Source organism: Microscilla marina ATCC 23134 (genome assembly GCF_000169175.1).
Lineage (GTDB): Bacteria > Bacteroidota > Bacteroidia > Cytophagales > Microscillaceae > Microscilla > Microscilla marina.
The window spans coordinates 57672-115342 of record NZ_AAWS01000011.1; the positions used below are offsets into that span (position 1 = coordinate 57672).

At 39.8% G+C, this 57671-nt stretch carries 51 protein-coding genes and 2 tRNA genes (1 of these 53 only partly in view); 31 read left to right on the forward strand and 22 right to left on the reverse strand.

Annotation, left to right across the window (positions count from 1 at the left end; translation table 11 throughout):
• Window positions 1-121 precede the first annotated feature (121 nt).
• The 3 genes from M23134_RS11825 to M23134_RS11835 all read right to left on the reverse strand — a co-directional run bounded on the left by M23134_RS11825 (window position 122) and on the right by M23134_RS11835 (window position 1749).
• Window positions 122-811, reverse strand: a complete 690-nt coding sequence (locus M23134_RS11825; RefSeq protein ID WP_002696280.1) for a leucine-rich repeat domain-containing protein — start codon at window positions 809-811, stop codon at window positions 122-124.
• 8 nt (window positions 812-819) lie between these two features.
• On the reverse strand, window positions 820-1317 hold the full coding sequence (locus tag M23134_RS37970) for a leucine-rich repeat domain-containing protein (RefSeq protein WP_053337297.1): 498 nt from the start codon (window positions 1315-1317) through the stop codon (window positions 820-822).
• Window positions 1318-1485: 168 nt separating this feature from the next.
• Window positions 1486-1749 carry a hypothetical protein gene (locus M23134_RS11835; protein ID WP_002696282.1) on the reverse strand — a complete coding sequence of 88 codons (264 nt, stop codon included), beginning with the start codon at window positions 1747-1749 and terminating at the stop codon, window positions 1486-1488.
• 569 nt (window positions 1750-2318) lie between these two features.
• Here M23134_RS11835 and M23134_RS11840 point away from each other — a divergent pair.
• Complete coding sequence (locus M23134_RS11840; protein WP_002696284.1) at window positions 2319-3038, forward strand: hypothetical protein; 720 nt, start codon at window positions 2319-2321, stop codon at window positions 3036-3038.
• Window positions 3039-3145: 107 nt separating this feature from the next.
• Here the strand turns inward: M23134_RS11840 and M23134_RS11845 are convergent, their stop codons facing one another.
• The 4 genes from M23134_RS11845 to M23134_RS11865 all read right to left on the reverse strand — a co-directional run bounded on the left by M23134_RS11845 (window position 3146) and on the right by M23134_RS11865 (window position 7927).
• The gene (locus M23134_RS11845; RefSeq protein ID WP_045113442.1) at window positions 3146-4486 is read right to left on the reverse strand and encodes a tetratricopeptide repeat protein; all 1341 of its coding nucleotides are present in this window, start codon (window positions 4484-4486) and stop codon (window positions 3146-3148) included.
• A gap of 401 nt (window positions 4487-4887) precedes the next feature.
• Window positions 4888-6444, reverse strand: a complete 1557-nt coding sequence (locus M23134_RS11850; RefSeq protein ID WP_045113443.1) for a S8/S53 family peptidase — start codon at window positions 6442-6444, stop codon at window positions 4888-4890.
• Between the two features lie 708 nt (window positions 6445-7152).
• Window positions 7153-7225: transfer RNA gene (locus tag M23134_RS11855), tRNA-Phe, on the reverse strand.
• 629 nt (window positions 7226-7854) lie between these two features.
• A tRNA-Phe gene (locus M23134_RS11865) sits at window positions 7855-7927 on the reverse strand.
• A 112-nt stretch (window positions 7928-8039) separates the two neighbouring features.
• Here M23134_RS11865 and M23134_RS11870 point away from each other — a divergent pair.
• From M23134_RS11870 to M23134_RS11885, 4 genes are all read left to right on the forward strand, one after another.
• Window positions 8040-9368 (forward strand): (Fe-S)-binding protein, encoded by a 1329-nt coding sequence (locus M23134_RS11870; protein WP_002696293.1) that lies wholly within the window; start codon window positions 8040-8042, stop codon window positions 9366-9368.
• A 472-nt stretch (window positions 9369-9840) separates the two neighbouring features.
• The gene (locus tag M23134_RS11875) at window positions 9841-10824 is read left to right on the forward strand and encodes a hypothetical protein (protein ID WP_002696294.1); all 984 of its coding nucleotides are present in this window, start codon (window positions 9841-9843) and stop codon (window positions 10822-10824) included.
• A 34-nt stretch (window positions 10825-10858) separates the two neighbouring features.
• Complete coding sequence (locus M23134_RS11880) at window positions 10859-11449, forward strand: DUF350 domain-containing protein (RefSeq protein WP_002696295.1); 591 nt, start codon at window positions 10859-10861, stop codon at window positions 11447-11449.
• A gap of 126 nt (window positions 11450-11575) precedes the next feature.
• Window positions 11576-12376: a (Fe-S)-binding protein gene (locus tag M23134_RS11885; protein WP_002696296.1), complete on the forward strand. Its 801-nt coding sequence runs from the start codon at window positions 11576-11578 to the stop codon at window positions 12374-12376.
• A gap of 160 nt (window positions 12377-12536) precedes the next feature.
• Here the strand turns inward: M23134_RS11885 and M23134_RS11890 are convergent, their stop codons facing one another.
• The 4 genes from M23134_RS11890 to rfaD form a co-directional block, all read right to left on the reverse strand.
• The gene (locus tag M23134_RS11890; RefSeq protein ID WP_002696297.1) at window positions 12537-13289 is read right to left on the reverse strand and encodes a class I SAM-dependent methyltransferase; all 753 of its coding nucleotides are present in this window, start codon (window positions 13287-13289) and stop codon (window positions 12537-12539) included.
• 84 nt (window positions 13290-13373) lie between these two features.
• Entirely contained in the window at window positions 13374-14531 is a 1158-nt protein-coding gene (locus M23134_RS11895) for a PQQ-dependent sugar dehydrogenase (RefSeq protein ID WP_002696298.1), read from the reverse strand.
• A 374-nt stretch (window positions 14532-14905) separates the two neighbouring features.
• Complete coding sequence (gene aroC / locus M23134_RS11900) at window positions 14906-15991, reverse strand: chorismate synthase (protein ID WP_002696299.1); 1086 nt, start codon at window positions 15989-15991, stop codon at window positions 14906-14908.
• A gap of 85 nt (window positions 15992-16076) precedes the next feature.
• Window positions 16077-17042 (reverse strand): ADP-glyceromanno-heptose 6-epimerase, encoded by a 966-nt coding sequence (gene rfaD / locus M23134_RS11905; RefSeq protein ID WP_002696300.1) that lies wholly within the window; start codon window positions 17040-17042, stop codon window positions 16077-16079.
• Between the two features lie 548 nt (window positions 17043-17590).
• On the opposite strand from rfaD, the gene trpS reads away from it, so the two are divergent.
• Both trpS and M23134_RS11915 read left to right on the forward strand, forming a co-directional pair.
• Entirely contained in the window at window positions 17591-18580 is a 990-nt protein-coding gene (gene trpS / locus M23134_RS11910; RefSeq protein ID WP_002696302.1) for a tryptophan--tRNA ligase, read from the forward strand.
• Between the two features lie 388 nt (window positions 18581-18968).
• Window positions 18969-19361: a DUF4476 domain-containing protein gene (locus M23134_RS11915; protein WP_002696303.1), complete on the forward strand. Its 393-nt coding sequence runs from the start codon at window positions 18969-18971 to the stop codon at window positions 19359-19361.
• A 161-nt stretch (window positions 19362-19522) separates the two neighbouring features.
• On the opposite strand, the gene M23134_RS11920 is transcribed toward M23134_RS11915, so the two are convergent.
• Window positions 19523-19765 carry a hypothetical protein gene (locus tag M23134_RS11920; protein WP_002696312.1) on the reverse strand — a complete coding sequence of 81 codons (243 nt, stop codon included), beginning with the start codon at window positions 19763-19765 and terminating at the stop codon, window positions 19523-19525.
• 568 nt (window positions 19766-20333) lie between these two features.
• On the opposite strand from M23134_RS11920, the gene M23134_RS11925 reads away from it, so the two are divergent.
• From M23134_RS11925 to M23134_RS11940, 4 genes are all read left to right on the forward strand, one after another.
• A complete protein-coding gene (locus tag M23134_RS11925) occupies window positions 20334-23258 on the forward strand; it encodes a DEAD/DEAH box helicase (protein WP_045113444.1) in 2925 nt (974 codons plus the stop codon).
• 73 nt (window positions 23259-23331) lie between these two features.
• Window positions 23332-24489 carry a pentapeptide repeat-containing protein gene (locus tag M23134_RS11930; protein WP_002696316.1) on the forward strand — a complete coding sequence of 386 codons (1158 nt, stop codon included), beginning with the start codon at window positions 23332-23334 and terminating at the stop codon, window positions 24487-24489.
• Window positions 24490-24658: 169 nt separating this feature from the next.
• The gene (locus M23134_RS11935; protein ID WP_002696318.1) at window positions 24659-26083 is read left to right on the forward strand and encodes a WGR domain-containing protein; all 1425 of its coding nucleotides are present in this window, start codon (window positions 24659-24661) and stop codon (window positions 26081-26083) included.
• A gap of 232 nt (window positions 26084-26315) precedes the next feature.
• Window positions 26316-27134, forward strand: a complete 819-nt coding sequence (locus M23134_RS11940) for a VanW family protein (RefSeq protein WP_002696320.1) — start codon at window positions 26316-26318, stop codon at window positions 27132-27134.
• Between the two features lie 38 nt (window positions 27135-27172).
• On the opposite strand, the gene M23134_RS11945 is transcribed toward M23134_RS11940, so the two are convergent.
• Window positions 27173-27586 (reverse strand): hypothetical protein, encoded by a 414-nt coding sequence (locus M23134_RS11945; RefSeq protein WP_002696321.1) that lies wholly within the window; start codon window positions 27584-27586, stop codon window positions 27173-27175.
• 41 nt (window positions 27587-27627) lie between these two features.
• Here M23134_RS11945 and M23134_RS11950 point away from each other — a divergent pair, with 41 nt between their 5' ends.
• Complete coding sequence (locus tag M23134_RS11950) at window positions 27628-27840, forward strand: hypothetical protein (RefSeq protein WP_002696322.1); 213 nt, start codon at window positions 27628-27630, stop codon at window positions 27838-27840.
• Between the two features lie 68 nt (window positions 27841-27908).
• Complete coding sequence (locus M23134_RS11955) at window positions 27909-29753, forward strand: glutamine--tRNA ligase/YqeY domain fusion protein (protein WP_002696323.1); 1845 nt, start codon at window positions 27909-27911, stop codon at window positions 29751-29753.
• Window positions 29754-29868: 115 nt separating this feature from the next.
• On the opposite strand, the gene M23134_RS11960 is transcribed toward M23134_RS11955, so the two are convergent.
• From M23134_RS11960 to M23134_RS11975, 4 genes are all read right to left on the reverse strand, one after another.
• Entirely contained in the window at window positions 29869-31479 is a 1611-nt protein-coding gene (locus M23134_RS11960) for a polyamine aminopropyltransferase (protein WP_002696324.1), read from the reverse strand.
• Window positions 31476-31730, reverse strand: coding sequence for a DUF350 domain-containing protein (locus M23134_RS40495; protein ID WP_045113445.1), 255 nt, complete (start codon window positions 31728-31730; stop codon window positions 31476-31478). The genes M23134_RS11960 and M23134_RS40495 overlap by 4 nt, the downstream gene beginning before the upstream one ends.
• Window positions 31731-31772: 42 nt before the next feature.
• Entirely contained in the window at window positions 31773-32006 is a 234-nt protein-coding gene (locus M23134_RS11970; protein ID WP_045113446.1) for a hypothetical protein, read from the reverse strand.
• A 146-nt stretch (window positions 32007-32152) separates the two neighbouring features.
• The gene (locus M23134_RS11975; RefSeq protein ID WP_002696328.1) at window positions 32153-32770 is read right to left on the reverse strand and encodes a hypothetical protein; all 618 of its coding nucleotides are present in this window, start codon (window positions 32768-32770) and stop codon (window positions 32153-32155) included.
• Window positions 32771-33504: 734 nt separating this feature from the next.
• Here M23134_RS11975 and M23134_RS40750 point away from each other — a divergent pair.
• Complete coding sequence (locus tag M23134_RS40750; RefSeq protein ID WP_053337299.1) at window positions 33505-35466, forward strand: adenylate/guanylate cyclase domain-containing protein; 1962 nt, start codon at window positions 33505-33507, stop codon at window positions 35464-35466.
• Here M23134_RS40750 and M23134_RS11985 read toward each other — a convergent pair.
• Window positions 35463-36035 (reverse strand): 5-formyltetrahydrofolate cyclo-ligase, encoded by a 573-nt coding sequence (locus tag M23134_RS11985; RefSeq protein ID WP_002696331.1) that lies wholly within the window; start codon window positions 36033-36035, stop codon window positions 35463-35465. The genes M23134_RS40750 and M23134_RS11985 overlap by 4 nt on opposite strands.
• Before the next feature lie 125 nt (window positions 36036-36160).
• The gene (locus M23134_RS11990; protein WP_002696338.1) at window positions 36161-37057 is read right to left on the reverse strand and encodes a haloalkane dehalogenase; all 897 of its coding nucleotides are present in this window, start codon (window positions 37055-37057) and stop codon (window positions 36161-36163) included.
• 194 nt (window positions 37058-37251) lie between these two features.
• Here M23134_RS11990 and M23134_RS11995 point away from each other — a divergent pair, with 194 nt between their 5' ends.
• The 6 genes from M23134_RS11995 (at window position 37252) to M23134_RS12020 (ending at window position 43508) form a co-directional block, all read left to right on the forward strand.
• Window positions 37252-38199 carry a hypothetical protein gene (locus M23134_RS11995; protein WP_002696339.1) on the forward strand — a complete coding sequence of 316 codons (948 nt, stop codon included), beginning with the start codon at window positions 37252-37254 and terminating at the stop codon, window positions 38197-38199.
• Between the two features lie 280 nt (window positions 38200-38479).
• Entirely contained in the window at window positions 38480-39022 is a 543-nt protein-coding gene (locus M23134_RS12000; protein WP_002696340.1) for a SiaB family protein kinase, read from the forward strand.
• Between the two features lie 11 nt (window positions 39023-39033).
• Window positions 39034-39429 carry a DUF1987 domain-containing protein gene (locus tag M23134_RS12005; RefSeq protein ID WP_002696341.1) on the forward strand — a complete coding sequence of 132 codons (396 nt, stop codon included), beginning with the start codon at window positions 39034-39036 and terminating at the stop codon, window positions 39427-39429.
• A 121-nt stretch (window positions 39430-39550) separates the two neighbouring features.
• Complete coding sequence (locus M23134_RS37980; RefSeq protein ID WP_002696342.1) at window positions 39551-41098, forward strand: PAS domain-containing sensor histidine kinase; 1548 nt, start codon at window positions 39551-39553, stop codon at window positions 41096-41098.
• A gap of 537 nt (window positions 41099-41635) precedes the next feature.
• Window positions 41636-42472, forward strand: coding sequence for a sensor histidine kinase (locus M23134_RS12015; RefSeq protein WP_045113447.1), 837 nt, complete (start codon window positions 41636-41638; stop codon window positions 42470-42472).
• A 7-nt stretch (window positions 42473-42479) separates the two neighbouring features.
• Window positions 42480-43508, forward strand: a complete 1029-nt coding sequence (locus tag M23134_RS12020) for a hypothetical protein (RefSeq protein WP_002696346.1) — start codon at window positions 42480-42482, stop codon at window positions 43506-43508.
• Here M23134_RS12020 and M23134_RS12025 read toward each other — a convergent pair.
• Entirely contained in the window at window positions 43505-43807 is a 303-nt protein-coding gene (locus M23134_RS12025) for a TIGR03643 family protein (protein ID WP_002696348.1), read from the reverse strand. The genes M23134_RS12020 and M23134_RS12025 overlap by 4 nt on opposite strands.
• Window positions 43808-44205: 398 nt before the next feature.
• Between M23134_RS12025 and M23134_RS12030 the strand changes: the two genes are divergently transcribed.
• The 4 genes from M23134_RS12030 (at window position 44206) to M23134_RS12045 (ending at window position 47672) form a co-directional block, all read left to right on the forward strand.
• Window positions 44206-44769 carry an RNA polymerase sigma factor gene (locus M23134_RS12030; RefSeq protein ID WP_002696352.1) on the forward strand — a complete coding sequence of 188 codons (564 nt, stop codon included), beginning with the start codon at window positions 44206-44208 and terminating at the stop codon, window positions 44767-44769.
• A complete protein-coding gene (locus tag M23134_RS12035) occupies window positions 44762-45556 on the forward strand; it encodes a hypothetical protein (RefSeq protein WP_002696357.1) in 795 nt (264 codons plus the stop codon). The genes M23134_RS12030 and M23134_RS12035 overlap by 8 nt, the downstream gene beginning before the upstream one ends.
• A gap of 156 nt (window positions 45557-45712) precedes the next feature.
• Complete coding sequence (locus M23134_RS37985; RefSeq protein WP_157558455.1) at window positions 45713-46660, forward strand: outer membrane beta-barrel protein; 948 nt, start codon at window positions 45713-45715, stop codon at window positions 46658-46660.
• Between the two features lie 613 nt (window positions 46661-47273).
• On the forward strand, window positions 47274-47672 hold the full coding sequence (locus M23134_RS12045; RefSeq protein WP_002696361.1) for a hypothetical protein: 399 nt from the start codon (window positions 47274-47276) through the stop codon (window positions 47670-47672).
• A gap of 94 nt (window positions 47673-47766) precedes the next feature.
• On the opposite strand, the gene M23134_RS12050 is transcribed toward M23134_RS12045, so the two are convergent.
• Complete coding sequence (locus tag M23134_RS12050; RefSeq protein ID WP_002696362.1) at window positions 47767-51825, reverse strand: SpoIIE family protein phosphatase; 4059 nt, start codon at window positions 51823-51825, stop codon at window positions 47767-47769.
• Between the two features lie 318 nt (window positions 51826-52143).
• Here M23134_RS12050 and M23134_RS12055 point away from each other — a divergent pair, with 318 nt between their 5' ends.
• The 5 genes from M23134_RS12055 (at window position 52144) to M23134_RS12075 (ending at window position 55849) form a co-directional block, all read left to right on the forward strand.
• A complete protein-coding gene (locus M23134_RS12055; RefSeq protein ID WP_045113448.1) occupies window positions 52144-52878 on the forward strand; it encodes a GIN domain-containing protein in 735 nt (244 codons plus the stop codon).
• Between the two features lie 10 nt (window positions 52879-52888).
• Complete coding sequence (locus M23134_RS12060) at window positions 52889-53977, forward strand: acyloxyacyl hydrolase (protein WP_002696364.1); 1089 nt, start codon at window positions 52889-52891, stop codon at window positions 53975-53977.
• A gap of 111 nt (window positions 53978-54088) precedes the next feature.
• A complete protein-coding gene (locus M23134_RS12065; RefSeq protein ID WP_002696365.1) occupies window positions 54089-54646 on the forward strand; it encodes a thioredoxin family protein in 558 nt (185 codons plus the stop codon).
• Between the two features lie 74 nt (window positions 54647-54720).
• Entirely contained in the window at window positions 54721-55563 is an 843-nt protein-coding gene (locus tag M23134_RS12070) for an Rpn family recombination-promoting nuclease/putative transposase (RefSeq protein ID WP_002696366.1), read from the forward strand.
• A gap of 13 nt (window positions 55564-55576) precedes the next feature.
• Entirely contained in the window at window positions 55577-55849 is a 273-nt protein-coding gene (locus M23134_RS12075) for a hypothetical protein (RefSeq protein WP_002696368.1), read from the forward strand.
• A gap of 87 nt (window positions 55850-55936) precedes the next feature.
• Here M23134_RS12075 and M23134_RS12080 read toward each other — a convergent pair whose 3' ends face one another.
• The gene (locus M23134_RS12080; protein WP_002696370.1) at window positions 55937-56449 is read right to left on the reverse strand and encodes a hypothetical protein; all 513 of its coding nucleotides are present in this window, start codon (window positions 56447-56449) and stop codon (window positions 55937-55939) included.
• A 302-nt stretch (window positions 56450-56751) separates the two neighbouring features.
• Between M23134_RS12080 and M23134_RS12085 the strand changes: the two genes are divergently transcribed.
• Window positions 56752-57066, forward strand: coding sequence for a DUF4286 family protein (locus M23134_RS12085; protein ID WP_002696372.1), 315 nt, complete (start codon window positions 56752-56754; stop codon window positions 57064-57066).
• A 160-nt stretch (window positions 57067-57226) separates the two neighbouring features.
• Window positions 57227-57671 carry the 5' end (the start) of a DNA polymerase I gene (gene polA / locus M23134_RS12090; protein ID WP_002696374.1) on the forward strand. 2423 nt of this gene lie beyond the right edge of the window, so the window shows 445 of its 2868 coding nt (coding positions 1-445); it begins with the start codon at window positions 57227-57229; the stop codon falls past the right edge of the window.

The window sequence follows — 57671 nt, forward strand, 5'->3', positions numbered from 1 at the left end:
ATGAGTAGGTATATACCATATTACGAGTAGGTTGCTCTTACTTGTAGCTTATAGCTAATTACTTGCTGCTACTTAATCAGCAATTGTGGCGTATAATTGTAGTTCCTGATCATCTCACCGCTCAAAACTCCACCTCACAATTAGGCAACCATTCCATCAACTTCTTTTGATTATTGGCGTTCATAGGGTTGCCTCCCAGCCTGAGCACTTTTAGCTGGGTGAGTTGTTGTAGTTGTGAGGGTAAGTCCTGCAATTGGTTGCTATTGAGGTAAAGCCGTCGCAGGTTAGACAACTGACCTATTTCGACAGGTACTTGACTCAAACGATTGTGGTGCAGACTCAGGTCTTGTAGTTTGCTTAGTTGCCCAATTTCTTTGGGCAGGGTTTCCAGTTGATTTTCATACAAACTGAGTGATCTTAATTGATGCAGTTTTCCTATTTCGGCAGGCAGTGTTTTTATTTTGGTATTGGTGATCCAGAGCTCTTTCAAGTGGTGTAAATTACCAATTTCTATAGGCAGAGCCTGTATTTGGTTGTACCCCAGCGATAGGTCAGTAAGATTGACTAATTGCCCAATTTCTGCTGGAAGCTGTTGAAGGTTCTTGTCAGAAATTAAAAGGTTGGTCAGGTTTTTATAAAAGCCTGGCTCAAGTTGATGCCTCACACAAAAAAACACGTGTTTATGTAGCTCTTTTGCTACAGCCTTATTGTAGCCCTTTCGAAGCCCCACACAAAGCTGAAAAGCCAGCGCAATGTTTTGCTCGTCACCACTTTGCAACAGTTTTAATATTTTTTCGTTATTTTCAGACATTTTAATTATCAATCTTCAAAACGTTTGAATCTTATATCACAGTTGTTGGGCAACCATTGGCTTATTTTCCTTTTTTCTTCGGCAGATATTTTATTACCATACAAATACACATCTCTTAATTGAGTAAGGCGACTTATTTCGGGCGGCAAACAGGTCAATTGATTATACTGTAGCGACAATACCCTTAAATGAGTCAATGCTCCTATTTCAACTGGCAATTTAGTCAATTTATTCTTCCACGCCCACAGGCTATGCAATTGTTTGAGTTGTCCTATTGCTGGAGGCAATACTTCCAGCTGTTGGTTGTTTAGGTTGAGTTCTTGTAGGTTGGCACAAAAATCGGTCTCAAGTGCATACATTGCACAAAACAATGGGTATTGTTGCAATACCAATGCTACTTGTGGAGTATAGTTCCCTTGTAACCCTTTGCAAAGCTCAAAAGCCAGCTTAAGGTGAGAGAGATCGTTGCTTTGCAATAATTGCAGTAAACTTGATTCGTGTTCCATGGCTATACATCCAGCCAGTTTAAAGCCTGTGTCAGGGTATTAAAAAACCTAAGTTGAAACTGTGGTTCCTTTGCCTCCTCGAGCAACTGTTCAATTGAAATTTGGGTAAAATATCCTTACTTTTGATCAACACAAGGTATTCGCTACCTGCAGCGTGCATAGCTTCTCCTATATGCAGTCCCGTCCATTGTTGATCTCACTGCCAAAAGTAATATTGAGTCCAGTAGCATCTATAATTACTGTCTTGGGCTGTAGCATTACCTGATACTTTGCTACCACTTGAGCGTTTTCTATAAATATTTCAAAGTTTACCCCCATTGTTTGGTTGTGGTTGCTCCATTGATGTATAAATAATGAAAGCGATTCGTCAAACCAAATACTTACGTATCTGGTGGCTTCTATCAGCTGCCAATTGATCCTTGGATTGTACATAGTTATAATATGGTTTAGTAATCATAAAAAGAGCTTGATCAGAATTGTTTATAGTTTGATCGCATCACTTACAATCTTGTGAAAGACTAATGGGTTTTTCATTAAAACGAGGCGTGATTTATGTGCGTATTTTACAAAATAACAACAAAAATTGGCTTATTCAATGATGAAATGTAGACTTTTACAGAGGTTTTTATTCTAAAAGGGCGTATTGAGCAGTCAGACAGGTAAATCAAAACACCCGTATTTGGTCATTATAAACATTGAAACAAGGGCTGTTTTCACCAAGGTGACTTATGAGTGCAAATGCTCACTACATTGTAAATTAAGGAACATGTTCAAAATAAGTGTCGAGATTGAGGTCATAAACTCAAGGCTGGCTGAGGCACTTTTTGCGGGCAAGGCAACATCCGGGGGATGTTGAGCCAGACCGTGGGACGGTACCACGGACAATAAAAGTAACGAAAGTCAGGAAAGAGGATATGTTCTAAACCGGACAGTTATTGCGATTACGTTCCTAAGTAGCCTATTTTTAAATATTGAAGGGGAGCAAAAACTACCACATTTGTATGAAAAAATATATGTATATTGGCACTATATGCTTGTTGATGCTGGCAGGGGGATGCGGCACACGCCAGGTAAAAGAACAGTTGGGCAAAATCCACTGTAACAATGGAACCATTCAACTCCGTACTGCTTCTTATCACAACCAAAAAGACCACAAGTTGTATATTCAAATAGACTTGATGTATAATGGTAAAGTAGTCTCACAAAACATAGGGCGCAAAGGCATACCAATGGCCAAAGCAGACAAGGAGGTGAAATTTATGAAAGTAAACCATAAAAGCGAAAGCGGTTTAAATATCTACATTGATCCTCACCAACTACCTAGAGACAAATTTAACCAGCTAGTACGCTGTATTCAACTCAATGAACAAAAACTTGTATCACTCATCAACGAAGTTCCCAATCAACACATCTCTAAGCAAGACTTCAAAGAAAGACAAAGCATCAATACTTTGGTCTATGGCAATTATGACGATATGGGACAACTATTTTATGTAGGCAAACATTTAGATCAACCTTTGCATGTGTATGTAGCAATTGATGGAACTTGTCAGTTGAGAAACAACGATGAATGGCACCTGCTAGGTAGAGTATTTGAAGGGTATTTAGACATTAGCGAAGTGCACTATAACCGTATAAAAAATTACCAAAGCCGCAAGGGAGTAAGGTTGGCAGACTACTTACGCCTGCGCAACATCAAGGTAGTATACGAAGACAGGTAACCTCCTAACCTGTGTTACAAAAAGTGGAAGTACCCAGAGCATAAATCAATAGGAGCGACAAACTTTTGAGGTAGCTTGTCGCTTACTTGATGGCAGGAGAGGGGGGCTTAGCTACAATACTTTCGGGCAATTTTATACGCCTTAGGGTGTCCATACTCTCCTGCTTTGCGCAAATTTTTACAAGCCTCCTCTTTTTTACCCATATACATTTGCGTCATTCCTTTGTTATAGTAAGCTTTATTGTTAAGCGGATCGAGCGAAATTGCCTTATCAAAGTCTTCGAGTGCCCCAGTAAAGTTTCTTGATTTGTACTTAATTACCCCACGGTGGTTATAAATTTCCGGGTTTTTGGGAGCCATTTTCATTGCCGTACTGAAGTCTTCCAGGGCTCCTTTGTAGTCCAGTTTTATTTCTTTGATTGTACCCCGTTGTATATAAGCCTCTACGTTTTTGGGTTGTTCATCTATAATAAATTGAATGTCCTGCATTGCCCCATCAAAATCTTTGAGCAAACCTTTGAGCCGAGCACGGCTAAAATAAAACTTTAGATTACGTCCGTCTAGCTCTATAGCCCGATCAAGATCTTTGAGAGCAGCTTTTAGGTCTTTGTTTTGTTCGTGCGCCTTTGCCCTTTCGGCAAAATAAGCTTCTTCTTTGTTATATATTTTAATTGCTTTGCTAAAATCGTCCAATGCTTTGTCTTGCTTGCCCTCTGCTACAAAATAACTGCCCCGACTAAAATATGCTTCGTGATAAACAGGGTTTAGTCTGATGGCTTTGTTATAGTCGGTAAGTGCCCCATCATAATTAAGCTGCTTTTTGGCAAGCCCCCGATGGTAGTAAGCTTCTGCATACTTTGGTTTTAATCGAATAGCCTCATCATAATCACTGAGTGAGTTTTTGGAGTCTTTCAGTGCCACCCTGATCAACCCTCGGTAATAATTGAACTCTGGGCGAAATTTGTTTAGTTTCAAGGCTTTATTTATGTCCATGAAGGCTGAGCGGTAGTCTGAAATATGGTATTTGGAAACTGCCCTTCTATAAAAAGAAAACGTATCTTTTTCGTGTAGCCTGATGGCTTCATTATAATCGTGAATCGCATCTTTGTAATCTTCTCTCAAAAACCTGCTATAAGCCCTTCCCCGGTAGGCTCCTGCCAGTTTGTTGTTAAGTTTAATTGCTTTGCTGTAATCTTTAATCGCCAATGAAAGCTTCTTATTTGCCTGATAAGCCTTTGCACGCTTTGCATAAGCCATGGCATACGTTTTATCTTTTTTAATGGCTTGACTATACAGTCTAATGGCAGCTTTAACACGTTGTTCCTCTACTTTTTCATCTCCTTTACTCACCAATGCTTTAGCTGCTTCAGTGTCTTGAGCCTGCACAGGTTGCATAAGGCAAAATATGAATAGAAAAAATATTCCTGCTGTACGAATGAATTTTGGCATTATTTCAAATAATTGTAATGATTGTTGAAAAGTCGTATGAAATTGTACGCTGAATTACCTTGGAGTATTTGTCCCTGTGAGAAAATTCAGTGCTTTTATAATCCAGAAGAAACCCAGGATAACTTCTCTCACTAAAATAAACTATTTGATTGTGAAAACAGAAAATATGTAAGAAGGATTGTATAATTCAAGAAAAGGTTTGAATAAAAGCCCTGCTAAAAAAATAAACAAGGAGTGCCCAAAGTTAATAAGTGCTTGATAAGCAGTAATTTGATTACTATTGTGAATTATTTGCAAAGCAAAAAGCCACCCACGATCAAAAGATGACCATGGGTGGCTTTAGTTACATTTATAACGTATTCATTCACAGGTTTTTTGAGGTGGCACACCTGTGGATTAATTTATTGTACACTTGCCACAGCCTTATAAGCATCTACCTTGCCCCAACCAAAGCTAGAGTTACGATTAGGATAAAACTCAGCACTACTTTTCAAGCGTTGCAATACAGTAGCACGAGACTGTGAAGGGTTGGTAGACCAAACCAAAGCCGCAATACCTGCCATAGTAGCAGTGGCTACCGAAGAGCCACCCACCTGATCGGGCGAGTTACCGCTCATAGGCAAGGTCAAGGCAGTGCGGCTGCTGCTGCCATCTCTTTGCATGACCAATACAAAATCTACCTTTCTACCATAGTGACAATTATGACACTCTTTGTAACCATTGCGGTCTGTTACCCCAGTTACTGCTAAAATTTCTGACATAGTAGCTGGAAAAATCACCCCTACAATATTGTTAGCCCACGAGAATGAAGTACCTGCGGCACTAAAAATCATTTTACCTTTGCCATAAGCATACCTTACTGCATCGGCAATTTGCCCTACCGACCATAAGTTACCCAACGACATACTAATGATGTGTGTATTTTTGTTGGCAAGTAGTACCAAAGCATCACTCACCCCATCTTGCTCATCACCACTGTTTAGCATTACGTCGTCGGTTCCACGTACTGCATATAAGTTAGACTCATAAGCTACTCCAGTAGGAGTGCCATCGGTAGTTCTTGGGGCAGCCATTACTCCCGACATAGACGTACCGTGTCCACAGTCGTCATTAGGACCATCTATTTTACGTTTTTGCCAAAACCATACGCTTGGAGCAAACGTGCCATAACGTTGAATTCTTCTGCCAACATTAGAGTAACCCCCATTAAAAGAACTACCTAATTTAGGCTGTGCCGGAGATGTTCCCGTATCAATCACCCCCAGGTTAATGTTGCGTCCTTTGCCGCTGATTCCCCAAGCTTGAGTTACCCGGTTTTTTTCTAAGTGCCATGACACTAAAGCATTGTCCGAAGCCCTGAAATAATCAGCCGATGGAATGGTACCACTGGTTTCTGAACCACATCCTGGCGAACCAGTAATTCGGTGATTGTTTTGTCCTGGCATAGTAAAATTATAGGTAGATGGTTCAGCATAACGTACCTTGGGTGAGTTACGTACCAGATCTACTACTTGGACGATAGAAACCGATACTTTAAAGAAAGGCAACACGTCATGTTCTCTAAGCACCAATTCTTTTCTGGTTTTGTTGATTCCATACTTTTTGTAAACGGCTTGAATATCGCTGATAAGCTGTTCTTTAGCTTTTACCCATTCGCTAGACTTTACGTCAATCTCATGCATGCGGGTATTGATATTTTTGAAGCCTTCGGGCATGTAGCCCACCGTCATTGAGCCATCGTTGCCATCTGTAATGGCCGAAAACAAAGTAGCATTGTCTACCCAAGCCCATTCAAACTCACCTTTAGTTTTAAGGTTGTCAGCAATGATCTTGTCTCTGGTGGCTTTGTTTACCAATTCCACACTTTGCTGAGGGTCAGGAGTAACATTATCCTCTGTTCGGGTTGAGCAACTACCCATTAAGAAGGCAGTCACTGCAATTAACATGTACTTTTTCATCTGTGTAAAGAGTGTAATATAAATTGTAAATTTAGTTGTGTATTGGTCATGTAACATTTTCGATACAGAACCAAGTAATGTAATTGGGGTATTAGTGATTTTTCTGTGTATAAATTGTGAGTTATACTACTGTTTTATTTAAATATCCCAGTTGAAAATATAACTCAATGGCAAAAATATAATATTTTATTGTTTTTAAGTACTATTGCGTGGAAATTTTTTGACGCTTAGTCAAAAAAATGACTAAAAGGAAGTTCTTGTGTTTAAGAAAATATTGTGTGTAAGTTTTAAAAGCTTTTTTGATTTTTATAGAAATAACTGCTTCGAACATTTATATAACATCTCTGAAATGTTAAAAATTAACAACACTCAAAACTTTGTATATTTTAAAGATTACTTAAAAGGAGAGGTTGTACGACTCTAGTGGTAGTAAGAATGGCAAGACAATAAAAATTGGAATCAATTGTGGGAAAATAATGCATCGATTATTCTCAAATTAGAGATATTAAGAATAAGACCGTCCACCAAACAATGTCCACCATTTAAAACATCAAAGTAAAAGAAACGGTAGGTAGAGCTTAGTAGTCAATGGCAAATGATGGTAATTAAATAAGTTAGAAACAATGACCTGTGGGTAAACAATAAGAGGGGTGCTTCTGAAGACAAGAAAACCCATTCAGAATACCTGAATGGGCTTTTTAAAATAAGTGGTGACACCTGGATTCGAACCAGGGACACACGGATTTTCAGTCCGATGCTCTACCAACTGAGCTATGTCACCATTGTTTTTCTTAGTTGGGAGTGCAAAGGTAATAAGCCACTGATTAATTGCAAACATTTTCTATCTTTTTTTTATTTTTTTTAAATCACTTATGATAAAAATTTTTGTCAAATATGATTTCTTTTATTTTTACTTTCATTATTCTATAAAAAAAGTGTAGTAGCCAAAAGTTAAACAAAACAAGGCCAATGTTTTATCACTGCTTGGGTATTCATCACAGAAATAATGTGGCTGTACTCAAGCCTAAAAAAGGGAAAGTAGCTGGCAAAGTCGATAAAAATAGGGGCTCAAAACTTACAGAAAAAAAATGTAGCACCTTCAGATATTTGATACTTAAAAAGAAGGTATTTAGAATGATTCAAAATTAATCTATCAGACTATGAAAGTTGTTTAAATAACCACTGAATTACGTAGATTTGTTTTGAGAATAGTATGCTAACCGAGTATTTTTAGAATAATTATATACAAGGATATAAAAATACAAAATTTACTGAAGAGGTGAGTACAATTATGTATATTGACACAATAAAAACTAAAATAAGGAAGGGATTATGGCGTGAAGTTACAGCTTTAATCCAGAAAACAAAAAAGCCTTTCTTAATTAAAAGAAAGGCTCAACGAATAAAAAGTGGTGACACCAGGATTCGAACCAGGGACACACGGATTTTCAGTCCGATGCTCTACCAACTGAGCTATGTCACCATTGTTTTTCAATCGGGAGTGCAAAGGTAACCACGCGATTGGTTATTCCAAACTTTTAACGAAAAAAATATTTATTTTTAAAAAATTAGACACGTAAATACAATTCAATATTATGAAATTTTTACCGCAGGTTGCTTTTTTGATTGCATTGGGGGTGACGGCTTACCTGATTTACCGCAGGGTTTCCCGCATTAGTGCCAACATTAAGTTGGGAAGGTCACTGGATCGTACAGATAACCCATCGACTCGCTGGAAAACAATGTTACGTATAGCCTTTGGGCAACAAAAAATGTTTGACAAACCTTTAGTAGGGATACTTCACTTTTTGGTATACGCCGGGTTTGTACTCATCAATATAGAAGTATTAGAGATTATTATAGACGGAGTAACAGGTACACACCGGATTTTTGCCGGGGTGTTGGGCGGTTTTTATACCGTACTCATCAGTTTCTTTGAATTTTTGGCAGTAGGCGTATTACTTGCCTGTGTTATCTTTCTTATTCGTCGTAACCTACTTAAGGTACCTCGTTTTGGTAGCCCCGAAATGAAAGGCTGGCCAACCCTTGATGCCACTGTAATCTTGGTGGTGGAGATTACCCTGATGGCTGCCATCTTGCTGATGAATGCTGCCGATACTGTATTACAGGCTAAAGGCGCAGCGCACTATACCCAAACTGGCGCATTTTTATTTAGCCAAATGCTTACCCCTGTGCTAGAGGGTTTGTCTATTAACGCTTTGGTAGTGATAGAGCGTGTGGGCTGGTGGTTTCATATTTTAGGTATCTTTGCTTTTGCTGTATATGTTACCTACTCTAAACACCTTCATATTGCACTGGCTTTTCCAAACACCTACTTCTCGAACCTACAGCCCAAAGGCTATATGGACAATATGGAGTCGGTAACCAATGAAGTACAGCTTGCTTTGGGGCTCAAAGAAGACGATGGCAACATGCCAGAAATTGATCGTTTTGGTGCCAAAGACATCAACGACCTGACCTGGAAAAACCTCATGGACGCCTACTCTTGTACCGAGTGCGGCAGGTGTACTTCTAACTGTCCGGCAAACATTACTGGCAAAAAACTATCGCCACGTAAAGTAATGATGGATACCCGCGACCGAATGGAAGAAATAGGGGAGTATATAGCCAAAGGAGGAGAGCTTGAAAAGGCCCTTGCAGAAGGCCACGGACTATACAGCGATGAGCGCATTTCTAAACAAGAATTGATGGCTTGTACTACTTGCAATGCTTGTACAGATGCCTGCCCGATCAATATAGACCCATTGTCTATTATTTTACAAATGCGTCGTTACATTGCCCTGGAAGAAGCCGATACCCCACAATCGTGGAACTCAATGTTTACCAATATTGAGAACAATATGGCTCCCTGGCAGTTTTCGCCCACTGACCGTTTCAACTGGGCTGAGAACCTGAATGACTAACAAACAGGTAAGCATAAGTTTGTTTTTGAGCTGTATGTAGTATTGTTCAAAAACAAACTTTTTAGGTTTGGACTATCTATGATCAAAGTTTTAGTAGGTTGGAAAGTTTAAAGTATAAAAATGAGGTAGGCAAACTAATGATACGCTAAAACCACCGTGTTGTTAGTCACTCAGCCAGTTGAGTGCCCTTAGTAAGGGGAACAGTGAGTGGAAGTAAGTACCAAGGCAGCATTAAACATGTCTAATGAGTAGGTATAACTACCTTATGATGAGCAAGTTGCTCTTACTTGTGGCGTTTTATTTGAACAATTGTACAGTTTATGTATGTATAATTTAGTTGTAAGTACCAAGGCAGCATAAACACACCTAATGAGTAGGTGTAACTACCTTATGATGAGCAAGTTGCTCTTACTTGTAGCTAATTGCTTGCGGCTACTTACCATTGATTTGTTTACTCAAAAATTAAAAACTTATGGGACTTTTTCGGTTCATTGGTCGCTTGTTCAAGCTCATCCTTACTTTGGGAGTAGTGCTTGTAGCATTGTTGGCATTGGCAGGAGGGTTAAGCGAAAACTTCAAAGAATTTGTAGATACAGGGTCAGAAAATGACCACCACGGTGACTATAGCTATCTTTTCAAAGACGGTAACAGCGGCTCAAGCGACGGTTCGTCTGGTGACAATACCCGTGTTGACCCAGCTCCAAGTTTTGCCGCCATTATTCAACTTACTAAAGAGCGTAACCACCAAAGGGTAGATGTAGAATCGGACAACTATGTGTTTGACTATGTGTACCGTGACGTGGCAAACCGGGGAACTAAAATGAAATGGGGCAATCGCAAGTTGTCTATTGACAATATTAACGATAGATTTGGTTTGCCCCCTGACTTTTTTAAACGTTCTTTTTCTTCAGAAGAAGAAATACGTGAAATTGCCGAACGAGGGTATTTTAAAGTGCAAAACAATACCGCAAGTCCCGACTACAACCGAATGATCCATATCAGCCGAAACATTACCCGCCCTATTTATGAGATGATCATGAAAAAAGTAGGGAGTGATGCGTCTTACCAAAAACCAATAGACGAGTTGTTGAAATTTTGTCAGGATATACCTTATAAAATTCCGGCAGATTTGTATAACAATAAACAGACAGGGGGAATATTTCCACCTTCATTGGCTTTAACTAAGGGCTATGCCGACTGCGATACCAAAGCAGTATTGTTTGCCAGCGTGCTTTTGCACAACCCTCGTTACAAAATTGTTTTTGTGACTATTCCAGGGCATTTGTTTCTGGCAATTAAGGGGGTACCCAAGCCTTATCAAAAATATGTGACCTATAGGGGCGAGAAATATATTTTGTGTGAACCTACCGGACCCGCCAGACTTGCTTTTGGCAAAGATGGTTTCAGTAATTACACAATTAATAAAATAGAGCCAGCCAAAGGTTATTATAACTAAAGCCAAAACTCATCAATTAAACAAAACCTGAAGTATGGATACCAACAGAATCATTTTTTCTATTTATGACGTTTCTCTGTCGCTGGTTTTTGGGTTGCTTACCATCTACATTGCCTTAAAGGTGATAGACAAGCTGGTGCTGAAGGTAAACACACTGAAAATGGTCAAAGAAGGCAATATTTCTATTGCGCTGTTCAAAGCAATTTTAATCATTTGTACCTTGTTGTTGATCCAAACCAGCATAAAATCATCCAACAGTGCTTTGCAAACAATGGCAGAGGCGCATAACAAAATCACGATCAAGATATTTATGATTTCGTTGGGGTATTTCTTTTTGTTCTATGTTATTTCTTTGACGTTTAGCGTCTTGCTAATTCTTATCAGCTTTTTTGTATACATCAAAGCCACTATAGACCTGGACGAAATAGCCGAAATAAAGAAGAACAATATTGCAGTATCTATATCCTTATCTCTGATTATATTTGGAATGACCCTATTTATCCGCCCTGCTTTTCATAACCTCATTGGCAGCTTTGTAAACTACAACGCCCTGCAGGTAGAGCAGGTAGATACTAAAAATAAAGGGGGAGGAGTTGTGCCCAAAAGGATAGCACCGCCACGTTAGGCGATGCAGATTGCACCGAATATTAGCATTAATTTTTTATATATAGTTAATGCAAGTACTGTTTTGATGTGCTTGCACTGAGTAAAAACCGGCAGTGTATATAAGCCGGTATTAAACGTAAAAAAAATGAGCGAAATGACATATAAAGTGCCTTTGATGGCGGATTTGGCAGCAGAAGGCAAGACCCCAGAGGTACTTTTCTGGGTAGGTTGTGCAGGATCATTTGATGATCGTTACAAAAAAGTAACCATTGCTATGGTGAAAATATTGAACAAAGTGGGCATTGACTTTGCCGTGCTGGGCACCGAAGAGTCTTGTACTGGTGATCCTGCCAAACGTGCTGGACGCGAAGACCTTTTTCAAATGCAGGCGATTGGCAACATTGAGTTGTTGAATGCTTACAACATCAAAAAAATAGTAACCGCTTGTCCCCATTGCTTTAATATTCTCAAAAATGAATACAAAGAATTGGGCGGCGACTATGAAGTAATTCACCACTCTACGTTTTTGCAGCAATTGATTGACGCTGGAAAAGTAAAAATGTCAGAAGGAGGAGAGTTTAAAGGCAAAAAAATTACCTACCATGACTCTTGTTACCTAGGCCGAGCCAACGACATTTACGAAGCTCCTCGCAAGGTACTTGAGCAACTCGATGCCGACCTGGTAGAAATGAAGCGTTGCCGTACCAAAGGTTTATGCTGTGGAGCAGGAGGGGCGCAAATGTTTAAAGACGCCGAAAAAGGCAGCAAAGAGATCAATGTAGAGCGTATAGAAGACGCCCTTGAAACGGGTGCCAATGTGGTAGCAGCGGCTTGTCCTTTCTGTATGACTATGATGACCGATGGAGTGAAAAGCAAAGAGCGCGAGCACGATGTAAAGGTGTTTGACCTTGCCGAGATTGTGGCAGACGCAGAAGGGCTTTCGTAGCCATTTACGATAACGTTTCATTTTGTGTGTTTTTTTCGTCTAAACTTCTGGTAATCAGTACTCAAAAATCGAGTTTACACAAACTCTGAAACGTTATCCTGTTTACTCATTAAAATCTAAAAAAGCCGTTGCTACACGAGAGAAGCAACGGCTTTTGTTTTTACATAATATCTAAACCCTGGTCACTGCTTTCGGTAAACAAAGTAATGGTGTCGATGTACCGATGGTTGAACGCAACAGAGGGGGTATGGGTCAAGGCTTGCTTGGCCAGGTATACCATCTGGGCTTTTAGTTTTTGGGTAAAAGAAGGTTTGTTAAAAGTGTATACATCCTTAGAGTAAATGGCTGTATTGTTTTTGAGAATACGAAAACCTTCACTTTTGACCAAAAACCTGAGCGAGCTGGGAGTATACATATTGATGTGACCATAAGCCAGAAAATGCTTGAGTTTTTTGTCTACCCCAAAACGATAATCTTTAGGAACCTCAATTACCTGATGCTTTGCCAACCTTTTCAACTCCCGCAAAAGCAAACGTTCAAACTCTACGTGCTCCAGCACATGAGTCAGTATTACCAAATCAAAACTATGGTCTTCAAAGGGTACCTTATATCCATCAAAAAGTTGTACACTTTTAAGCTGTGGTATATTGCGTGCTTGAATGGCCTCAAGGCCACTCTGGGAGATTTCTACTGAGTAAAGCTCCTGAGCGAAATTTTGGCGAGAAAGTTCCTGCAAAATACTTCCATCGCCTGACCCTACTTCCAACACCCTGTCAAAAGAGTGGCCTTGGGTAATATTGATGATATTCTGAACTTTATTTTTAGCACCCAGTTCCCGCCATTTTTTTATATGAGGATCTTTATATTGGGCATCGTATGAATCTTTCAGTTCTTGAGCAATGTTTGACTTCATCTGTCTGTGGCTAAAGTTAACGTATAATATACCCAGCCCAATAGTATTGAACCCATAGAGCCAGGGGAGAAATTGATTAAAAGTTTACTTATAAGTAATCCGATAAATTACATTGGCCATGTCATCAGACACCAACAAAGAACCATCAGGCATTTGCAGTACATCTACTGGACGCCCCCAGGCAAGTTGTTTTTCATGATCAAGCCAACCTTCAGCAAATGTCTCAAAATCAGTTACTTTACCTTCTTTGGTTTGCACCAAAGCCAACTTATACCCTACTTTTTTGCTGCGGTTCCAAGAGCCATGCATCGCAATGAAAGCTTTTTTGTTATAATCATTGGGAAACATTTTGCCTGTATAAAATCGCATCCCCAGAGCTGCCACATGTGCCCCTAGTTTTTGGGCAGGAGGAGTAAAGTCACTGCAAGGGCGTTTATCGCCAAACTTAGGATCTTTGGTGTCGCCCTGGTGGCAATAGGGGTAGCCAAAGTGCATCCCTTTCTTAGGCGCATGGTTCAACTCATCAGACGGCAAGTCATCGCCTAACATATCACGTCCATTATCTGTAAACCACAACTCTTTGGTATCAGGGTGCCAGTCGAACCCCACACTATTGCGTACACCACTGGCAAATACCTTCATACCAGAACCGTCTGGGTTCATACGGGTAATAGAAGCATATGTAGGGTTTTCTAAACGTTCACAGATATTGCAGGGAGCCCCTACAGGTACATAAAGTTTATCATCAGGACCAAACGCGATGAATTTCCAGCCGTGGTGCCTATCAGTAGGGTACTTATCATAGACTACTACAGGTTTGGGTGGTTTGTCCAAGTTGGCTTCTATATTGTCATACCTCAAAATACGACTTACCTCTGCCACATATAAGCTTCCCTTGCGAAAAGCCACCCCACAAGGCATGTTGAGCCCAGAAGCAATGGTGTAAACTTTGTCGGCTTTATAGTCATTATCATTGTCTACTACAGCATATACATTACCACCACCACGGTTGCCCACAAAAATAGTCCCTTTATCGCCTCTTACCATCGAGCGGGCTTCGTTTACTCCATTGGCAAAAATAGAAATCTGAAAACCTTTAGGTAATTTTATTTTCTCTAAGGGCAGGTTTTGAGGGTTGTTTGAGGTAGCATTGCTTTTACTGGTTTTAGAGCTGGAGTTGCAGCCCTGCATAAAAACGGTAGTAAGTAGCAGAAATAATATAGGAGTAATTTTTTTGCGCATGCGATATGTTTTTTTTGAATTTAGACAAAATGTACCATAAGTGATCTGGAAAAAATAAGCTGTGCCAATTCAAGAAAATATATTGTTCTCAAACGATTCAAAAAAAACGGTGCATAGCCAAAGCTATGAAACTTTTTTTTTTGAGAAGAATGAGGGCAGTAGATACACTTTAATGGCTCGAATTATTTATGAAAGATCACTAAAGAAAAACACCTGTCCTTCAACAAGTGTTTTACAGCGGTTGTTTGATTAGAATATGTTCAAACTCTTTAAGTTCTGCACAAAACAGCCACTTTAAACCTATTGTTACATTATTTTGGTCTTTTTTTGTGAAAAATGTCTCTAATTTTAGCGAACGATTCTGTATTGGATGTTTAGGGTTTTATTTCAACAGTTTGTTGGTTTCTCAGGTAAAAATCAAGCAATACCAAAGCTGCCATCGCCTCTACAATCACCACTGCACGAGGCACCACACAAGGGTCGTGTCTACCTTTACCAGTGACAGTGACACTATCACCCTGAGTATTTAGGCTTTCCTGGTCTTGCATAAGTGTAGCTACAGGTTTAAAAGCCACCCTAAAATAAATATCTTCACCGTTGGAAATGCCTCCCTGAATACCCCCAGAGTAGTTAGATCGGGTGCGGGCTTCGCCAGATTCATCTTTATATATCAGGTCATTATGAGCCGATCCGAGCATTTCTACCCCATCAAACCCACTACCATACTCAAAACCCTTCACTGCATTTATGCTGAGCATTGCTTTGCCCAATTCAGCGTGTAGTTTGTCAAATACAGGCTCGCCTAACCCTGAAGGTGTGTTTTCTATTACTGCATTTACTACTCCACCTATAGTGTCTCCTTGTTTGCGCACCTCTTTTATGCATTCTATCATTTGGGTAGCAAGCGTTGGGTCAGGGCAGCGCACATCGTTTTGCTCTATTTGAGAAAAATCAAGGTGTTGATAAGGAGTGGTAAGTTTGATACTGCCCACTTGCGAGGTATAAGCGGTGATTTTGATTCCTTGTTGCCACAAAATTTGCTTGGCAATGGCACCTGCTGCCACACGCGCGGCTGTTTCACGGGCAGAGCTTCTGCCGCCTCCGCGATAATCACGAATACCATATTTTTGCTGATAAGTATAGTCAGCGTGAGAAGGGCGAAACTGATTGGCTATGTGCGAGTAATCCTTGCTTTTGGCGTCTTGGTTCCAAATAACCAAAGTAAGAGGGGTTCCAGTGGTTTTTCCTTCAAATATTCCTGAAATGACCTGCACTTGATCAGGTTCTTTGCGTTGCGTCACTATTTTAGACTGCCCTGGACGACGGCGGTTTAGTTCACGTTGAATAAACTCCATATCCAGTGCAAGGTTTGAAGGGCAACCATCAATGATTACACCAATAGCATCGCCGTGCGATTCGCCAAAGGTGGTAATTCTAAAAGCTTTTCCGTAAGTATTCATGTTTGACAATCAACAGATAAAGGTTGATAATTTTGGCAAAGTAATAGAAAATTGCTGAAAACTATCAACCTTCAATTGATTGATCTTAAAAGTATTTTTGCTCCATCAGGTAATTTTTTACGTAATCTTGCACACCTTCTTCAAGAGAATGGAAAGGTTTGTCATACCCAATATTGATCAACTTTTGCATATTAGCCTCAGTAAAGTACTGATATTTGTCTCTAATATCTTCGGGTGTATCAATAAACGAAATGTCTTCTTCTTTGCCCATTCCTTTAAAAGTATTGCGAACCAAGTCAAGAAAAGTACGTGCCTGACCAGTACCCAGGTTGTAAATACCAGAGTCTTTGCGGTGTTTCATCAAAAACATCATTACCTCCACCACGTCTTTTACATACACAAAGTCACGGCTTTGCTCTCCGTCTTTAAAATCGGCACGGTGCGAGCGAAAAAGCTTCATTTTATCAGTAGCTTTTATTTGATTAAAAGCATGCAAAATTACCGATGCCATACGCTTTTTGTGGTACTCGTTGGGACCGTACACATTAAAAAACTTAAGACCTGCCCAGAACCAAGGTTTTTTGTCTTGTTGCAGTGCCCAAAGGTCAAAGTCATTTTTTGAATCTCCGTAAGGATTCAAAGGTTTTAGCTTAGGTATAACCTCTTCGCTATCGTCGTAGCCGTGTTCGCCACCACCATAAGTAGCAGCAGAAGATGCATAAACTAGCGGGATGTGATATTTACAGCAGTATTGCCAAAGTTTTTTGGTATAGTTAAGATTTAGTTCGTTGAAGATATCAACATTAAACTCGGTCGTATCTGTGCGCGCACCAATGTGAAAAATGAATTCTACTTCTTCGTGGTGTTTGTCAAACCAGTCAAAGAACTTGTTGCGTTCAACGCGCTCTTTGATGGTCTTTCCTTCCAGGTTTTTATTCTTAGCTTCGTTGTCAAACTTGTCTACTGCGATTACCGCCTGATAGTTTTCGGAGTTTAGTTTACTAATTAAACAACTTCCTATAAAACCAGCGGCACCTGTAACTACAATCATATTACAATCGAATTAACTATTTATTTTATATTAATGAGGGACATTCAATCATCTCTTCTCACTTATTTTTATAGGCCTTTTTAGTGTTTTAAAAGTACCTATTTTAATACGATATAGTGAAAAATAAGAAGCAAATTTAAAGGTTATTTGTGAATAACCTGCGATAAACACTTTTTTAGCTACGAATTAATCCCATTTTTTGATATTAGCAGGCATAGTTTCTATTAATATTATAGAAATAGTGCTAAAAAAACTTAGCTTTATATAGCGGTAGGGTAGCGGATGGTGTACTATATACAAACAATCATCACTTGATTTACTGGCCACCCAATCAATTTAAGGTGTATCCATCAACATAAAAGACCATTTGTCTGTAGGTTTGTAAACTTATTCTAAGACGAAAAATTATGCATAAGTGCTACTTTTAATCCCAAATTGAAATACAACATCTTGATTAACAGTTAATTAAAGCCTTGAAACAAGACAAAGCCCCCTTTCTGGTAAAATTTCTTATATTTGTGACCTTCATTTAAAAATTAGTATAAAAAATGGCAAGGATACTCACTGGCATTCAAAGTTCAGGAAGACCACATTTGGGAAACATTCTAGGTGCAATTCAGCCTGGTATTGAACTATCAGAAGACCCAAAAAATGAATCTTTCTTTTTTATTGCAGACCTGCACTCGCTTACTACCATAAGAGACCCAAAAGTGCGTGAAGGAAATGTAAATGCAGTAGCTGCTGCTTGGTTGGCGCTTGGTTTCGATACTGACAAGAACACCTTTTACCGTCAATCGAGGGTACCTGAAGTAACCGAACTTGCCTGGTACTTGAGTTGTTTTATGCCGTTTTCACGGATGGAACTTGCCCACTCGTTCAAAGACAAGTCAGAAGCATTGGGAGGTGAAGGCGACGAAAATGTAAATTCAGGTTTATTTACTTACCCTATGCTAATGGCCGCCGATATATTGTTGTATGATGCCGATGTGGTACCAGTAGGCAAAGATCAAAAGCAACACCTGGAGTTTACCCGTTTTGTGGCAAAAAGAATAAATAATCACTATGGTGAAGAGATTTTTGTATTGCCAGAAGCGCGTATTGATGCTGATCTGATGACCATTCCAGGAACCGATGGACGAAAAATGAGCAAGTCTTATAACAACTATATAGACATGTTTTTGCCCAAGGGAAAGCTCAAAAAGCAGGTGATGGGTATAGAAACAGACAGCACCCCGCTAGAAGACCCCAAAGATCCTGACAAGTGCAACGTATTTGCACTGTATGGTTTGTTGGCCAATGATACCCAAGCGACCAAAATGCGTGAAAACTATACAGGCGGGAATTATGGTTATGGACATGCCAAAAAAGAATTGCTAGAGTTGATAATGACCAAATACGAAAAACAGCGCGAACTATTTGATCATTATATGAATAACCTGACCGACTTGCACAGTAAACTGGCAGAAGGTGAAACCAAAGCCCGTGACATAGCCACACCAGTGCTTAATCGGGCAAGAAAAGCGATGGGCTTTAGGTAGGTTTATCAAACTATTGGCTGTAAATACAAAGGCAAGATTTTTTATCATAAAAAATCTTGCCTTTTTTTGTAAATATAAATATTTGACTGTCAATGCTTTATGTTTTTGTTAATTCATAAAGTAATATTTTATGTATGAGATTGTCATTTTCTCTGATAGAAAGCATTGTACTATATGAAACTCCCAAGTTCCTACTAGCAACCAAACATCTTTCAACAACATTATTTCTGAAACTAAGTTTTGTATATCTTTCAATTTGCTATTGTAGATATTGATTTAACCCAAGAGTTATTTGTGTAAGTACAAATTGGCTTGGGTTTTTTTTGTTTTTTAGCGCAATTGCTCCAAAAACTTCGTATTATAGAATAATTAACTAAGCAATTGTCTTATGAAACATTTAATAAAAACTGGTTTTCTTGCCTTGGCACTGTTGGCCTGTATAGAAGCAGTAGGTTTAGGGCAACTTGTTCATGCCCAAAAATGCGCAAAACCACTAAGTGAGGCAACCTTTAATACCCATAAGCAACAATTACAGCAAGAGTCGTTTGAAGAAGAGCGAATGACTATGGCCACCTCATTTATAAAGCAAAAGCAATGCATAAAGGTGAGCCAGATTAAAACTGTGATCCAATTGTTTAATTTTGAAGACAACAAACTAGAGTTTGCCAAACTGGCGTACAACTATGTACACGACCCCGAAAATTATCGCGAGATTGTGTCGTTGTTTACCTACTCATCTACCCGCAAAACATTGGCGAGGTACATCAATAAGAGAAAATAACTAATTTATTTGACATAATAAAAGGGGCTGATTTATCATTCAGATTAAATCAGTCCCTTTGTGCTTGTTGTAAAGTGGAGTATATTTTTTTATAGCAATGGTTGTACCCTCTTGCTTTTCATCATTATAACTGGTGACTAATGATGATTGATGCTTATTTCTCAAATACTCGACAATACCACTTTGTTGTCTTGTACTGTAGTAATTACCCATCGGTGAAAGCACCCCTTGGCAAACGAATACTCAATCAATTCATCGCCATCTACCTCGTACTCTACATTTTTCTTGTGACTTCTATGTGCAATGGCCCAAGCTATCTCATACTCATTAAGCGAAGTAGCATCGGGTACATAATGTATTTGATTTTTGGCAGCCTTACCTTTTTTTAGTTGAACATTTCTCATAGCATATAGTGTTATTTGTGTTGGTTTACCGTAGTATATTTGGTGCAAGCATATCAAAACTTACATCCAGCAATCAGGTATTGGGTTGAACATTGCCTGAAAACTTCCACAAATCTTGGCTTTAAACAATGGTATTGAAGTGATTGTCAAGCTTTAAAAGTGGAATACTTTAAATTAAAGTAGTATATTTTGTATTATTATGAGAGGTGGTCAGCTTTATACTATATATCTACGGATCAAAAAAGAATATGTTTATATCTTATGCATGTAATTTCTTTGCTTGACTTGCGCCATATTTTTCTTTGATTTAAACCATTATTTTTTGCCAAATAAGGCGATTTATCGAATTGCAACCTTGTTTATTCGACAAATTCATTCGAATCATTTAACTTGATCAAATTTTATAAGAGGTAGATTTGATCTTCATGCCTTTGTTGCCTCAATTGCACAATAAATTAAAGTGAAAACCTCCTCTGCTGTATGCTGTCTAATTCTTTAAAATTTTGGTTTCTCCGACGTTTGCTTCAATAAATCGGGAGGTTTTCCATTGTATTATCATGAGTTTGTTATGAAAGTATCCACTACACAACCCTTTCAGTTAGTATATTCGTTGTTCGAGCACCAATACCTGGGATATTTGTTTGACTCTTATGTAGTGCAGCGAAACTCCAAAGGTGAGCTTACTTATCAGCATCAAAACATTTCATCGCAAAACGCCCGCGAGTTTGGGCGGGGGCTCAATGAGGTAGACTATGAACTGATAGAGCTGATTGATGCCATTCAACAAGAAACCATTGTTAAGAAGTTTTATAACAAGAAAATAAAAACCAATGATTTTTTTCTAAAGATATACGATCCCGAAAAAGGCGATAAAGCACTACAAGAGAGTATTGCCAACTATGTAAAAGTGCGTCGGGCAAAAATTTTATCATTGCTTGAAGACAAAATGGTGTTTGAAATGGGACGTGATGGAGAACCCACCTGGAAACAACTCGAAATAGCCTCCGAAGCCGCTACTGTGTTATTTCATTTTCGTAGAAACGAAGAAAATACCCATTATTTTCCTACGATCAAGTACCAAGGAGAAAAGCTTGATTTTCAATATAAAAATGCCATTGTGGTGTGTAATGAGCCTGCGTGGTTGTTGTTAGACAAAACGCTGCACTACTTTGCCAATGGCATAGATGGGAAAAAGATTCAGCCTTTTTTGAACAAAAAATTTATATTGATACCTCGCAAGGTAGAAGACACCTACTATCGCAAATTTGTAGCACCCCTGGTAGCATCATTTGACGTTTATGCCAAGGGATTTAAAATCGTTTCGCGCAGCTTCGAGGCACAACCTGTGCTTACTTTTTCTGAGTATTATACCGATGATGCTGCGGGTGATTTGTTTGGTAATAATGACAAGGATGCACCGCGTAACTATAAGGTATTGTTTGAGTTAAGTTTTCAGTACGATCGGTTTAGGTTCAAAGCTGATAAACAACCAGAAGTAAATGTAGAGGTAGAGCAAGAAGGTACTGATTATACTTTTTTTAGAATACGCCGCAAGACAAATTATGAAACTAACATTATAAAATTGCTCAAAGACCAAGAGTTGCCGCTCAAAAACGGCTATGTACTCTTGGGCAAAGAGGCGGCCTTTAGTTGGATCAATGAGCATACCCAATTGCTAGAAGAACACGGTTTTAGGGTAGAACAAAACACCCGTAACACCAAAAAATATTTTTTGGGCAAAGCAGAAATCAAGGTGGAGATCAAAGAGAACAAAGACTGGTTTGATATTTATGCTACGGTAAGGTTTGGTGAGTTCGCAATTCCATTTTTTGAACTGCGTCAGCTTATTTTGCAAAAGAAAACCGAGTTTGCTTTGCCCAATGGCGAAATTGCCATTATACCCGAAGCCTGGCTGGCACAATATGCCGAATTGCTTGCTTTTTCGGAAGCGCGTGATGCAGAGAATATCCAATTAAAAAAGCACCATTTGTCTTTGATTCAAGACCTCAAAAATGGAAAACATGCCAAGGTAACTCTGAACCGCAAACTGGCGCAGTTCCGCGACTTTGAGAAAATAGCCAAAGCCGAACCCCCGCAAAGTTTTAATGGTAGTTTGCGTCCCTATCAGCAAGCGGGCTATGACTGGCTCAATTTCTTGAACGAGTATCGTTTTGGTGGTTGCCTTGCCGATGATATGGGCTTAGGTAAAACCATTCAGGCGCTTGCCTTGCTCCAGGCTCAAAAAGAGCAAGGAATTACTCAGGCATCGTTGCTTATTATTCCTACTTCGTTGATTTACAATTGGCAGTTAGAAGCCCATAAGTTTGTGCCCAACCTCAAAATATTTGTATACACAGGTACCACCCGGAAAAAAAATGTAGCGCAGTTTCAGCATTACGACCTAGTGGTTACTTCGTATGGCATTACACGCATCGATATTGACATTTTGATGGACTACCAGTTCAACTATGTCATTCTGGACGAGTCACAGGCAATCAAAAACCCCTCCGCCGCAGTTACCAAAGCCGTGAAGCAATTGCGCTCAAAACATCGTTTAATTTTAACCGGAACCCCACTTGAAAATACCACACTGGATTTATGGTCACAAATTTCATTTATTAATCCTGGTTTATTAGGCTCACAGGCATTTTTTAAGAAAGAGTATTTGTTGCCCATTGAGAAGAAAAACGACATGGAGAAACTAGCCAAGCTCAAGAGCGTTATCAAACCTTTTATTTTACGTCGTTTGAAAAGCCAGGTGGCGACTGAGTTGCCCGAAAAAATAGAGAATGTACAGTATTGTGCCATGACCCACGAACAAGAAAAAGCCTACGAAAAAGTAAAGTCACAGTACCGTAACGAGATTCTTAAGCAAATAGAAAGCAGTGGAATGGCAAAAACCCAGTTTTTATTATTGCAGGGACTTACTAAGTTGCGTCAACTTGCCAACCACCCACGTATGATTGATCAAGGCTATGAGGAGAGTTCGGGTAAGATGGATGATATTTTATATAAGCTGGAGAGCATCATTGGCAATGGGCACAAAGTGTTGGTGTTTAGCCAGTTTGTAAAACATTTACAGTTGCTAAAAAATGCGTTTGAAGAAAGACAATGGCGATTTGCTTACTTAGATGGTTCTACCAAAAATCGCCAGCAACAAGTAGAGCAGTTTCAGACCAATGACGAAATCCAATTGTTTTTGATCTCGCTCAAAGCGGGTGGGGTAGGGCTCAACCTTACGGCTGCCGAGTATGTGTTTTTGTTGGATCCCTGGTGGAATCCTGCCATTGAAGCACAAGCGGTTGATCGTGCTCACCGCATAGGGCAAGAAAACACGGTGTTTACCTATAAATTTATTACCAAGGGTACCGTAGAAGAAAAGATTCTTGCTTTGCAAACCAACAAAAGGCGCTTAGCGCAAGACCTGATTACTACCGAAGAGAGCTTTATCAAGAGTTTGACTAAAGAAGATGTATTGAGTTTGCTGGATTAAGCAAGGGAGAGGATAAGTAGCCGAAAGTATTCGTAGTTGATTATTATTATGTTGATCATTCATATTTTATTTCATGAAAAAAGTACTTCAATATTTTCTTTTTTTTGCGGGGTGTTTGGGTTGGGTATTGCCTCTACCTGCGCAACAAATGTTTGATTATAGTAAGCGTGAATACACACGTGATTTTAAGTTAGATTTCTTGATCAGTCAAAATATACCAGACCAAGAAATTTTGTATAAAGACCGGTTGAGGGTATTGGATCAAACATTAAAAGCACAATCCACTATTTTTCTAGGAGACTTTGTAGCTGAAAGAGTTAAATTTGAAAAGACTGTCAATTTATCAAATGCTACTTTCAGCAAAAACGCTAATTTTTATGGGGCAAGATTTGATAGCCTGGTCAATTTTTCTAAAGCCAGTTTTCAAGACCTTGCCATATTTGAAGCGGTGTCGTTTCGAGATACGGTAGACTTTAGTAAAGCAGTATTTCAGAAGAAGCTATTGCTTTCTGATGCTTCTTTTGCAAAAGTGGTTAGCTTTAGTGGGGCTCAGTTGCCTCAGCATATATTGTTGGTAAACGTAAAGGTAAAAAACGGGGCTGTTCTTGACTTTCGGAAAGTAAAGCAAGCAAAGGTGTTATACAAAATCGATATAAGGAAGGCTGACGTTCAATCCATGATTTTTGATTATACTAAGTTTCAAATATATTTCGATTCAGAGTATGCATCGAGTGAGCTAGACGATTACACTTATATGAGGCAAGCTTACCAACAACTTATAAAACAACAAGAAAAATATGGTTTTGAGGCAGGCTACCATAAGGCATTGGCAGAATACAATGCGTGGAAAAGTGGCATACAGGGATACCTTGACGAAACAGGAGAGACCGAAGAAAAAAAATATAAAAGTTTTCTCGAATTTTTTGAGAGTAACAATTTTTGGGTAAACTTTTGGCCATTTATAATCTTACTCATTATTTATGTATGGGGCATAAAGTATCGTAAGGCGATCATGAGAGCTGGGCGAACCTCTGCTGCTTTGTCTACCCCGACTATATCAACTTCTCCTCCCTCACCTTCAAAAACAGTAGTGTTGGAAAATGAGATCGTGCAAAATGTAAAGCAGGGAACCCAACTCTGGCAAAGCTACCAACCTGATTTGACCGATCAGCAGACTAATTTTTGGACACAATATGAAAGTTTGGTCAGAAAAGCCAAAAACCAAAGGTGATGCGTGTTTTTAGTGTGCCCAAAAACTGTCATATTGCTCGAAACTTATTACCTTAACTACCGTATACAACCACTTTATATTTGCCAGCCAACTAAATTTATTAAAACATCTCAACTGTGGTTGGTAAGAATAAAATTTTACTCAAACCACCCAAATTAAAACCAACACCATGACCAAAACATACCTGGAGCTTTCAGAAGATACTGGAGCTGCCCACAAGTTTTATGAAGTAGTAATAGATGACACCGAACTTACTATTCGCTATGGGCGCATAGGCACTGACGGCACCAAGTCTACCAAAAGCTTTGCTACCAACGACGCAGCGGTAAAAGAAGCCAACAAAAAAATAAAAGCCAAAAAGAGCAAAGGATATGCTGAGGCGGTAATAGGGCAAAGAAAAAAACGGGCAATTTCGCGCCGTAGCATAGCTTCTACCAAATCTACCGCCAAAAAGTCACCTGTATTATGGAAGTTTGACTCAGGCTCGGCAGCCTTTGGTATTTACATAGATGACCGCTTTTGCTGGATGGGCAACGAAGATGGTGCGGTGTATAAACTCAACCATCAGGGCGAAGTGCTCAACCAATATAAATTGCCCGATGGGGTGAAATGTATCATTGCCGACAGCGACTGGATTTATGTGGGTTGTGACGATGGCAACGTATATGACCTCACTGGCAAGCTTCCACGCAAAGCGTATGAGATCAAAGAAGATGTAGATATCTATTGGCTAGACATCAACAGTGGGCTGCTGGGGGTGTCGGACAGTGCTGGACAGGTAACTGTGATTGATTACGATGACGAAGAGCAATGGAGCAAGAAAAGCACTGGTTCCAGTGGTTGGATGGTGCGTTGCGACGATGCTGGGCGTGTATACCACGGGCATAGCAGCGGTGTGAGTTGTTACGATGGACAAACGGGTAACAACCTGTGGAACCAAGGCACCAAGGGCAGCGTAATGTTTGGTTGGCGTACTCAAGATACTGTATTAACGGGCTCTAGTAGTGCTTGGCTGGAGTTGTTTGACAAGGAAGGAGCAAAACTTGCCGAAATGAAGGGCGAAGGGGCTTTTTATTCTTGTGCTGCGTCTGACAATAACGAATTTATCTTTGGTGGTGATAGTTCCTCGTCGGTGTATTGCTTTGACAAAGCTGGCAAACGTCTCTGGAAACTTGCCACCACTTGTGGTTCGGCTTACTCTATGCAATACCACAACGAAAAGCTCTATATTGTGACTACCCATGGGGTACTTACTTGTATAGACGCCAGCGCCGAGGCAATCAAAAAGGCAGAAGAGGGAGAGTTACCACAGGTAAAAGATATTAAGGCGCCCAAAAAACAAGTAGCCGTAGTAAATACTGATGTGCTCGAAGAGGCTGCCGATGATGCCCAGGGGGTATTGCTGAAGTGCATCAAAGAAGGGGGCAAACTAAGAGTAAGAGCTTTGTCGCCAGGGCATGAAGCCAACTGGAACGTGCAATTTCCGAAAAACCTGCGCAAAGAAGGCGCTACCTATTTGGTAGACGAAATCAGAGAATCGGGGCAGGGTGGTTTTTACCGTGTGTTTGGCAATATTTTTACTAAAAGCGAATAGGTGAAAGCTTTTGTCTATACCTGGCAGGTTTTTTTAAACATGTCAGGTATAAATAACTGTAAAACACCTGTTTTCTTAAAGCAAACTTGGTAGGGTTTGATTTATAATAAGTACCAAGACAGAATTAAATATACCTAATGAGTAGGTGTAATAGCCATATTATGAATGAGTTACCCTTACTTGTAGCTAATTACTTGCTGCTACTTATAACCTCTTAATCAGGTAAAAAAAAGTGACAAAATCGCGTAAACTGTTATCGCAAAGGCACCCTTGGTTGTACTTTATATCGGTGTGGGAAAAACGCCTGCGCAGGCAATTGAGTTGGCGCATAGACGGCAAAAGATATACCCAACAACTACAAGCCGAAAAGCTACCCTTTCGGGTAAAAAAGCATCAATCTAAATTATTGAAAAAGCTAGGTGAAACCGATATGCAACTGCAGTACAACAAGGTAGACAACCTTAAGATTGTAGTAAGTAAAATCAATGGGATGATTATTCATCCTGGCGAAACCTTTTCCTTTTGTAAAACAGTAGGTTTGCCCACTCGCAAAAAGGGATACAAAGAAGGAATGGAGCTGTCGTTTGGTAAACCTAGAGCTGGCGTAGGAGGGGGCATTTGCCAAAGTACCAACTTATTGCACTGGTTGGCGCTCCATTCTCCGCTCACCATTACCGAAAGGCACCACCATAGCATAGATCCTTTTCCCGACAATGGCAGGGTATTGCCTTGGGCAAGTGGGGCAGCAGTATTTTATAATTACATCGATTTTCAGCTCACCAACGACACCTCCTGGGCTTTTCAGATTAACCTTTGGCTGACTGATAAACTATTGGAAGGGGAGATAAGGGTAAACGAAGAACTGGACTTTGCTTACCATGTAAAAGAACGCAACCATCGGTTTATAAAAAAAGAAGGTGCCTATTTTAGAACCAATGAGATATGGCGTCATAAAATTGCCAAGTTTAGAAGCGGAGCGTTGCTAGAGGAAGAGCTCATGTACAAAAACTATGGTAAGGTGATGTATGTGCCCAAAACATACCAAGAGTAGGCTTGACCAATGGTAAGGGAACTATTTTTAAACACTCATTATTTTATAATCCCTTCAAGTTTTTTAGCTTTTTCATCTTCGTTCATTGACTTTAGTTTTTCTACAATATCTGCCAAACCTGAGTCTTTAGACATCCCCAACCGCTGCGCAACGGTTTTGCGAATCCAATTGCTTTGTGGGTTACTTTCTCTGTTGGCTTTGAGCTTTGCAAATCTGTGGCGAGTTCTTACCAACTCATCATATAAAATATTTTCCAATGTTTTCATAAATTCATCTTCTATTACTTTAACGGATTGTTGCCATTGAGTGACATTCATTTCGGCTTCAATCCGGTTTCTTCCTGCCAACTCACTTCGTTCCAGAAGATCACGAAAAAAATCAATTTTACTCTCGAACTCCATTTTTTCGTCTTCTCTCCTGTCAATGATACCCTGTAACTCCTCTTTTTCCATAAACTATTTGTTTTAAAGGTTGGACAAGATTACATAGTCTAATGAAAAGACAAAACACGATTTGGCACAAGCCTACACAACTTTCTTTGTTGGTTAAAGCAGGCATTGACACAATTCCTAAAAACTTTTCTATATTTGTAAATCACCTAAAGGTAAAGGCTTATAAGCATAAAGTCTTTACCTTTATTTATTATCAATACTTTGCTGTTTTTCAGTTGAATAGTGCTTGGCACCTAAGGACTTGCGACTTGTAGCTAATTGCTAGCAGCTGAATACTGTGGGTTATTATGTTTTATCAGAAAAAATTTAATCAAAGCGAAAAATGAGTACCGCAACCGAAGAAAAAGAACCGAAGGAATCGCTCAACTTTATCGAGATAAAGATTGAGGAAGACATTGCCAATAATAAGCACGGTGGCAAAGTCCAGACAAGATTTCCGCCCGAACCAAATGGTTTTTTGCACATTGGACACGCCAAGTCTATTGTGGTAAACTTTGGGATTGCACAAAAGTACCAGGGGGCTTGTAACCTGCGCTTTGACGACACCAACCCTCTTACCGAAGACACCAAGTATGTAGAGGCGATCAAAAAAGACATTGAGTGGTTGGGCTACAAGTGGAACGGCAGTGTGTGCTATACTTCCGACTATTTTGATCAATTATACGAATTTGCTATCAAGCTCATCAAAGCTGGTTTGGCGTATGTTGACGACTCAGATGCTGAAACCATTGCCAAAGAAAAAGGAACGCCTACCCAGCCTGGGGTAGAGAACGAATACCGCTCGCGCTCGATTGCCGAAAACCTGCAATTGTTTGAAGAAATGAGACAGGGCAACCACCCCAACGGCTCTAAGGTGTTGCGGGCAAAAATAGACATGGCTTCGCCCAATATGCATTTGCGTGACCCTTATTTGTACCGCATCATTACCGATAAACCCCACCACCGCACGGGCGACAAGTGGAAGATTTACCCTACCTATGACTTTGCCCATGGGCAGTCAGATGCTATAGAAGAGGTTACTCACTCGTTGTGTACGCTAGAGTTTGAGGTGCACCGTCCTTTGTATGAGTGGTTGATAGAAAAGTTGGGCATTTTCCCCTCTAAGCAAACTGAATTTGCCCGTTTGAACTTGTCGTATACAATGATGAGTAAGCGCAACTTGCGACAGCTAGTAAACGAGCAAGTGGTAGACGGTTGGGACGACCCTCGTATGCCTACCATCTCGGCTTTGCGTCGCCGTGGGTATACTTCATCCTCTATTCGCAACTTTGCCGAAAAAGTAGGGGTGGCACGCCGCGAAAACCTGATAGATGTGTCGTTGCTAGAGCACAGCATTCGCGAAGACCTCAACAAAACAGTGCCTAGAGTAATGGCAGTGCTTAAGCCGCTCAAGGTGGTGATAACGAACTACCCCGAAGACAAAACCGAAACTTTGGTGCTAGAAAACAGCCCCGAAGACGAGAGTTTGGGCAAACGTGAGGTGCCTTTTGGCAGAGAGCTATACATAGAGCAAGACGACTTTATGGAAGATGCACCTAAGAAGTTTTTCCGCTTGGCACCCGAGCGCGAAGTACGCCTTAAGGGGGCTTACATCATTAAGTGTGAAGAGGTGATCAAAGACGACACGGGCAAAGTGATAGAGCTGCGTTGTACTTATGATGAAAACTCGAAAAGTGGAGAAGACACCAGCGGTAAGAAAGTAAAAGGCGTGTTGCATTGGGTGTCGGCAAGCCACGCCATAGATGCCGAAGTACGCTTATACGACCGTTTGTTTAATGTAGAGCAGCCGGGCAGCCAAGCCAAAAAAGAAGGCAAAGAATTTACTGCATTTTTGAATCCCGATTCGTTAGAAATATTGCAAAACTGCAAGCTGGAGCCCAGCCTCAAAAGCTCGAAACCAGGCGACCAAATGCAATTTCAGCGTTTGGGTTATTTTTGTGTAGACACTCAGTTTACTACCAACGACAAGTTGGTGTTTAACCGTACCGTGTCGTTGAAAGATGGATGGGCAAAAAAGAACAAGCCCGCCCAAAATCAACCAAAACAAGGACAGCCCAACCCTAATAAGAAAAAGAAGAAGAAAAAAGAAAAGAACCGAGGTACGCAGTTTCCCGGAGCACAAAACCAAGCCCCTGGTAAGCCAAATGAACCAAAAACAGACAGTTAAGTTATTACTTACCGTATTGTAATAGAAAACTAAACCACCCTGTGCTTTGCTTTCAGTACAGGGTGGTTTAGTTTGGTACCATTCCTAAGCCATTACTTAACTTAGCCTTATTTCATTATCGGTTATAATTGCGCCAACCCTCTTCATAATACTGCACCAGTTTTTGGGTGTTCAGCGTGTTTACCTCGGTAGGTAGCCGGGTCATGTCTTTGTCAAAGTACATAAAGCTGTTGAGTACTGCGGGGGTCAGGTAACGCAGTTTACCCTTGAGGTGTGGGTGTTCATCAAACAATTGGCGGTTGAGGTAATTAGCCATTCCTTCTTTGCTAAACTGTTTGCCTTGGGGGGCAAGTGGATAAGACAAGGCAATGTTGAACCCCCACTGTCCAAACGAAGGAACATTGACTGTATAAGGCACCACGGCCGGAAATACTGATTGCAGGGTTTGGTTGACGCACCAAAAAGCTTTGCGGGCAAAAAACGGAGAGGTAGATTGGGTTACCATGGCGCCATCTTTGGCCAGGCGACGCTTGACCAGTGAATAAAACTCACGGGTATACAGTTTCCCTACGTTTATGTCGTTGGGGTCGGGCAAGTCTATGATAATGAGCGAATACAGTTGCTTGGCGTCTTTTTCTACAAACTTAAATGCATCTTGGTTAAAAACTTTCACCTTGGGGTTGTAAAAAGCACTTTGGTTCAGGCGCTTAAATACAGGGTGACTTTTACCTAGTTTAGTCATTTCGGGGTCAAGGTCTACCACGTGTATTTGTTGAATGTGGGGGTGTTTCAATATTTCACGGATAGCCAACCCGTCGCCTGCCCCCAAAAACAGCACCGATTCGGGTTTTTTGGCAAGAGCCAAAGGTATATGTACCAGCGGTTCGTGGTAGCGGTATTCATCTACGGACGAAAACTGCAGGTTGCCATCAATGTACAAGCGAGTGTCGTTTTTCCATTGGGTTACTACCAACCTTTGGTAACGCGACTGTTTGGTAAATACGATGTCGTCTTGGTAAAGAAACTGTTCAAAGTAGCCACTGATGGTAAACGCCGAAAAGAAACCGATGATATATAATGCCGTGATGAGCAAAGTAAAGGTGAGTTTTCGTTTAAAACGAACCAACTGCTTTTTGAACACCAACATATTGAATATACCCACGCTTAGGTTGAGCAAACCTATAAAAAACGAGGTACGGGTAAGCCCCAGATAAGGCAACAAGAATAAAGGAAATAAAATAGAGGCAATCAAAGCACCCAAATAGTCAAACGATAACACCTGGGCCAGGGTATCTTTGAGGTTAAAATAGCCTCGGATAATGCGGGTTAAAATAGGGATTTCGATGCCTACCAGCGTACCTATGCTGCCCAGCAACAAAAAAGCAATGAGGTAGTAGTTTTCGGTAATGGCATAGCTTACATAGAGCAAAGCCCCCGAAGCTCCACCAATGATACCCAGCCATACTTCTATCATAATGAAACGGTCTAGCAAGTGCTTGTCAGGAATAAACTTAGACAAGTAAGCTCCCAGACCCATAAATGATAAAAATAACCCGATGGTAAGTGAAAAATGAAGTACACTGCTCCCCAAAAAATAAGACGAGATGCTACTAATGAGCAACTCGTACAAAATACCACAGATGGCAATAATAAAAACCGATACTAAGAGTATCGGCACTGATGCTTTTTGAGTAAGACTTGTTTGAATATTTGAAGGTTTGTTCATGAACTTAATACCGCCGCAATAATAATACACACACCTAAAATTAACGCTCCGGCTAAAATAGCTTGTGCTACATTGCCATCCGCGATTTGTTTTGAAAGGTTGCCTGGGGTAATCAGGTCGATAAGCTTGAAGGCAAGAAAAGCTATAGCCATGCCTACGGCCACAAAAATAAGTGTTTCCAGAATGCCATCCTGAATGGATATGCGACTAGTTGCGTTAGACGCTTGCAAGAAAATGCTGAGTAAGTTCATATTTTGTAAGTTTAAAATAGTTTAGTTTTCTTATATAATCATTTATTTGCCTCCCCGGCGACTCCCCCCTCTGAAACTCCTTGAGCCATTTCTTAATCTGCCGCTTTTGCCATATACACCTCTGCTACCATAAACACGTTGTTCTTTTTGGTATGCTTGTATTACAGTAGCGTTTCTGAAAGATGCCACCCACCAACCTTGCGATGCTGCAGCGTATAGTGTGGCAAGTATGAGTAAAGTAATTGCTACAACAAGCATGCGGGTATATGGCTTCATAATTTATATTGATCGTAATGTTAAAATACTAAATTTACTGTTTTTTCAACAATTAACAAATACTACCTACCACAAAAAACCTGCTCATTTTATTCATAGCAACTAAATGTATAAACCACCCTATCTTGTTTTAATGTTCAGGAGTTTTATTCATTGTCCCCATACGCTATAATAATTGTGAGGAAAAACAGACCACTAAATATCCAAAATATATACTGGAAGTACTTTGCCACCAATGCTCTTCCTGCTTTTTTTACGGTAAAATAGATTGAAGTTGATTTACGTTCATATATTAAATGATCTTTGCGCCAAAAATCATTTTCGTTGTCGGTGATCCAATATACTTCTACTGAAATATCTTCAGTCTTGGGAGCTTTGAAATGAAATACTTCTATGTCATCACGTTCACTCCAGTAGCCATCAGAGTCGCGACCGCTTTCGTGCCAAAACTCAGCCTCTTTTTCATTGATCACCCCTTCTTCTTCATCCAAAATGCCAATGCCTATCACGGTCCAACTATTATTGGGCACCTTATTTTTAAACTCTAAGCGATATACCTGCCCTGTGTTTACCCTAAACTGAGGTGAAGTAAAAGAGGAGTCTTTGGTATAATTATCCAGCAGATGCTCATAAGTAGTGCCTATTTGTTTGCCAGGCGTGCCAAAGATCCACACTAAGAGACTGATTAAAGCGAGCCCACCGGTAAACCAAAGAAAAAATGCCAAGCCACTCATATTGGCAAAAGGGTCTTTGAATGTATTCATGTTTGCAGGTTTTTAGTAAGTAAAGTGATCCAGCCCTGGCTTTTATAGGTAAAGTACTGGTTAGTTGTATGATGATTTTATCTAAGGGAAACATATTTGAATATATCCTCGTCAAATAAGATAGTGCTCATCATTGTAATGAGCCCTGCTCCAGACACTACCAATCTTTTCCACAAAAAAAATATTATTTTACTTAAGTGATCTGGAAAAAATAAGATGTGCCAATTTAAGAAAATATATTGTTCTCAGACGATTCAAAAAAAATGGTGCATAGCCAAAGCTATGAGGCTTTTTTTTTGAGAAGAATGAGGGCAATAGATACACTTTAATGGCTCAAATTATTTATGAAAGATCACTAAATCTAAAAAATAGTAAGATTATCAGCGAATAATCTGCAAAATATTTGTTGAGTAGTTATTCACGGTGTTTTTGGCGAAAACCACTCGCCCAAAAAGGAGTAAGAAAATAAAGCGAAAAGTAAATTGTTAGCCTATTACGCGTTATGCGCACTAAAAAATTGCATTGCCGGACGTTTAAAGAAGCTTTTTTAACATAAAATTATATTCTTTATGGCACCTGAGGCAAAATAATTGCATAAGTTTTAACCCAAATCACAAAGCAAATTATCAGTAAAAAATTTCAGATCAGCCAAATGAATGACATCATTATGCTGGAATAAGGTGTGTTGATGCACAATTTTGAGAGACTAAAACCTTGTAATCAGTAACATTATTATGGATAATTTACGAATTTATTTGCTTTGCCTAATGATTTGTGGGCTATTGCCTCAAGTAAGCCTTGGGCAATCAAACGATGTAGTGGTGCTTAAAGCCACTGTTGCCCAAAATAAAAAAGACAAAGCCCAGGTAGATGCTTTGAACAAACTTGCCGTAATTGAAAGCGGTAGAAAACCAAGGCAAGCGTTTGATTATGCCCAAAAAGCAGAAAAAATCGCCAATGCTATCAACTACAAATGGGGCTATGCTGTGGCCAACCAAACAATGGGTGACTTACAGGTGAGAAATAACCGTTTCTTGCGGGCTGCCCGTTATCACGAAGAAGCCTTTAACACCATGGAGGCGTTGTTTAAAGCCCAAAAAATTTCCCAACAAAAACTCGTTCACTTTATTTCTAAAAGCTTATTGCCAACTTACCGGTTGTTGAAAAGTAAAAAATCTCCGGTTCGTCGCGAACGTCGGGCAATTAGGCGTTATCAAAAACTTTATGGACAGGCAGGCCCTTACCACTCTGAGCACGCAAAAATTGTGAAAGAAGAGCTACAGAGGAAAAAAGAAGAGCTTAGAAAAAAGGAAGAAGCCATCAGAGCCAAAGACAAAACCATTTCGGACAAAGACCGGGCTATTTCAACCAAAAACAGTGAACTGGAAGGCAAGGCATCCGCATTGAAAAGAACAAAGTATCAAAAGTATTTATTGTCGCAACAAAAACTTATTCTTTCGCTTGAAAAAGACTCTTTGTCGAGTCAGACTGATACATTGACACGTAATCTTAGGATCAAAGAAATGAAAGAGAAAGCCTTGATGGATAGTTTAATTTTGCAAGACTTAGAGAAGAAAGGGCTTGCTTTGAAGGCAGCCCAGCACAAAGTAGAGCAAGAAAAGTTGACCGCTGAAAACAAGCAAAAAAAGCTGATTATCAATTTTGCTATTGGTGGAGCTGTAGTAATAATTTTGTCTATGCTTTTTATTATCAGGAGTTATCTGGCACAAAAGAAAGCCAACAAACTGCTTGCTTTGCAAAAAGAAGCCCTGGCCGAACGCACCGATAAGATTATGAAGCAAAAAGAAGTTTTATCTAAAAAGAACGAAGAGATAACCAAGCAAAAAGACGAGCTTGCTACCATGAATGAAGAGGTACAACAACGCAACGAAGAAATAAACACCCAGATGGAATTGATTGAAACTCAGAACGAAACCATCAAACAGGAACAACAAATATCGGATGCTTTGTTGCTCAATATTTTGCCTGAACAGGTGGCAAACGAACTCAAAGAACATGGTAAAGCTAAAATACGTCACCACGAAATGGTATCGGTGTTGTTTACAGACTTTAAAGGGTTTACCAAGCTGGCTGAGACTATGCCGCCGCAAGAGTTGGTACAAGAACTCGAAAAATGCTTTACCTTGTTTGACGAAATCATGGAAAAGCATAACCTCGAAAAAATTAAAACTATAGGTGATGCCTACATGGCTGTAGGTGGTTTGCCTGTACCTAATACTACTAATTTTGTAGACATTGTGCTTGCCGGGCTTGAGATACAACGCTCGATGGACCAACTAAAGGCCGAAAAGGAAGCCAAAGGAGAGCCATTTTGGGAAACCCGTCTGGGTATCAATACCGGAAAACTGATTGCCGGAGTCATTGGTAAAAACAAGTTTGCTTACGATGTGTGGGGTGACACAGTAAATACTGCAAGCCGGATGGAATCAAGTGGAGAGATAGGGCGAGTAAACATTTCAGGGGTAACTTACGAGTTGGTCAAAGACTTTTTTGAGTGTGAGTACCGAGGAAAAATTATGGCAAAAAACAAAGGCGCAATAGATATGTATTTTGTCAATTCTATCAAGGCCGAATTGTCGATAAGTGGAGAAGGGATAGCGCCCAACGAAAGATTTAAAGCAATGCTGGAAGAAAAAAGTAAAGAAGTAGCTAGTAACCCCACTATGGCAGCCTAAAATATATAGGTCTCTGTAGGGGTGATACAGTGGCTCAAAGGAATATCATATTGATCAGTATCACTGATAAGTGCCACAGGGGAAAACAATGACACCCCTGTTTTTTTTGTTTTTGGAGTACAGCGTGCCAAAAAACGATCGTAAAACCCTCCTCCATACCCTACTCTATAGCCGTGTTGATCGAAACAAAGCAAAGGCACAATTACCCAATCTATAAGCGCATCTGCTACGGGGGTGCCTCCTTGTGGTTCTGTAATTCCCCAACTATTCTCTATCAAAACGGTGTCTGGTTTTAGCAAATAATTGAGCATTACCTTGCGCTTAAAATCAGTGACCGAAGTCACAACTTGAGTCTGAGGCATATTGTACCATATATGTTGAATCACTTGCCAGGTGTCTATTTCGTTGTTTTTGAGGATGGGTAAAAACACATGTAAATAAGCAGGCGGCTTGTCTTTAAGTAGCTCTATCAGCTTAAGTTGAATAGCAGTACTTTGTGTATTTACTTCTTGTGGAGCCAGTTTTTTCCGTTGGTTTAGGTAGTACTTTCTTAATTCGGTTTTTGTCATCGTCTCTCGTTTTCAGGAGCTGTTAGCCAATTCGTCATTCAAAAACATTTGCTACCAATCTGACACCTACCTTCCCCTTCTATTCGTTATTGAACTATTCGTCATTGGCTAATTGCCCACCTCTTTTACTTATTTGCTTTTATAAACTCTACTACAATTTTTCCAAGCTCTTCGCCACGATCTTCTTGAATAAAATGCCCACCTCCGGCTACAGTAGTATGGGCTTGTCCTTTGGTACCTGGAATCATCTGCTGGAAAAACTTATCAGCCCCTTTTGTGATAGGATCAGCGTCGCCAAAGCAAGTTAAAAACGGCTTAGTCCACTGGCTGAGTACCTTCCACGCGTTGCGGTTGGCTTCTGACTCAGGGCTGGTGGGGGAGTCGGGCACTAGTGCAGGAAATACTCTTGCTCCAGCCTTGTACGATTCATCAGGAAAAGGTGCGTTATAAGCTGCCACAATGTCGGAACTAAGTTCGGTAGTAGTGGCTTTTTGGATAATGTTGCCTACCGGAAACTCAGGTACCGTTTGCGAAAATTGTTTCCATTGTACAAACGATTCTGGCATTTTTATATCGCCAGTAGGCAAAAAAGTATTAGAAGCTACTACTCTTTTAAACTTGTCAGAGTTTTCGGCCACCATACGCAAACCTAGCAAGCCTCCCCAGTCTTGACAAAACAAAGTAATATTGTTTAAGCCCAGGTGATCAATAAAAGCCTGCATCCAGTCGAGGTGACGCTTATAGCTATAGTCTTGAATATTAGCAGGCTTGTCTGATTTGCCAAACCCAATCAGGTCAGGTGCAATGGCTCTGTAGCCTGCTTTGGTGATCACTGGAATCATTTTGCGGTATAAAAACGACCATGAAGGTTCACCATGTAGCAGCAATACCACCTCGGCGTTGGGGCTACCTTCGTCTACATAATGCATTTGCAAATTGGATGCTACTGGCGCATAATGTGGCGCAAAAGGATACTCAGGTAAGTGTTCAAATTGATGATCAGGTGTTTGTAATACTTGCATAATATTTTATGGTTTTTTATGTTTAACTCCTTTTAAACCAATAGTTTAATGGCGGATGGTTTGGTGAGTGTACCTGTACAATACCTACCTGCCAAGGGAGAAATAATAATTAGGATAACTTGGGGAAATTCATATCACTTTCCCAATAAATTGATTATATTTGATTACTCAAACAGCCGTAAACTTAACTAAAAATGACCCAATTAATCAATTACTTGAAGCAACCTATTGCAAATTTTTTGTGGCTAGGCTTGTTGTGTTTATGGGCATGTGGTAGTGCCGACAACACAGGTACCCAACAAACCGACAGCATTGTTGAGGTAGATTCAGGTAACAACCCTGACCTAGTAAGTAGCCCGTCAGCCTCTAGCCAAAAGCGCTCTCCCGGATCTATTCCTCTTGATTTTCCATTGGTTAATACCACTGCCAAGGCCAACGAGTATGTATTGGCACCTATGCTTCAATGGGTAGAAGATGGTTTTATCAAAGGAAAAGATCAAATGGTTTTGATTTTTTATGGTCGCAAAATGGTAGCACCTGGCAAGGTAGAGTCAAAACTTAAGGCTATAGGCAAAGAGGTGATGATGCCTAATTCAATGATAATACCTGTACCTGTGGGTGAAAAAGTGCTCAAAGGAGAAGTAGTGCTTACCTGGGAACAAAACCGAGGCTCAAGTATGCGTACAGCAATTGTAACCGATGCAAGCAATCCGGCAAGCCCCAAAATACAGTACCTCGATACCCCTTACACCCCGGGAGTGTCTGATGTACAAGCCCAACCCAATACATTTGTAGCTTTGCGCAAACCCTGGCAACCAGGAGTTTATCTTGCGGTAAAAGAGGACTTTGGGTACAATTATGCCCAAATTATTAGAGAGGCAGACAACAAAGTACTGACCATTGGCTTTACCGGAAAGGTAAAGGTGTATAATAAAAATAACTGTGTGCCAGTGCCCTTTAAACCTCAGCTAAAGCCAGGCGACAAAGTGCATGTGGTAAAAATTGCTGCTTTTATAGAAGGAGTAGTAAAAAAAGTGTTGCCCGAAATCGGAAGAGTGATGGTAGAAATAGATTTTGGAGGAAAGCCTGAGACGGTCGTCGCAGGATACGGGAAAATTATCAAAGACTTAAAAATTAGGTAGGAGTATTGTTATTTTCTGTTCAATTTTTTATACCTTATCTCAAAATACAAAGTTTAATGTTTAATTTATACAAACAAATAAACACTGCTGTCAAAATTGCGTAATTTTTGTTCGGTAACTTAACAGCTTAAGTATATCTGGCAATTTGCGCGTTTGTAGAATAGTCAGTGTGTAAAGATTATACCCGGCAACATCTGAACAAATGCCCCTTGACGTAATCAAATCCAAGGGTTTGATTCAGCAAACTAATATTATCAAATTAATGCATGTAGTATAAACAATGTCTGAAAAAATCAACTTTTTTGCATATCAATCTGATTACTACAGTGAACACGAGATACTCCTATCCTATAAAGGACCGGTTACAGACATTATTCTTGCCGAAATAAGCCTTGAGATACAAAAAAAAATAAAAGAAAATCCAAGGATTTTTAGAAAACTTCATGCAATCTTTATAGAATTAGCCCAAAATATTTTATATTATTCAAACGAATACAATCACTTTCGTAAACAAGAGAAGGTGGGTTGTATTATCATAGCTCGTTCCGAAGATTATTATCACCTTGAAACCGGCAATTTAGCAAACACTGTGTCTATAAAGCTTTTACGGGAGCGTTGTAAGGTAATCAACGATATGGACGCAAAGTCGTTGAGAATGTACAAACGACACATGCGTAAGTTGTCATTGATGGCGGGTGCTAGAGGAGCAGGCATTGGGCTTATCCAGTCTGCTTTGCTTTCTGAAAACCCTTTGGAAATGAGGAGTAGAAAAATTGATGATGATTATACATTTTTTACTTTATCCGTTAAAATTGCAAGATAAATAAAGTTGTTATGGAAAACTTATATATCAAGGGGCAAAGAGGCATTTATTTTACGCCAACCGTCAAGTTGGATGCTGAAGCTTCCATTTGCGAAATTTCGGGAGAGTCATACCTTGAAGATACGGTAGATTTTTATGATCCTATTATCAAATGGCTGAATGCCTATAATGAGGAATCATACAAAACTCTTACGTTTAATTTTAAGCTTACTTATTTTAATACCAGTTCTTCAAAGGCAATTCTGAATATTCTGAAATCGCTGAAAAAATTTAAAGAAAAGGGCGGAGAAATCGTCATCAATTGGTATTATCCAGACGATGACTATGATATTCTTGCTGAAGCTGAAGATTTTATGGAAGATAGTAAACTCAGCTTTAACCTGATTCCTTACAAATTAGAGTATTAGCTGCGGTGTAACATAGTCTTTGGCTCAAAGATGTTTTCTAAATATATTGTAGTTTTTTAAATATTAGTTTATATTTAAAATCATTCGAAATTCTGTAATCGCTACCTTACCATATAGTTTTATGGATACTAAAGTATCACTCGATTTATCTTCTGAAATGCATTGTGTACTTGATCCCTCAGGTAAAATTGTGGAGATAAATGCTATATTTTTAAAAAACCTTCAATACCTCAAAGACGAGTTAATTGGAAGGGATTTTATAGATTTAGTAGCCGAGAATGACCTTGGAACTATTCAGGAAACTTTTGACCAGTTAGCACCACAACCCCTGGAGCAAGCCCAAGATACAGACATTAAGTTCTCTACTTTTAATTGTCAATTAAAAAGCAAGAATAATAATATACAGCAGTTTAGAGGCAAATTTGCCAAGTCAGAAGATGGCTACATCTATGTACTGGCAAGCATTGCTATTATGCAAGACGCCCCCCTTGCTCGTTTCCGCCGCTTTTTTGATATGTCGTTGCTTGCCATTGTGATTATCACCGACAAAGAAGGCAATCTTGTATTTGCCAACAAAGGATTTTCTGATACGCTGGGTTATAACTGGCAAGAAATGACAGAGTATCCTTTGTTTCACTTTGTATATGAAGATGACAAGCAGGCCACTTTAGACTATTTCAAAGAGTTGCAGGACAATATTGGAGTAACCCAAGAGATGATTAATCGTTGTGTTTGTAAAGATGGTGGTTACAAGTGGATAGACTGGAGAGCCATTTATGTAAGAGATCATGTGTATGCTGTAGCCAATGACATTACCGCGCGTAAACAACAAGAGATCAAGATTCAGGAATTGCTGGAGCAAACCATTCATACGAATAAAGAGTTGTCGGCATCACGAGATAACCTTGAAAAAACCTTGGAAGAGCTCGAAATACGCAATTTTGAACTTGATCAGTTTGTGTACAAAGTATCACACGATTTGCGCGCTCCACTTACGTCTATTTTGGGTTTGGTAAACTTGTCGAAACTTGACAGTGGTAATGCCGAACGGTTGATAGGTTATATTGAGTTGATTGAAAAAAGTACCCTTAAGCTTGATAAATTTATTAAGTCGTTGCTTGAATACTCGCGCAGTGGGCGGGCTGATGTAGTAACCGAAAAAATTGACTTTGAGGCGATGATTAGTGATTGCATTGAAGACCTTAAGTTTATGAAAAACTATGAGCGGATACAACGCGATATATCTCTCGAAGGCAACCAGCCGTTTTACAGCGAACCATTACGGTTGCGTATTATTCTTAATAATATAGTCTCTAATGCGATTAAGTATCAAAATACTTCAACTGAAAACAGTTTTCTGAAAGTAAAGATTGACTTATCAACCCCCGATACCGCAAGACTTATTTTTCAGGACAATGGCATAGGCATAGCTCAAGAGTACCAAGGAGATGTATTTAATATGTTTTTTAGAGGCACCGAAAATGCCGAAGGCTCAGGACTAGGGCTGTACATTGTAAAACAGACTGTGGAGAAAATGCATGGTAGTATTTCGCTGAGTAGCGACTATGGCAAAGGGACTCATATTATTTTGGAGGTGCCCAACCAATACGAGCAGTTTAAAGACAAAGAGAGTAATAATAGCCACGCCGATCAAGCCAAAACCTCCTGATAACAGGCGTAAGGTATCCCCTTTAAGGCAACTGAGGCAACTCATTTTCTTTTATTTCCCAACCATTTCAGCTCATTTTATTTCTTTTTAGCAAAAAAATCATTATTATTTGGCTTAGTAAAACTACAAAAATAACCTAATCCATAGAACTTCGTCTTTGAGCACTGTGCTTCTTCAAAAAATAGTTCTGTAGCTCTTGCTACGCAAAGATTTTTTTCATTGCTCAGCACACAAATACTGTTTTCTTTTGGATCACTTTATTTTTTCCGTTTTACTTAGTAAAACTACCAAAATAATCTACTCCATCGAACAACATTTTTGACAAGTATACTTCTTCAAAAAGTATTTTGTTCACTTGAACTACTTTATTTTTTATGTTTTACTTAGTTTTTTAACCTTGTGTGTGGTAGTGCAGTCAGTGGATTTTTAAAACACCTGATACAAATATTAAAACCCAGCTGTTTATACTTAGAGGCTACCCACAAGCGTCCCATAAACTATTATTACCTTAATCATCAATCATATTTACTTGATGCGATGGAAAGCAAGCACCCAGAAAAAGACCAAGAGGTTGGTAAAAATGCCGAAAACCTCAAAGCAATGAACCTTGAGCTTGAAAAAATTGTACAGGAACGTACCGAAAGTTTGCTAAAAATGAATAATCACCTTGAGTTGGCAAACCGAGAACTAGATGCTTTTATCTATCGGGCTTCACACGATTTCAGAGCACCCATTGCATCTATCAATGGTTTGATTAATCTTGCCAGGTTGGAGGTAAAAGATACATCGGCCCTGGATTTTTTGGAAGAAATAGGCAAGGTGGTGAATAAAACTGATAACATGCTGCGCAAGTTGTTGATGGTAAATATAATCAATCGTTATTCAACTGAGCGGGTGCTGGAGCCCATCGACTTTAAAGCCATATTGAGCAACTTGCAAGAAGCTTTTGGCAGCCAGATGTATTCGGTAGGCATGCACATGGAGTTTGATGTAGCACCTGAACTCCACTACCTGGCAGAGCCTGACCTGATTCAGATTATTTTTTATAATATGATTGAAAACTCCATTGCTTTTCGCTCTCATCGTTCTGATAGTTCCCCTTTTATTAAGGTTTTGGTGGAAGATGTAGCCGCAGATAATTGTATTAAAATTGTGTTTAGTGACAATGGGATGGGGATTCCTAATAAATATTTTCGAAAAGTTTTTAGAATGTTTTTCCGGGGAAACGAAGCTGCCACCCAAGGCAATGGTTTGGGCTTGTATGTGATAAAAAAAGTAATCCAAAAGCTTAAGGGACGCATTAAGGTAGAAAGCGAAGAAGGGCAGTATACTAATTTTTATATATTTTTACCCTATCTAAGGGGCACCAGTTGATACAGGTATGTATACATTCGTTATAAGAAATGTACTTTTAATTGTTTTTTTATCTGTTTGGACTTGTTCCTCAGTTGTTGCACTTTCTGTAGTAGGTACCTGGACTTCTGAAACCTATCGTTATACTGCTCACCAAAATATTGTCAGGCAAAAAATACAGTACATTATTTCTGACTCCATTGTTCAGCTAAAGCTACACACTTTTGTTTTCAGCGAGTTTTACACCACTAGGCCACTTGTGATTCCCCCCTTAACTTATCACTTTCGTATTCATCGGTTCATCATTACTTCACGTGCCAAAGGGCGTATCATTGTGCAGTCGCCAGCAGGGGCCTATCAGGTGATTCATTGTTATTCTAAGGCAAAAAACAGTTTAAGGATTCATTTTATCCCTGGAAAAACCTATACTTTGGCGCAGGCAACAAGTATAACACCTGTCTCAATGGGGCAACTATTTTTTCGAGAGGCGTATTATTGGCAACAACAACAGCTGCCAGTAGTGCCTGCCATTACAGCACGTAGTTTTGCCCAGCTTCAGAAAGCGGTAAAAAAGCAATTGAAGAAGCGTAAGGTAAAAAAGATGAAAGCAGCAGGGGTAGATGAATCAAACTTAAAGAATGAAGCATTAAAAACCGTGTTTTTGCTACAGGGGTTTAACCCTTATTTGAGTTGGTGTGAAATGATTAAATGGCAACAACAGCAAATGGAGCAGCGAGCAATGGCATTGCTCAAAAGACAATTGAAAAAGCAAAAGGAGCGTTTAGTAGTGTTAAAAGCTACCCCTACCCAGTCTGTTGCCAATAAAAATCGCTACAAGGCAGCGCGTCAGTCCACCCAATTGGCTTGGACGCTCACCAATAAAAAATTAGAATATTTGATTTTGCGGCAGCAGATAAGACTAAAGCAAGCCCCAACCCCTCAGGAACTTGCCCACATTAAACAAATCAAGCAAGTCATCGAAGGGTTGACCCAGCAACAGTTTGTCTTGCCTCAGGAGCACACCAGGTTTGCACCAGTGAAAGTAGGTAAGGATTAGTGGTTTCTTTTGGCGATTTTATTTTGACTAATGCTTTTTTGGCGGCTGCAATGAAAGCGATTTACGTCAGGGGCACGTAGTTGTTTATGTTTGGTCTTACGCCCTTGTACCCGTTTGCGCCACATTTTCCACGACCTGGATTTCATTTCTTTACGCATTAACCGAATGACTTCTTGCTCGGTGAGTTCAAACTGTTGCCAAATGGCTTCAAAGGGTGTGCGATCTTCCCAAGCCATTTCTATGATCCGATCAATACTTTCATTGTCCAGGTTTTTGAGTTTTTGTTTTAGTGTATTCATAGCCTTTTAACAGTTTGTAGGGGGAAAGGTTTTGTGTGCAGGAAATGTATATCTTAATGCTTAAAAAGCATACTTGCCTGAACTCTTGGTTTTTTTATTTGAGGGCATTTTTATAAAGCCTAATCATTGATTACTTTAACTTACAATAGTTTTATTTGGTGGGGTATTACCCAATATTAAGACTTGTAAAAAAGTTTTTTCAAAAAGTATTAAAAAATTAAGTATTTGATAATAAGCTTGTTATGTGTTTGCCTTGACAAATGTTATTTTTTTTCTCATCCCCACGCAACCTTTGCCATTGCATTTGTATCTACCCTATAGAAACAAGCATATAACCAAGTTTTAGAGGTTAGATACCTCTCACTCTTTATTTAAAAACTAATAGCATATAACGCACAATGTCGAAACTTTCGTCAGAAAAAGCATTGGTAAAAGGATGCCGTAAAGGTAAGCGACAAGCGCAGCAAAAGGTGTATGAGTTATATTCACCTAAAATGTTTGCGGTATGTCTCCGTTATGTGCGCCATCAATTTGATGCTGAGGAAGTAATGACCAATGGTTTTCTGAAGGTTTTCAGTAAAATAGATCAATTCAAAGAGGAGGGTAGTTTTGAGGGATGGATTCGGCGAATTGTGGTAAATGAAGCACTGAATCACTTGCGTAAAAACAAGCGACACCAGGCAGAGGTAGACATAGAAAATATAAGCGAAGCTGCCGAGCTTGCCAGTGCCGAAGATAACCTAAATGCGCAAGACTTGATGAAATGTATTGATCAATTGCCCGAGGGTTACCGAACAGTATTCAACTTGTACGCCATAGAGGGCTATTCGCATAAAGAAATAGGCGAGCAATTAGGTATCAGTACCAATACTTCTAAGTCTCAGTTATCACGAGCACGTGTTCTGTTACAGAAATATGTGCGTAACCAGGAAAAAAAAACTTATAGTATAGATCATGAGTAAACACCCAATAGACAAAATTTTTGAGGAGAAGTTGAAAGACTTTGAGCAGATGCCACGTGCTGTCGTCTGGGACAAACTCAATGCAGCACTTGATAAAAAAGTGCCTGTGTCGTGGTGGAAACGCAAAGTAGTGTGGTGGTCGTCAGGCATTTCAATTACATTATTAAGCATAGGTTTGGCGTTGTGGCAGCCGCAAGTGTCACCACCTCCAGCACAAGTAGCTGCCAAAATGGTAGACCTTCAATTGAAACTGGCAGGAAACCCTCTTGCTCGTTTTGACAATAAAAAAACAACAAAAGCACAGGCATCAACCACCCAAAACAATACTTTAACGAAAAAGAATTTTACAGAAACAAAGGCAAACCAAGCCAGGCAGAATACCCAAAAACCAGACGTAACACCTAAAGGCCATTTTGCGCGCCCCAAGCAAGGCAATACAAACAAAATGACCGTAAAAACAGGTGCCAAACCTAGGGCTAACATTACAACGGCTCAACGCAAAAGCTTTGGTGATTACTTTACACCACTACGCATCAAAAGTGTGTGGCTGAGTGTGGCAGCGCCAGAGCCAAAGTCGCATTTGCCTAAACCAAACAAGCAATTTCAAGTGACCGTCACCTTGAAGCTATCAGAAAACATGGCCGCAGAGCGTGCGCAGGACGAAGGGGGCAAAGGCTTGAAAAAAATCTGGAAAAAACTAAAAGGCTTGGATCACAATAAAACCAAAACTAAAAAGGCGGAGAAGAAACGAAGCATTTTGAGATTTTTAGGCGATCGTGACGATTAATTACTGTCTGTAATTTGGGCAGATTTAACTATGAGTTTTTAATAATTGCAAGCACCGGTGTAAATCATAAAAACTGAAAAATTGTTTGTGGTAGTGTATAAAACACAAACGTGTAGGATGAATCATTGACCATACAACCAAAAAAATGAAAAAAACATGAAATTATTCACTATGAAAAAAACAAGATGTATTGCACTGGTGTTGCTGTTGTTGGGTAGTGTGGGTGCAAAAGCCCAGGACACTGTAAAAGTAGATGTAGGAGGCACTAAAGTCATTATTGTTACCAAAGACAAAGATGGTTTGAAAGATTTGTCGAAGGTAGACTTGAATAAGATTATAGCTGAGGCGGTAAAAAAAGCAGACTCTAGCCGAAGTGGAAGCGAAAAAACCGTGATTGTATATCAACCCAACGAAAATTTCAACGATTACTATACCAGCGAGTACGAAAATCAGCGAAACAGGCATCGAAAATACAAGCGTCGCAGACGTTCACGGGTGCGCAACTACCTTTCGCTTGATTTAGGGTTTAATAATTACCTCGAAAATGGGAGGTTTCCAGATGAAGCCGGAAAGGCATACGGACTAGATGTTTTTGGGTCGAGGTATATTTCGGTAGGTTGGTACCGACGCACTAGTTTGTTTGGATCTCCTTTACGTTTAACGATGGGGATAGAAGTAAGCTGGAATAATTTTATGTTTACCAATGACACCTACATTACGCAAGACTCGGCAGGTGTAAACTTTAGAGATTATCTCGAAGATAATAATGTAACTATAGATAAAAGCAAGCTAACCACCATTTATGCCAATGTGCCCATATTATTGGGGCTTAGGTTTCAAAATCCTTTTGGGCGTACTACTTTTCGGTTCGACATAGGAGGTTACTTTGGTTATCGTTTAGATAGCTACGCCAAGATTAAACCCAGTGGGCAAAACGTACAACGCCCTCATAGAAGTTATTTCTTGAATAACTGGCGTTATGGTTTGGTTACTTACCTTGGGTTTGATGGCTTTCAGTTGTTTGCCAAGTATGACCTCAACCCCTTATTTGTAGAGGGTAAAGGACCTTCTCTTAATGCATTTAGTTTTGGTATAAGATTGTAAGTAATACCATCGTATTTAGAATATAAGTACCAAGGCAGAAATATATCTAATGATTAGATTACTATCATACTATGAATGAGTTATTCTTATAGCTAATTATTTGCTGCTACTTAGATCCAATAAATTACCTGTTTTGAGTTGCAAAATCTTTGATTTTTGCAGCTTTTTTAGTTTTTGACCTTCTTTGAAAAGTCCATAAAGTGGGTTTTTATGAAAATGGTTTTTTGTAAATAAAAAGTTTAGGTTCCATTGTGCTTAAAGCTACAAAAAACCTTAGTTTAGTCAAGCTTTTGTTACCATTGTACTTAGTTATTACACTTTTGTGATAGGAGTTACTATAGAGAGTGCCGCACATTTGTTTTTAAGTAACCAATTTATAGCCAGTTGTTTACTTATTGATCTGCCTGATAGATAAAACAGTTAAACCCTATAAAACCTACATGTTTAACTTATGACAAAGTTTAGCCAAGATTGTGTTTTTTCTGGTTCACTTTCAGTAGTTTAACTTACGTTTGCTTTATTGCCCTTATTTGTAATCACAGGTTTTATTCCCTACCATTGCATTGCAATTAAGCAACAACTTTATATTCCAAACCCATCCAACTTTTTAACAATGACTGTATTGAAAAGAACAAGCGGTATCAACTTCGTCAAAATTGAACACTGTAAAAATACAAACACCGTAATTACCAAATGGCAAGGATACTGCCCCCACGACAATATTATGGAAGGCATGCAAGCTGGCCTTACTGTTCTTAAGTCATCTAAGGCAAAACGTTGGATTATGGATACTGAAATGATGGAGGGTTCTCTGTCTGATTCGTTGAGTTGGCTTATTAAAATATGGCTACCAGCAGCACGTTATGCTGGTTTAGAAACAATGGCTTTTGTAACCTCACGCAATATATTTACAGAGCTGTCAACTAAAGAATATGCGATAAAAAGCAATAAAACAGGTAATGAGCATTTTTTGAGCCTGGAAGACGCTAAACGTTGGATTGTGAAGCAATAAATACTATAGAAAGTGATTCCCTGAGCTTTTTTATAAAAAGCCAGGGGATTTTTGTCTTTTAAAGCCCCCTACAGAAATACGAGTTTTCAATGGCTCAATACTTAATCCCCATCACCAATATATCATCAGTTTGAGAAGCATCACCTTGCCATTCAGTAATTTCTTTCTCAAGGTACTTTCCCTGCGCCTCCATTGGCAAGTGGCTGATAGACAGTAATAAACTTCGAAAACGTTTGGTAAGGTATTTTTTACCATTTTTTCCTCCAAATTGGTCTTGAAAACCATCTGAAATCATATAAAATATATCACCAGGTTGTATATCTATTGTATGAGTTTCGAACACCTTCTGAAGTTTATATTGAGTATTGCTACCAATCGGAAACTTGGAGCCTCTTACTTGATGAATTTCGCCACCTCTTACATAAAGTAGGGGATTTTTTGCTGCGGCAAAGCGTAATTGTTTTTGGTCTTCGTCTATTACCATAATGCTTATGTCCATCCCATCATTTACCTTGCTGTCTTCAGGAGAATCACTGTTGGCGTGGAGTGTCTCTACCAGCTGATTGTCAAGCTCATATAAAATCTGATCGGGTTCGAGTATTTGTTGTTTGTTGATTACATCGTCCAAAATATTGTTACCTATAATGGTCATCAATGCCCCTGGTACCCCGTGCCCGGTACAATCAGCTGCAATCAACACCTTTTTATTACCCTGTCCGTTTTTTTCTATTTCCGAATACCAGTAAAAATCACCCGATACAATGTCTTTGGGCAAGTACAATATAAAAGCTTCCTTAAAGCTATCAATTATTTTTTGTTCACGTGTAAGCAAAGCCCGCTGAATACGGCTGGCGTAGTTGATACTGTCAGTAATGTTTTTGTTTTGCTTGGTAAGCTTCTGGCTTTGTTCTGCCAACTGTACCCTACTTGACTCTATGCGGGCATTACTTGCACTCAGTATGCGCTTAGAGGCTTCCAGTATTTCATTTTTTGCTTTCAGCTCTTCCAGCGAGTCTTCCAATATGTCACGGGCTGCCACCAATTCTTGCTGTTGGTTTTTTAATTCACTAATATCAAAAGCTACTGTAGAGAAATATTTGATAGAGCCATTAGCATTTTTGTGTGCCACTATAATCTGACTGGTGGGTACTTCGTGCCCATCTTTGTGCACCCATTCGGTTTCGCCTACCCACACTCCATGTTCTTTGGCATAAGGGGTCCCTTCGGTTCTGATCAGCTCCATACTTTCTGCTGTCTGGAAATCGATGGTTTCCCTGTTATAAAACTCATCAAACTCTGGTGGGTAACCCAGCATGTCTTTGCCCCCTTGATTGATATAGATAACCCGTCCTTTGTTATCGTTCATTGCCACCAGATTGGGCGATGCTTCTAAAATAGACACCAAACGATCTTGTTGTTCTTCTATCTCTTTGCGTTCGGTAATGTCTTGAATTGTACCAGACAGGCGTACTGTTTTGCCTCGTCGCTGCTGTGCTTTGCCAATAGCCCTTACCCATATTTCTTTGCCCTTGGCAGATACCATTTGTAGCTCCAGCTCATAGGAGTCACCGTTTTTCAATGCACTATTAAAGTGTTCTTTGATTATTTGAGCATCTCCTTCTTTATAATATTTAAAGAAGTCGTCCAGTGTGGGCTCCATGTTAAATGGCACCTCGTATACCCTAAACATTTGATCGCTCCATACCAAACGATGCCCTTTTTCGTCTCGCAAGTCATACTCCCAGGCACCTACCTTAGCCGTTTTTTCCATACGGCTCAGCATGTTTTGTTGCTGTTTTGCCTCTTTGAGCAGAATACTTACTTTTTGGCGTTGTTTAAACTCCTCAGTAATATCATTAGCCACTGCCAAAAAACCAATGATTTCATCGTTATCATTCTGAATACCAGAAACAGTCAACAACACCCTAAACTGTGACCTATCTTTGCGTATATAGGTCCATTCATTTCTATCTACCTGGCCTTGCAGGGCTTTGCCAAGCAACACATCCATGCTTTGTACTTCTTTCTTTTGAGTTTTGGCTACTTCCAAGGTTTTTGCTTCAATCTCAGTGGCATCATGAAATAGCAACAAATCTTTTTTGTCTATCAATTCTGATGCTTCATACCCCAACCACTTAGCAGCGGCTGGATTAAAACTGGTAATGATGCCGTGTAGGTTGGTAGATATAATAGAAAGCTCAGCACTTTGAAGAATACTTTTTTGAAAAGAGGTGATTTCTTCGAGGTGTTGTTTGGCTTTTGATATGTCCTCATTGGCAGACAACAGTTGGTCTGCATTGCGCCTTAATTCTTGTTCCGATGTTTTTATTTGCTCTATTTGCTCTTGTGCCTGTTTTTCCAGTAGTTTTTCGTTCGACACATCCTGAGCAAACTTAATGACTTTGAGCGGTTCACCATCGTGGTTTTTCAACACTGAATATACCCCTCTGAACCACAGGTCTTCACCGTGTTTTGATATCCAACGAAATACTCCATCGTAGAACCCAGCGCGTTTTACACTGCTCCAAAAACGTTTATAAACCTCTCTTTTTTCTTCCCGGTCGGGCAAAAAGAAAGCATAATCCTGTCCGATCACATCCTCAAGCTCATAACCACTCATTCTTATGAAAAAGTCATTGGCATGAACCACTTTGCCTTCCAAAGAAAACTCTACGATAGTATTGAATCTGGCAAAAGCATCGCTACGGGCGCGGTACTCTATATTTTGTTGTTCAGTAGCGGTAATGTCATTGGCAAGTTGTACAATCTTAATTACGTTGTCGTTATCGTCGGTAATGGGAGTATAAGAACTGTTGATCCAGACATCTTCATGGTATTGATTCACTCGTTTGAAATCGCCCGAATGTGGAATACCCTCTCGAAGCTCTTCCCAAAAATGAGTATAACTCTCCTCGTTTTTACCATACTCATCTATCAATACATCATGGTGCTTGCCCAGCAAGTCTTCTCTCTCATACTTCATCAAATACAAAAAAGAAGTATTTGCCTCGATAATATTACCTTTTACATCGTACTCAGCTACTGCAAGTGTACGGTTGATAGCAGCAAGGTGCCCGCGTTGTTCTGTTTCTACCCGGCGTAAGTGTTCTTGAGTAGCCAAAAGTTCTTCCATGTTTTGGCGTAACTCTTCTTCCGATGAGTACAGTCGTTGGTTAGACTCCTCTATTTCTTGTTTTTTACGATTGTTTTCGGTGATATTATTCGCAATTACAATCACCTTTATTAATTGGTTTTCGCTGCTAAATACAGGGGTAAAAGTCATCGCTAACCAATAGCTGCCATCACGTTGGGTCGGGTATTCAAATTCGCCCGATTGACTGATGCCTTGTTTGAGAGTAGACCAAAATATCTTGTAGTGGGTTTTGTTATCCCAGCGTTGCGACTGGAGGAATGTTTTGGGGCGTTTGCCTAACAACCGTTTTTTTTTGATGTTTAAAAAACGGCAAAACAAATCATTGGCAAAAGTAATGCGCCCATGTTTGTCTAGTTCCAGTGTGCCCATGCTATAGTTAAGCGCCGACAATTGCCCCCTTAGTACCCTTTGTAGTTGTACACTGCTATTGACAAATTGACTGGCCACAAAGGCAACTACCAACATGATAATGGCTAAGTTGACGGAGAAGAAGTAAGGGTGTTGTTGAGGTGCTTGCTGAAGGTTGAGTAAGGTAGTGAGTTGGTTGTCTATGATAATAGATACAAAAATGCCCAACAAAAACACATAGAGCCAATAAGCCGCTTGACGAAAAGGTGTACAGGTGAGCCCTCCCAGCGCACTGGGCAATGCCCACAGCAAAAATGTGCCAGAAGCCTGAAAACCACCCATTAACCATTGAAATACAAAGGGTAGTAGTACACCACTGGCTACTTGAAATGTGCGGGGAAACAGCAAGGACTTTTTCTTGAAGAAAAGGCGGAGGTTGCCCAAAGTAAGCAATAGGTATACTGCCGAGGTAATGCCTAACCAATAATAGCCTAACACAAAACCCGCAATAGACCAATATGCTCCGGCAAAAACCATAAAGCAACCATAAAGTGTGAAGGCATACTTATGATTTTTGACAAAGAATGAGTCATCTTCGGTGCTACCTGCTGTAGCCAACGATTTTAAACTTTTTTGAAAAGCTTTAATCATATCAAATTATTGCATAGAAATCTCAACTGTAATTTTTGCAGCAAAACTGCCCACTTTGTGTTAGCTAATTCTAATAGCAGAAGTCAATAAAGATAATATTTTTATGCAAATATATACTAAATGTATCTGAAGCCTTGATAAAGTATTACAAAATTCAGGCAATGTTTAGGTAATCATGAACCTTATGCAGTCAAAATTTAAATTTATGCATATTTTTACAAGCTGTTGGATGAGCCTTACAAGGTACAGTAGATCTTTTACAAAAAAATTTGTAAACAAGCTCTAAAACTACAAAAATAATCTTATCAGTCAATAACAATGAATTATACTAAACAATTCACTTATATTTTGATAGTGGTTTGCCTGATCATTTTGCCAGGGTGTCAGAATGGTTGCCTCAAAGGGCAGGGCAAAACCATTAGCCAGACAAGAAGTATTGATAGCTTTAGCGCGCTAGAGGTAGATGGTTGGGTAGACGTAGTGCTTGAGCAAGGTAGTGCGCCCGAAGTAGAAGTAATTTCGGGTAAAAACCTTATTGGTAACATTCGTACTGAGGTAAACGCCGAAAGCGGTAAACTCATGATTACCAACAATAATAAATGCCATTGGTCGAGGGGAGGAAGCCAACCAACTGTAAGGGTAAAATATCAGACACTGGCGCAAATAGACCACTTGGGTTTTGGCAATATTTTGTCGGTTGATACGCTAAGAAATGCCAACTTGCTGGTAAATATAAAAGGCAATGGCAATGTGAAGCTATTGGTAAATGTGACAAATTTTAGCTGTACTATGCTAGAGTTGGGCGATTTGGAGGTGCATGGCAAAAGCGAGCGCAGCAACTTGTTTTCGCATAATGTAGGTTTTTTTAAGGGTAAAAACTTTGTGACTACCCATTGTACTGCCCGCACCCGCGACGAGGGACAGTTTGAGGTAACCGTGTTGGACTCGCTCGTTGCCACGGTAGAGAGTACAGGCGATATTATTTATTATGGCAACCCCTCTTATGTAAAAAGCAATGTGACAGGACCTGGCAGAGTGGTGGCAGGTAAATGATGAATTAAGTATGATGACACAAAAAAATAAATTGATACAATGCGTGTACTGCTTGCTGATAGGGGTGTTTTGGCAAGGTACCCTCAAGGCGCAAAACTTGAGTGTAGACGCTCAGGCACTTACGGGTTTACTTATTCCCATTAGCCTTACCTCGCCTCAACTGACTACCGCAAGCCCAAAAGGGGTAGAGCTGAGGCTAATGAAACAAACATCGGGCAATAAAGACTGGCACCATTGGTATAAATCGCCTCGTTTTGGGGTTACATTTATCCACTATGACTTTCGCAACGAGTTTTTGGGCAAAGCCTATAGCTTACAAGGAGTGGGAGACTTTCCGTTGAAGCAAAGAAAACGACACGATTGGCACTTGTTGGTGGGCTATGGGGTAGCTTACCTGACCGAAAACTACCGTAAGTTTCGCAACCGAAAAAACACTTATGTAGGTAGCCAGTTTAACTATTCTTTTGAGCTGATGTTAAGCTATAACTATTACTTAACTCCACGGCTTCAGCTATCTGCCGAAGCAGGCATCATTCACTATTCCAATGCCGCACTGCAAATGCCCAATGGGGGAATCAATGCTTTGTCGTTGGGTTTAGGGATAAAATACAGGCAAAATAAACCAGTAGAAAACAAGGTAGATACTACCTTCTATAAACCAAAAAAGTGGCGTTGGAATATATCAGGAGCGTTTGGTATGCTGGAGCAATACCCTACAGGAGGGCGAAAGTATGCGGTATATAATGTGAACTTTTTGGGCGAAAAACGCATTAGCCGTAAAGTGAGTTGGTTATTGGGGGTAGAAGCGATCTATAATAATTTGTACAAAGAGTATATTCCTGATGGCAAAAACCAACCTGAACCTGCATTGCCCGGAAGGGCGGCGGTGCTTACTGGCATGGATATTTTGGTGGGGCAAATGGCAATTATGATTCAGGCGGGGGTGTATGTATACAAACCCCAACCGTTTGACGCGGTATGGTATAATAAATATGGCTTTAAATGGCGTTTTTATCGAGAACTTTTTACTTCATTTGCTATTAAAACCCAACTAGGTGCTGCCGATAATTTTGAGCTGGGGCTGGGGTATAGATTCTAGAGAATGGCTTGATTGCTCTATTGTTTGCGAAGCCACTATACAAACTATATGCTATCGCCTAAAGCGTAGCTAAAAACTATCGTCTATTGACTATTAAACTATTAACTAAACATGGCATTAACTCCAACCAAACAAATACCTTTGGGCTTTATTGCCCCTGATTTTACCCTGCCCGATACTGTCTCGGGTAAAACAATGAGTTTGGAACAACTCAAATCTGACAAGGCGACGGTAGTAATGTTTATTTGCAACCACTGCCCTTATGTAAAACACGTAAATGATGCCTTGGTAGCGCTGGCAAACGACTATATGCCCAAAGGCGTAGCTTTTGTGGCCATTAGCTCGAACGACGCTGAAGCATACCCTGCCGATGGTCCAGAGCAAATGAAAACAGAAGCCACTCGTTTAGGTTATCCTTTCCCTTATTTGTATGACGAAACTCAGGAGGTGGCAAAAGCTTATACCGCAGAGTGTACGCCTGATTTTAATATTTTTGACGGCAACCTGCGTTGCGTATATAGAGGACAGTTGGATGGTTCACGCCCTGGAAGCAATGTACCCGTTACAGGCAAAGACATGCGCCAGGCTTTAGACGCTATTTTGGCGGGCAAACCAGTAAGCACTGACCAAACCCCTAGCGTAGGCTGTAATATCAAATGGAAGGGGTAATGATTGCCTTTAAGTGATGTGTTTGTGTCTAAAAAAGGTTATTTTTGGAAACACTTGTTAAACTTGCTTTCAGTATGGAGAAATTTATAAACCCTTTTACCGATTTTGGCTTTAAAAAGCTATTTGGTGAAGAGCGCAATAAAGATTTGTTGATTGACTTTATCAATGAATTGCTGCATGAAAGTATACATGTGCTGACTTATTTGACCAATGAAAGGTTGGCGCAGGACTCGGTAGCTGCTGCAAATACCTTGGTTGTATATTGTGAAAATAAACAAGACGAAAAGTTTATTGTGCAGCTTCAAAAAGTGCAGCAAGGCTCAAGAATAGACCGTAGCATTTATTATACGACTTTTCCTGTTCAAGAGCAGGCAGAGCCGGGTAAAAAATGGAACTTTGAATTAAAGGGGGTATATACCATTGCCTTTCTGGACTTTGTCTTCGCCAAAAATGTCTCTACTTTTCACCACAAGGTGCAATTGGTAGATTTGGAAACCAACGAGGTGTTTAATGATAAACTACAGCTTACTTACCTCGAAATACCCAAATTTAGTAAAGAAAAGCATGAACTTGAGACGCATTATGATAAATGGATGTATATTTTTCAGAACTTGGGTAAGTTACAAGAGCGTCCGGCGGCTTTACAAGAGAAAGTTTTTCAAAAACTACTGGATGCTGCTGAGATAGCTCACTTTGATAAAAAACAGCAAATTGCTTATCAGGATAGTTTGAAAAATTACCGTGATTGGGATAATGTGATTCAGACTTCTCTTAAAAAGGGGTTAGAACAAGGCAGAGAAGAAGGTATAGAACAAGGTTTACATCAAACCGTCTTAAGGATGAAAGAAAAAGGTTTTTCACTGAAAGACATAAGCGACGCCACTGGGTTAACTTTAGATCAGGTTGAACATATATAAATAGTATTGTTGTATGGAAGTTGAGGAAATAGTAAAAGAAATTACTACCAAACTTGAAGGTGTGCAAGCACCAGATAATTTGCCACCCTTTAACCTGGAAACTCAGGCAAACAGTGTACAGAAAAGTGTGTACTGGGTAGTACATAACCATTATGACCTGGGACAGCCGCTGGAGCCTTTGGTAACTTATGCTGCCAGAGCCAAACAACCGTTAGACAAGTTTTTGGAAGTGTTTCATCCCGATATTTTAGCGGCTTATCAACACGCTCAAACCCACGCTAAGTAACTTGGCAAAGAGGCAGAAATATAATGCATATAAAACAAAGCCCTGAAGCTACGATAAGCTTCAGGGCTTTGTTTTATATGCAAATGTTTACAGTTTTTCGTCATAGCGAAATACACGAACTAACTCTCCTTTTTTGAGCTTAATCATTTTTTTGCTATCAAGCTGCTCTATATCGTACTGGTCTTTGTACTTTTCATCCTCAGCCCCATCCATTTTTTTTATTCCCTCTATCATCAGCACATTGCCTATTACTTTGTAAGTGCCTGTAATGACTGGCACTGGAGTGATCTCTTCAAAGGTGCCATCTTCTTTAAAAGTAAACTGGCTCATGTTGGGCTTGTCGCCCCAAACCCCCACCAGAAGTTTTTCTTTATCTGTATTTCTTTCTGCTGTTTTATTCCCGTCAGTGGTATCACCCGCTGGTTTAGTGTTGTTTTCTTCTACTTTTGTTTCGGGCGTTTTGTTTTCAGCGTTAGCTGCAGTGTCTTGTGTGGTTTGGGTAGTATCACCTTCGCTGTTGTTGGCTTTGTCGCCCCCTCCACAAGCTTGTATACCAAATGCTATCAAAGCGGCAAATAAAAATTTAGAAAATGTTTTCATACTGTTTTAGCAAATTTGTGTTTGAAAATATATAAAAAATAATGAGTTCACAGTTTTTCCACAAGCGCTTGTCTAAAGTGACTGATGATGCGTTTTGTGTTCAGGCAGATCAAACCAAACTTGATTCGGAGCCCTGTTTCACTGTTGAACATAAAACAACTAATTAATTTTTAAACATACTCTTTGATTACTTCCTTCAAAAGTTAGCAAAATCTGTTTTAAACTTGTTATTTTGCCCTAAAATATTCACTTTTATTTCAGTTGGTAAAACCAGGATAAGCATCCGGCAAACTATAAAAAATATGGCAAAAATTGTATACAATGTAACAATATTGATTGAAAATGACGTGCGTGAAGAATGGCTGAACTGGATGAATGAACACCATGTGCCCGATGTAATGGCTACTGGCTGTTTTACCGAGAGCAAAGTAATGAAAGTATTGGTAGACGACCCTCAGGCTATAGCCACCACCTATGCTTGTCATTATGTAGCCAACAGCATGGGCGATTATCAAAGTTATGTAGACAATCACGCCGAAAAATTGCGCAAGGAAGCTGTAGACCGCTACGGCAACAAGATGAATGCTTTCCGTACCTTGTTGGAAGTGGTGGAGTAGGTAACAGCATTGGACTTTTAACTAATAAATTTATAACCCATTGAAAATGAGTGTACTATGGATTTGTTAGTTGCCTATAGCACAGGGTGTGCCTAGCACCTAGTCCCTAGAACCTTGCCGAGGCTATCGACTAAAAAACTCTTGACTAAAAAAAATACACATGAAAAAACTTTTTTTGTTAGACGCCATGGCTATGATCTATCGGGCGCATTTTGCTTTTAGCAAAAACCCCCGGATCAACTCTAAAGGAATGAACACCGGAGCGGTGCTTGGCTTTACTAACTCATTGGTAGAAGTATTACAAAAAGAAAATCCCACCCACATAGGCATTGCCTTTGATACTGCTGAGCCCACCTTTAGACATATAGAATACAAAGAATACAAAGCCAACCGAGAAGAGCAACCCGAAGACATTACCAATGCCATCCCTTATATCTACAAAATGGTAGAGGCGTTTAAGATTCCGGCGTTGGTGTTGCCTGGTTACGAAGCCGACGATATTATAGGTACCATTGCCAAACGTGCTGCCCGCGAAGGGTTCGACGAGGTATACATGATGACCATTGACAAGGATTATGCGCAGTTGGTAGAAGACAAAATATTTT

Bases quoted from the DNA above. Each gene is read 5' to 3' on its own strand.
- M23134_RS11825 (WP_002696280.1), bottom strand. From the start codon at position 811: ATGTCTGAAAATAACGAAAAAATATTAAAACTGTTGCAAAGTGGTGAC.
- M23134_RS11935 (WP_002696318.1), top strand. From the start codon at position 24,659: ATGACCAAAACATACCTGGAGCTTTCAGAAGATACTGGAGCTGCCCAC.
- M23134_RS12020 (WP_002696346.1), top strand. From the start codon at position 42,480: ATGTATACATTCGTTATAAGAAATGTACTTTTAATTGTTTTTTTATCT.
- M23134_RS12030 (WP_002696352.1), top strand. From the start codon at position 44,206: ATGTCGAAACTTTCGTCAGAAAAAGCATTGGTAAAAGGATGCCGTAAA.
- M23134_RS12065 (WP_002696365.1), top strand. From the start codon at position 54,089: ATGGCATTAACTCCAACCAAACAAATACCTTTGGGCTTTATTGCCCCT.
- M23134_RS11970 (WP_045113446.1), bottom strand. From the start codon at position 32,006: ATGAAGCCATATACCCGCATGCTTGTTGTAGCAATTACTTTACTCATA.
- M23134_RS12025 (WP_002696348.1), bottom strand. From the start codon at position 43,807: ATGAATACACTAAAACAAAAACTCAAAAACCTGGACAATGAAAGTATT.
- M23134_RS40750 (WP_053337299.1), top strand. From the start codon at position 33,505: ATGGATAATTTACGAATTTATTTGCTTTGCCTAATGATTTGTGGGCTA.
- M23134_RS11955 (WP_002696323.1), top strand. From the start codon at position 27,909: ATGAGTACCGCAACCGAAGAAAAAGAACCGAAGGAATCGCTCAACTTT.
- M23134_RS11945 (WP_002696321.1), bottom strand. From the start codon at position 27,586: ATGGAAAAAGAGGAGTTACAGGGTATCATTGACAGGAGAGAAGACGAA.
- M23134_RS11840 (WP_002696284.1), top strand. From the start codon at position 2,319: ATGAAAAAATATATGTATATTGGCACTATATGCTTGTTGATGCTGGCA.
- M23134_RS11995 (WP_002696339.1), top strand. From the start codon at position 37,252: ATGACCCAATTAATCAATTACTTGAAGCAACCTATTGCAAATTTTTTG.
- M23134_RS11835 (WP_002696282.1), bottom strand. From the start codon at position 1,749: ATGTACAATCCAAGGATCAATTGGCAGCTGATAGAAGCCACCAGATAC.
- M23134_RS11975 (WP_002696328.1), bottom strand. From the start codon at position 32,770: ATGAATACATTCAAAGACCCTTTTGCCAATATGAGTGGCTTGGCATTT.
- M23134_RS12045 (WP_002696361.1), top strand. From the start codon at position 47,274: ATGACTGTATTGAAAAGAACAAGCGGTATCAACTTCGTCAAAATTGAA.
- M23134_RS12085 (WP_002696372.1), top strand. From the start codon at position 56,752: ATGGCAAAAATTGTATACAATGTAACAATATTGATTGAAAATGACGTG.
- M23134_RS11920 (WP_002696312.1), bottom strand. From the start codon at position 19,765: ATGAGAAATGTTCAACTAAAAAAAGGTAAGGCTGCCAAAAATCAAATA.
- M23134_RS11925 (WP_045113444.1), top strand. From the start codon at position 20,334: ATGAAAGTATCCACTACACAACCCTTTCAGTTAGTATATTCGTTGTTC.
- M23134_RS12080 (WP_002696370.1), bottom strand. From the start codon at position 56,449: ATGAAAACATTTTCTAAATTTTTATTTGCCGCTTTGATAGCATTTGGT.
- M23134_RS12000 (WP_002696340.1), top strand. From the start codon at position 38,480: ATGTCTGAAAAAATCAACTTTTTTGCATATCAATCTGATTACTACAGT.
- M23134_RS11915 (WP_002696303.1), top strand. From the start codon at position 18,969: ATGAAACATTTAATAAAAACTGGTTTTCTTGCCTTGGCACTGTTGGCC.
- M23134_RS11850 (WP_045113443.1), bottom strand. From the start codon at position 6,444: ATGAAAAAGTACATGTTAATTGCAGTGACTGCCTTCTTAATGGGTAGT.
- aroC (WP_002696299.1), bottom strand. From the start codon at position 15,991: ATGAATACTTACGGAAAAGCTTTTAGAATTACCACCTTTGGCGAATCG.
- M23134_RS37970 (WP_053337297.1), bottom strand. From the start codon at position 1,317: ATGGAACACGAATCAAGTTTACTGCAATTATTGCAAAGCAACGATCTC.
- M23134_RS12075 (WP_002696368.1), top strand. From the start codon at position 55,577: ATGGAAGTTGAGGAAATAGTAAAAGAAATTACTACCAAACTTGAAGGT.
- M23134_RS11845 (WP_045113442.1), bottom strand. From the start codon at position 4,486: ATGCCAAAATTCATTCGTACAGCAGGAATATTTTTTCTATTCATATTT.
- M23134_RS12035 (WP_002696357.1), top strand. From the start codon at position 44,762: ATGAGTAAACACCCAATAGACAAAATTTTTGAGGAGAAGTTGAAAGAC.
- M23134_RS11885 (WP_002696296.1), top strand. From the start codon at position 11,576: ATGAGCGAAATGACATATAAAGTGCCTTTGATGGCGGATTTGGCAGCA.
- M23134_RS12005 (WP_002696341.1), top strand. From the start codon at position 39,034: ATGGAAAACTTATATATCAAGGGGCAAAGAGGCATTTATTTTACGCCA.
- trpS (WP_002696302.1), top strand. From the start codon at position 17,591: ATGGCAAGGATACTCACTGGCATTCAAAGTTCAGGAAGACCACATTTG.
- M23134_RS11895 (WP_002696298.1), bottom strand. From the start codon at position 14,531: ATGCGCAAAAAAATTACTCCTATATTATTTCTGCTACTTACTACCGTT.
- M23134_RS37985 (WP_157558455.1), top strand. From the start codon at position 45,713: ATGAAATTATTCACTATGAAAAAAACAAGATGTATTGCACTGGTGTTG.
- M23134_RS12055 (WP_045113448.1), top strand. From the start codon at position 52,144: ATGAATTATACTAAACAATTCACTTATATTTTGATAGTGGTTTGCCTG.
- M23134_RS11985 (WP_002696331.1), bottom strand. From the start codon at position 36,035: ATGACAAAAACCGAATTAAGAAAGTACTACCTAAACCAACGGAAAAAA.
- M23134_RS11960 (WP_002696324.1), bottom strand. From the start codon at position 31,479: ATGAACAAACCTTCAAATATTCAAACAAGTCTTACTCAAAAAGCATCA.
- M23134_RS11950 (WP_002696322.1), top strand. From the start codon at position 27,628: ATGAAAAGACAAAACACGATTTGGCACAAGCCTACACAACTTTCTTTG.
- M23134_RS11990 (WP_002696338.1), bottom strand. From the start codon at position 37,057: ATGCAAGTATTACAAACACCTGATCATCAATTTGAACACTTACCTGAG.
- M23134_RS40495 (WP_045113445.1), bottom strand. From the start codon at position 31,730: ATGAACTTACTCAGCATTTTCTTGCAAGCGTCTAACGCAACTAGTCGC.
- M23134_RS11870 (WP_002696293.1), top strand. From the start codon at position 8,040: ATGAAATTTTTACCGCAGGTTGCTTTTTTGATTGCATTGGGGGTGACG.
- rfaD (WP_002696300.1), bottom strand. From the start codon at position 17,042: ATGATTGTAGTTACAGGTGCCGCTGGTTTTATAGGAAGTTGTTTAATT.
- M23134_RS11930 (WP_002696316.1), top strand. From the start codon at position 23,332: ATGAAAAAAGTACTTCAATATTTTCTTTTTTTTGCGGGGTGTTTGGGT.
- M23134_RS12015 (WP_045113447.1), top strand. From the start codon at position 41,636: ATGGAAAGCAAGCACCCAGAAAAAGACCAAGAGGTTGGTAAAAATGCC.
- M23134_RS11875 (WP_002696294.1), top strand. From the start codon at position 9,841: ATGGGACTTTTTCGGTTCATTGGTCGCTTGTTCAAGCTCATCCTTACT.
- M23134_RS11890 (WP_002696297.1), bottom strand. From the start codon at position 13,289: ATGAAGTCAAACATTGCTCAAGAACTGAAAGATTCATACGATGCCCAA.
- M23134_RS12060 (WP_002696364.1), top strand. From the start codon at position 52,889: ATGATGACACAAAAAAATAAATTGATACAATGCGTGTACTGCTTGCTG.
- M23134_RS12070 (WP_002696366.1), top strand. From the start codon at position 54,721: ATGGAGAAATTTATAAACCCTTTTACCGATTTTGGCTTTAAAAAGCTA.
- M23134_RS11880 (WP_002696295.1), top strand. From the start codon at position 10,859: ATGGATACCAACAGAATCATTTTTTCTATTTATGACGTTTCTCTGTCG.
- M23134_RS37980 (WP_002696342.1), top strand. From the start codon at position 39,551: ATGGATACTAAAGTATCACTCGATTTATCTTCTGAAATGCATTGTGTA.
- M23134_RS12050 (WP_002696362.1), bottom strand. From the start codon at position 51,825: ATGATTAAAGCTTTTCAAAAAAGTTTAAAATCGTTGGCTACAGCAGGT.